The sequence below is a fragment of the Janthinobacterium sp. BCJ23 genome (genome assembly GCF_059617945.1).
Map to the genome: position 1 here is coordinate 1 of NZ_JCAQAW010000014.1, position 57,671 is coordinate 57,671.

A 57,671-nucleotide genomic window follows, 5' to 3' on the forward strand; every position below is an offset into this window, starting at 1 on the left:
TGCCAGCAGACAAAGAAATGGTCATGCCAGGCGATAACGTGTCGATCACCGTCAAGCTGATCAACCCGATCGCGATGGAAGAAGGTCTGCGCTTCGCTATCCGCGAAGGCGGCCGTACCGTCGGCGCCGGCGTGGTTGCAAAAATCCTCGCATAAGGAAATGTTATGCTTCCACCCGGGGCGTCCTGGGTGGTAGAATAGCACTCCTCGAAAGTTTTACGTAGGGACGTAGCTCAATTGGCAGAGCGTCGGTCTCCAAAACCGAAGGTTGGGGGTTCGATGCCCTCCGTCCCTGCCACCGTCAAGGTGCAGGGCACCGAAAGTAGAAAAATGTCAAATCAATCCGTGCAAACCGTTAGCACGTCGAGTGACAAGATAAAAGTCGCGCTGGCAATAGTGGCTGCGATTGCAGGAGTAGTCGGGTTTTATTACCTGGCAGGCCAACCAGCTCTGGTGCGTGCAAGCGCGCTTGTGGCTGGTTTGGTTATTGCTGTTGCGCTCTTGTATGTCTCGACGACCGGCCGTGAATTTCTCAATTTCGCCAAAGAAGCTGTGCGCGAAACCAAGAAAGTCGTTTGGCCTACCCGCAAAGAAGCCACGCAGATTACTGCGATCGTGTTCGCCTTTGTGCTGGTCATGGCGATTTTCCTGTGGGGCACGGATAAATTGCTCGAGTTTTTGTTGTATGACGTAATTCTTGGTTGGAAAAAATAATGAGCGAAAATGTGCATGATGAAGCGGCGGACGAGTCCGTTCCGGGCGACGCTCCGGTAGCGGACACTGGTGCAGCGCTGAGCGTGCCAGTCAGCAGCAAGCGCTGGTATGTCGTGCATGCTTATTCCGGCATGGAAAAAAGCGTCATGCGCGCACTGACCGAGCGCATCGAGCGCGCGGGCATGCAAGACCAGTTCGGCCAGATCCTGGTGCCGATCGAAGAAGTTGTCGAAGTCAAGAATGGTGTGAAGTCCGTTACCGAACGTCGTTTCTATCCTGGCTATGTGCTGGTTGAAATGGAAATGACAGACGAGAGCTGGCACTTGGTCAAGAACACCAGCAAGGTTACCGGTTTCATTGGTGGCAAGTCGAACAAGCCGACGCCGATCTCCGCGCGCGAAATCGACGGCATCATGAAGCAGATGCAGGAAGGTGTTGAAAAGCCCCGTCCAAAGACTTTGTACGAAGTGGGCGAGCAAGTCCGCATCAAGGATGGTCCGTTCACCGACTTCAACGGCAATGTCGAAGAAGTCAACTACGAGAAATCCAAAGTGCGCGTTTCGGTCACGATTTTTGGCCGCGCTACCCCGGTGGAACTCGAATTCGGCCAGGTCGAAAAAGTTTAAGTATTATCAAGCGCCACCAGGAGCGTCGCAGCGGTCTCAGCGAAATCCGGTCAGAGGAGCCCCGCCAGGGTAGGATCGGCGGGGCGCTACTACTCAATCCAAGATAGGAGCCATCATGGCAAAGAAAATCATTGGTTTTATCAAGCTGCAAGTGCCAGCTGGTAAAGCAAACCCATCCCCACCAATCGGTCCAGCTCTGGGTCAACGTGGTCTGAACATCATGGAATTCTGCAAGGCCTTCAATGCACAGACCCAAGGTCTGGAGCCAGGCATGCCGATTCCAGTCGTGATCACCGCGTTCGCTGACAAGTCCTTCACATTCGTGATGAAGACGCCTCCAGCAACCTACCTGATCAAAAAAGCTGCTGCGATCACCAAAGGTTCGCCGAAGCCACATACCGACAAAGTCGGTACGCTGACCCGCGCACAAGCTGAAGAAATCGCTAAATTGAAAACCCCTGATCTGACCGCTGCCGACATGGATGCTGCTGTACGCACCATCGCTGGTTCCGCTCGTTCGATTGGTATCACGGTGGAAGGTGTTGTATAATGGCTAAGTTATCCAAACGTATCAAGGCTTTGAAAGCCAAAGTCGACCGTACCAAAGTGTACGCTTTCGACAACGCTGTCGCTCTGATCAAAGAGTGCGCAACGGCCAAGTTCAATGAATCGATCGACGTATCGGTACAACTGGGTGTTGATCCTAAGAAATCCGACCAAGTGGTGCGCGGCTCCGTCGTGCTGCCAGCTGGTACCGGCAAAACCGTACGCGTGGCAGTATTCGCGTCGGGCGAAAAAGCGGAAGCTGCTAAAGCAGCTGGCGCCGACATCGTTGGTATGGAAGACCTGGCTGAGCAGATCAAAGCCGGCGACATGCCTTTCGACATCGTTATCGCTTCGCCAGATACCATGCGTATCGTTGGTACCCTGGGTCAGATCCTGGGCCCACGCGGCATGATGCCTAACCCGAAAGTTGGCACTGTTACTCCTGACGTCGCTACCGCCGTGAAAAACGCGAAAGCCGGTCAAGTTCAGTACCGTACCGACAAATCCGGTATCATCCACGCTACCATCGGCCGTAAATCGTTCGCTGACGCAGATCTGAAGTCGAATCTGGTCGCACTGATCGACGCACTGAACAAAGCCAAGCCAGCATCGAGCAAAGGCGTGTACCTGCGCAAAGTTTCGCTGTCGTCGACCATGGGCGCTGGCGTCCGTGTTGACCAGGCTAGCCTGGCAGCTTAAGTAACAGAATCAAGTCCTGTAGCGCCTTCGGGCGCTGCGGGCGCATCTTTGGGCTGTCTGCCCGGTGTTCGCACCAGGCAGGCAGACAATCAAAGACCGTTGGGCCGACTGCGATCGCACATGCAGAAGGTTAATAGGCTTGCCGGCAACGGCAAGTGCCCAACGCAGATGGTGTACCCGAACAAGTTTTGTAGTCCTCATGCTGCGTGAATTCATCCGCTCAGTTTAGTACTTCTTGACTTCGGACGCCGTGTTCGAACCGATGCAAGGCGCTCAACCACTCGGTTGTGATTGCCGAACATCATTTAAGGAGGTTGACCGTGAGTCTCAATCTGAATGACAAAAAGGCCGTCGTCGCCGAAGTTTCCGCACAAGTAGCAAATGCGCAAACGATCGTCGTGGCCGAATATCGTGGCATCCAGGTTGGTCACTTGACGCAACTGCGTGCTAAAGCGCGTGCCCAAGGCGTGTACCTGCGTGTGTTGAAAAACACTCTGGCTCGTCGCTCCGTTGAAGGTACCGCATTCGCCAGCCTGGCAGATGCCATGACCGGCCCGTTGATCTACTCGATCTCGGCCGATGCCGTTGCAGCAGCTAAAGTCATCGCTGACTTCGCTAAAACCAACGACAAACTGGTCATCAAAGCAGGTAACTACGCAGGCAAGCCGCTGGATACAGCTGCTGTCACCGCGTTGGCGAGCATTCCTAGCCGTGAAGTCCTCATTTCGCAGTTGTTGGGCGTTATGCTGGCTCCGGTTTCGGGCTTTGCACGTGGTCTGGCTGCCCTGGCAGCGAAAAAAGGCGAAGGCGCCGAAGCTCCTGCAGAAGCAGCAGCAGAAGAAGCCCCAGCAGCCGCTTAATTGCGCGCGCTTTTTTCTCTCAGTACCAATCTGATGTAACTAACGTAATAAATTTAGGAGTTTCAAAATGGCAATTAGCAAAGACGATATCCTGGAAGCAGTTAGCGCCATGTCCGTAATGGACCTGAACGACCTGGTTAAAGCATTCGAAGAAAAATTCGGCGTGTCCGCAGCAGCTATGGCTTCGGCCGGTCCTGCAGCAGGCCCAGCAGCAGCTGCTGAAGAACAAACCGAATTCAACGTCATCCTTGACACCTTCGGCGCAAACAAAGTTGGCGTTATTAAAGCAGTTCGCGAAATCACCGGCCTGGGCTTGAAAGAAGCTAAAGACCTGGTCGATGGCGCACCAAAAACTGTGAAAGAAGCAGTGTCGAAAGCTGACGCTGAAGCAGCACAGAAGAAACTGGTAGAAGCCGGCGCAACCGCTTCGATCAAGTAATATCTGTACCGGCGGCAGTTAGCGCCCGAGTCAAAGTCTGAGGTTTCCCCTCGCAAGGGGGGAAATCCGACTTTGGCTCCTTTGTCGTCTGCATCGTATTTGTCATGTAGTTGTAGCAGCAGTTTTTATTCGATTCAAGCCGGAAAGCAGAGCCTTGAGGTTTCGTCTGTGTCACACGCAGCGGTGCAAACGAACACTTGCAAAACCTGAATTTTCTATCCTTTCTGTCACTCACGGAGTGTCCATGCACTACTCATTTACTGAGAAGAAACGCATTCGCAAATCATTCGCGAAGCGCGCCAACGTTCACCACGTTCCGTTCCTGCTGGCGACCCAGCTCGAGTCTTATCATAGCTTCTTGCAAGAGGACATAGCACCGTCCGGCCGCAAGAATGATGGCCTGCAGTCGGCTTTCACTTCGATTTTCCCTATCGTGTCGCACAATGGTTTTGCGCGTCTCGAATTCTTGTCGTACGTTCTCGGCGATCCTGCCTTTGACGTCAAAGAATGTCAACAACGTGGCCTGACGTTCGCGTCGCCGCTGCGCGCGAAAGTGCGTCTGGTGATCCTGGACAAGGAATCGCCAACCAAGCCCGTCGTCAAAGAGATGAAGGAACAGGAAGTCTACATGGGCGAATTGCCGCTCATGACGACCACCGGTTCGTTCGTCATCAACGGCACGGAGCGGGTTATCGTTTCCCAGCTGCACCGTTCGCCTGGCGTGTTCTTCGAGCATGACCGCGGCAAGACCCACTCGTCCGGCAAACTGCTGTTCTCCGCGCGTATCATTCCTTACCGCGGTTCGTGGCTGGACTTCGAGTTCGACCCGAAAGACATCCTGTTCTTCCGCGTCGACCGCCGCCGCAAGATGCCAGTAACGATCCTGCTCAAAGCCATCGGCATGTCGCATGAGCAAATCCTGGCCAATTTCTTTGTCTTCGACAATTTCAACCTGCGCTCCGAAGGCGCGGAAATGGAATTCGTCGCCGAACGTCTGCGCGGCGAAGTGGCGCGTTTCGACATCGTCGACAAGTCGGGCAAGACCCTGGTGCTGAAAGACAAGCGTATCAACGCGAAACACGTGCGTGATATCGAAGCTGCCGGCATCAAGCACATTTCCGTACCGGAAGACTACCTGCTGGGCCGCGTATTGGCGAAGAACATCGTCGATGGCGACACCGGTGAAGTCGTCGCTTCCGCGAACGATGAGCTGACCGAAGATCTGTTGGGCCGCCTGCGCGATGCCAACATTTCCGAAATCCAGACCTTGTACACGAACGACCTGGATCAGGGCGCCTACATCTCGCAAACCCTGCGTATCGACGACACCGCCGACCAGATGGCTGCGAAAGTGGCGATCTACCGCATGATGCGTCCAGGCGAGCCGCCAACGGAAGACTCCGTTGAAGCGCTGTTCAATGGCCTGTTCTACAACTCGGACCGCTACGACCTGTCGGCCGTGGGCCGCATGAAGTTCAACCGCCGCATTGGCCGCGATGAACTGACCGGCGCCATGACCCTGTCGAACGAAGACGTGCTGGCCGTGATCAAGATCCTCGTGGAACTGCGCAATGGCCGCGGTGAAGTCGACGATATCGATCACCTGGGTAACCGTCGCGTACGTTGCGTGGGCGAACTGGCCGAGAATCAATTCCGCGCCGGCCTGGTGCGTGTTGAGCGCGCCGTCAAGGAACGCCTCGGCCAAGCCGAAGCGGACAACCTGATGCCGCACGACCTGATCAACTCGAAGCCGATTTCGGCCGCGATTCGCGAGTTCTTCGGTTCGTCCCAGCTGTCGCAGTTCATGGACCAAACCAATCCTCTGTCGGAAATTACCCACAAGCGCCGCGTATCGGCTCTGGGACCCGGCGGTCTGACACGCGAACGCGCCGGCTTTGAAGTGCGCGACGTGCATCCGACCCACTACGGCCGCGTCTGCCCGATCGAGACACCGGAAGGTCCGAACATTGGTCTGATCAACTCGCTGGCGTTGTATGCCCGCCTGAATGAATACGGCTTCCTGGAAACCCCGTACCGCAAGGTCGAAGGCTCCAAGATTACCGATCAGATCGACTACCTGTCCGCCATCGAAGAAGGCCGCTACATCATCGCTCAGGCGAATGCGACCATCAACGACGCCGGCATGCTGTCCGATGAACTGGTCTCGGCCCGTGAAGCTGGCGAAACCATCCTGGTCTCCCCGGAGCGCATTCAGTACATGGACGTTGCCCCAGGCCAGATCGTTTCCGTCGCTGCCTCGCTGATTCCGTTCCTCGAACACGATGATGCGAACCGTGCATTGATGGGCGCCAACATGCAACGCCAGGCTGTGCCTTGCTTGCGTCCGGAAAAAGCGCTGGTCGGTACCGGTATCGAACGCACCGTTGCGGTCGACTCGGGCACCACCGTGCAAGCCTTGCGTGGCGGTATCGTCGATTACATCGATGCGGGCCGTGTCGTGATTCGCGTCAACGATGACGAAGCGACCGCTGGTGAAGTGGGCGTCGACATCTACAACCTGATCAAGTACACCCGTTCGAACCAGAACACCAACATCAACCAGCGTCCTATCGTGCAAGTGGGCGACCGTGTTGCCAAGCGCGACGTGATCGCCGATGGCGCATCGACCGACCTGGGTGAATTGGCACTGGGCCAGAACATGACCGTGGCCTTCATGCCATGGAATGGTCTGAACTTCGAAGATTCGATCCTGATCTCGGAAAACGTCGTCAAGGACGACCGCTACACCTCGATTCACATCGAAGAGTTGTCGGTGGTGGCCCGTGACACGAAACTGGGCGCGGAAGAAATTACGCGCGACATCTCGAACCTGGCTGAAAATCAGCTGGCACGTCTGGATGAGTCCGGTATCGTCTACATCGGCGCTGAAGTCCAGGCCGGCGACACCCTAGTTGGTAAAGTGACGCCGAAGGGCGAAACCCAGCTGACCCCGGAAGAGAAGCTGCTGCGCGCGATTTTCGGCGAAAAAGCTTCGGACGTGAAAGATACGTCGCTGCGCGTGCCTTCGGGCATGATCGGTACCGTGATCGACGTGCAAGTCTTCACCCGTGAAGGCATTGTGCGCGACAAACGCGCCCAGCAAATTATTGATGACGAACTGAAACGCTTCCGTCTGGATCTGAACGACCAGATGCGTATCGTTGAAGGCGATGCCTTCCAGCGTCTGGAAAAAATGCTGATCGGCAAAGTTGTCAACGGCGGCCCTAAAAAGCTGGCCAAAGGCGCCAAGATCACCAAGGAATACCTGGCCGATCTGGACAAATACCACTGGTTCGACATCCGCCCTGCGGACGACGATGCAGCGGTAGCGCTGGAAGCGATCAAGGAATCGATCAACGAGAAGCGTCACCAGTTCGATCTGGCCTTCGAAGAGAAGCGCAAGAAACTGACGCAAGGCGATGAGCTGCAACCAGGCGTGCAAAAAATGGTCAAGGTGTACCTGGCCGTGAAACGCCGCCTGCAGTCGGGCGACAAGATGGCAGGTCGCCACGGTAACAAGGGTGTGGTTTCCCGTATTGTTCCTGTGGAAGACATGCCATACATGGCCGACGGCACGCCAGCCGACGTTGTGCTGAACCCGCTGGGCGTTCCTTCGCGGATGAACGTTGGTCAGATTCTCGAGACGCACTTGGGCTGGGCTGCCAAGGGTCTGGGTATCCGCATCGGCGAAATGCTGAAGGCGCAAACCAAGGTCGAGCAAGTGCGCAAGTACCTGACGACGATCTACAACGACAACGGCCGCGCGGAAGATCTGAACGACTTCGACGACGAAGAGATCATGAAGCTGGCGGAAAACCTGAAAAAAGGTGTTCCATTTGCCACGCCAGTGTTCGACGGCGCCAATGAAGAAGAGATCCGCCGCATGCTGGACCTGGCGTATCCGGACGACATCGCCAAGAACCTGGGCATGACCGCTTCGAAAAACCAGGTGACCATGTATGACGGTCGCACCGGTGAAGCGTTCGAGCGCAAGGTCACTGTCGGCGTCATGCACATGCTGAAACTGCATCACTTGGTTGATGACAAGATGCATGCGCGTTCGACCGGTCCTTACTCGCTGGTGACGCAACAGCCACTGGGCGGTAAAGCCCAGTTCGGTGGTCAGCGTTTCGGTGAGATGGAAGTCTGGGCACTGGAAGCGTATGGCGCGTCGTATGTCTTGCAAGAGATGTTGACCGTCAAGTCCGATGACGTGAATGGCCGTACCAAAGTGTACGAGAACCTCGTCAAGGGCGACCACGTGATCGACGCCGGCATGCCGGAATCGTTCAACGTGCTGGTCAAGGAAATCCGTTCGCTGGGTATCGATATCGACCTCGAACGCAACTAAACGACAGCACCCTGTCATTTGGTTTGGGAAACACAAAGCCCGGCTGGGAAACCACGCCGGGCAATGTAGTCTCAGGAATATAGAAATTTAATCACCTCTGGAGTGATACATGAAAGCACTGCTCGATCTATTCAAGCAAGTACAGACCAACGAGACCTTCGATGCAATCAAGATCGGTCTCGCTTCGCCTGAGAAAATCCGTTCGTGGTCCTACGGCGAAGTCAAGAAGCCGGAAACCATCAACTACCGTACCTTCAAGCCTGAGCGCGACGGCCTGTTCTGCGCCAAGATCTTTGGCCCGATCAAGGATTACGAATGCCTGTGCGGCAAGTACAAGCGCCTGAAACACCGCGGCGTGATCTGCGAAAAGTGCGGCGTCGAAGTCACCCTGGCCAAAGTGCGCCGCGAGCGCATGGGCCACATCGAGCTGGCCTCGCCGACCGCGCACATCTGGTTCCTGAAATCGCTGCCGTCGCGTCTGGGCATGGTCCTGGACATGACCCTGCGGGACATCGAACGCGTGCTGTACTTTGAAGCATACGTCGTGACCGATCCAGGCATGACTCCGCTGAAAAAGTGCCAGATCATGTCGGAAGACGACTACGCCGCCAAGTACGAAGAGTACGGCGACGACTTCACCGCCTTCATGGGCGCCGAAGGTATCCGTGAACTGCTGCGCTCGATCGACATCCACCGCGATGCCGAAACCCTGCGCGTGGAACTGAAGGAATCGAAATCCGAAGCCAAGATCAAGAAATACGCGAAGCGCCTGAAAGTGCTGGAAGCGTTCCAACGTTCGGGCATCAAGCCTGACTGGATGATCATGGAAGTGCTGCCAGTGCTGCCGCCGGAACTGCGTCCGCTGGTACCGCTGGATGGCGGCCGTTTCGCGACCTCGGATCTGAACGATCTGTATCGCCGCGTCATCAACCGTAACAACCGTCTGAAACGCCTGATGGAGCTGCGCGCTCCAGAGATCATCACGCGCAACGAAAAGCGCATGCTGCAAGAAGCGGTCGATTCGCTGCTGGACAACGGCCGTCGCGGCAAAGCGATGACCGGCGCCAACAAGCGTCCGCTGAAATCGCTGGCAGAGATGATCAAGGGCAAGGGCGGCCGTTTCCGTCAAAACTTGCTGGGCAAACGCGTCGATTACTCCGGTCGTTCCGTCATCGTCGTGGGCCCGCAATTGAAACTGCATCAGTGCGGCTTGCCGAAACTGATGGCGCTGGAACTGTTCAAGCCATTCATTTTCAATAAACTGGAACTGATGGGTCTGGCTACCACGATCAAGGCCGCTAAAAAGCTGGTCGAGATTCAAGAGCCGGTCGTGTGGGACATCCTGGAAGACGTGATCCGTGAACATCCGATCATGTTGAACCGCGCACCTACGCTGCACCGTCTTGGTATCCAGGCGTTCGAGCCAGTCCTGATTGAAGGCAAGGCCATCCAGCTGCACCCGCTCGTCTGCGCCGCATTCAACGCCGACTTTGACGGTGACCAAATGGCGGTCCACGTTCCTCTGTCGATCGAAGCGCAGATGGAAGCACGCACCCTGATGCTGGCATCGAACAACATCCTGTTCCCGTCGAACGGCGAACCATCGATCGTTCCTTCCCAGGATATCGTGCTGGGTCTGTACTACGCGACCCGCGAAGCGATCAATGCGAAGAACGAAGGGATGATGTTCCCTGACGTGTCGGAAGTGATCCGCGCCTACGACAACAAGGAAGTCGAACTGACGACCCGCGTCACCGTGCGTATTACCGAATACCCGAAAAACGCCGAAACGGGCGAATTCGAGAAAACGGTAACGCGTTACGAAACGACGATCGGCCGTGCGATCCTGTCGGAAATTCTGCCAAAAGGCCTGCCGTTCTCCGTCCTGAACCGCGCGCTGAAAAAGAAAGAAATTTCCAAGCTGATCAACACGTCGTTCCGCAAGTGCGGCCTGCGTGCCACCGTGGTGTTCGCAGACAAACTGATGCAATCGGGTTTCCGCCTGGCGACACGCGCCGGTATCTCGATCTGCGTCGACGACATGCTGGTACCGCCGCAAAAAGTCACCCTGATCGCGACGGCCGAATCGGAAGTCAAGCAGATCGAACAGCAATACGCCTCGGGTCTCGTGACCGCCGGCGAGCGTTACAACAAGGTAGTCGATATCTGGGGCAAAACCTCGGATGAAGTCGGCAAGGCCATGATGGACCAGCTCAAAGTCGAAGACGTGATCCGCCGCGACGGCACCAAGTCGACGCAAGAATCGTTCAACGCCATTTACATGATGGCCGACTCCGGCGCGCGCGGTTCCGCAGCCCAGATTCGCCAGTTGGCCGGTATGCGTGGTCTGATGGCCAAACCGGATGGTTCGATTATCGAAACGCCGATTACCGCGAACTTCCGCGAAGGTCTGAACGTTTTGCAGTACTTCATTTCGACCCACGGCGCTCGTAAAGGTCTGGCCGATACGGCGCTGAAAACGGCTAACTCCGGTTACCTGACGCGTCGTCTGGTTGACGTGACGCAAGACTTGGTGGTGATCGAAGATGATTGCGGCACCATGAACGGCGCCGTCATGAAGGCACTGGTCGAAGGTGGTGAAGTCATCGAACCGTTGCGTGACCGTATCCTCGGCCGCGTGGTGGTGCATGACGTCGTCAATCCTGAAACCCAGGAAACGCTGTACGAAGCCGGCACCTTGATGGACGAAGACATGGTCGAAGAGATCGAGCGTCTGTCCATCGATGAAGTCAAGGTTCGCACGCCACTGACTTGCGACACGCGCTTCGGCCTGTGCGCCAAGTGCTATGGCCGCGACCTGGGCCGCGGCATGCTGGTCAACGCCGGCGAAGCCGTCGGTGTGGTGGCAGCGCAGTCGATTGGTGAGCCTGGTACCCAGCTGACCATGCGTACGTTCCACATTGGTGGTGCGGCATCGCGTGCGGCAGTGGCATCGTCGGTGGAAGCCAAGTCGAACGGTACCATCCGCTTCACGGCAACCATGCGTTACGTGACGAACGGCAAGGGCGCGCAAATCGTCATTTCCCGTTCCGGCGAAGTGCTGATTACCGACGACCATGGCCGTGAGCGTGAGCGTCATAAAGTACCGTACGGTGCGACCCTGATCGTCAAGGACGGCATGGTCATCAAGGCCGGTACGGCCCTGGCAACGTGGGATCCGCTGACCCGTCCGATCATTACCGAATACGCCGGTCAAGTGCGTTTCGAGAACGTCGAAGAAGGCGTCACCGTTGCCCGTCAGGTCGACGAAGTGACCGGTCTGTCCACCCTGGTGGCGATCGATGCGAAACGTCGCGGTTCGTTGACGAAAACGTTGCGTCCGCAAGTCAAGCTGATCAACGACGCGAACGAAGAAGTCAAGATCGCCGGCACCGAACACTCGGTGGCGATCGGCTTCCAGGTCGGCGCGCTGATCATGGTCAAGGACGGTCAACAGGTATCGGTTGGTGAGGTGCTGGCACGTATTCCTACCGAATCGCAAAAAACGCGCGATATTACCGGTGGTCTGCCACGCGTTGCCGAACTGTTCGAAGCGCGCTCGCCGAAAGATGCCGGTATGCTGGCGGAAGTCACGGGTACGGTTGCGTTCGGTAAAGAAACCAAGGGCAAGCAGCGGCTGGAAATCACGGACATGGACGGCAACAAGCATGAGTTCTTGATCACCAAGGACAAACAAGTGCTGGTGCATGACGGCCAAGTCGTGAACAAGGGCGAGATGATCGTGGACGGCCCGGCCGATCCGCAAGACATCCTGCGCCTGCTGGGTATCGAAGCGCTGGCACGTTACATCGTTGACGAAGTGCAAGACGTGTACCGTCTGCAAGGCGTGAAGATCAATGACAAGCACATCGAAGTGATCGTGCGTCAGATGCTGCGCCGTGTTCAGATCGTCAATGCCGGCGACACCAACTACATCGTTGGCGAGCAGGTAGAGCGTTCGGAACTGCTGGACGAGAACGATCGCATGGCCGTTGAGAACAAGATTCCAGCGACCTACGAAAACGTCTTGCTGGGTATTACCAAGGCATCGCTGTCGACCGATTCATTCATCTCGGCCGCATCGTTCCAGGAAACCACCCGCGTGCTGACCGAAGCGGCGATCATGGGCAAGCGCGATGGTCTGCGCGGCCTGAAAGAGAACGTCATCGTCGGCCGTCTGATTCCTGGCGGTACGGGCCTGGCCTTCCACCGCGCACGCAAAGAGAAAGAAGCGTGGGAAGTGGAAGAGCGTCAAGCGCTGCTGCTGGCCGAGAAAGCCTCGATGGCTGGCGAAGCTGCAGAAGCATTGCAGGATATCGAGACCCAGCAACACCACGGCGACGAAGCGTAATCTGCGCTGCTAGCTGACAAAACGGCACCTTCGGGTGCCGTTTTTTTATGTCCGTTACTGCGGCCTTCCACCGTGCACGCAAAGAGAAAGAGACGTGGGAAGTGGTTGAGCGTCAAGCCCCGCTGCTGGCCGATAAAGCCACCCTGGCCGGTGAAACCACCGACGATCTGCTGGCCATCGAAACCCGGCAACACCACGGCGACGAAGCGTAATCTGCGCTGCTAGCTGACAAAACGGCACCTTCGGGTGCCGTTTTTTTATGTCCGTTACTGCGGCCTTCCATCGTGCACGCAAAGAGAAAGAGACGTGGGAAGTGGTTGAGAGTCAAGCCCCGCTGCTGGCCGATAAAGCCACCCTGGCCGGTGAAACCACCGACGATCTTTTGGCTATCGAAACCGGCAACACACGACGAAGCGTCATCTTTATCGAGCAGCGTACAATTTATAGTTAATTGCAATCGCATGGATGTCGTCCGCTTTATTTTCCTGGAAATTTTAATCATTTAATTGATAGAAATTCCAGGTAATAGAAAGATTTATTGCGTATGTCATTCAACGGTCATTCGCTAATTATTTAACTTATTAAATATATGAATCTGCGCTGTTCGCTGATAAGCACGGCACCACGGAGAAATTCCTGGTGCCGTTTTTTTATGTCCATGACTGCGGCCTTCCAGCACACACGCAAACAGGAAGCCGCGCCCAGGAACGCCATGGCGTCAGCAAGTCTGCAGTATTGATCGGCACTCGTTTTTGCTGGCATCGTAAAACACATAGACGGCGGCCTCGTCATGAAAATAGCCGTCCACCGGGAGTTGTCCCAAAAATACTAGCGGACCGTGCGCCTCGATGGGCCAGTTGGGCGCTTGCAGCCAACGGGGCGGCTTCTTCGCATAGCGAAATAACGCGAGCAATTGCGCCCGCAGCCACTGCGTCCGTTCACTTTTTTTCGCATGCGGCGGTGCCTTGTCCAGCAGTGCCGCCACATAGGCCAGATCCACATCCAGCCACTTCGGCTGCGCCGCCAGCAAAAGCGCGTGCAACTGGCCAGGCTTTTCCGAGACGAATAGCGGAATGCCGGCGGCGTGCAAAAACTCGGCCAGGGCGCCCTGCGCGTTCAGCACGTCCGCCGGATTGTGCAGGTCGAGCGATATCAGATAGTGATACAGCGTGTGCCCCGCGTGCGCATACCTGGGCGCCGGCTGCGCTGACAACAGGCGCTCTGTTTCTGCGTCTTCATATAAAAGGTGTTCAAAGGCCGCCGTATCAAGCTGTCCTCCGACAAACCCGACCAGGCTGCTGGTGGCTGATGACATACAAGTGTTCCCCTGAAAATACGGTGCGTCGGTGACTGCAAGTGTGAGAGGGCACGCCGTTTTCCGATCGTTCGGGAGTGCGCAACCATGGCGATTATGCACGATGCCGTCATGCCGGCACACTCTGTTGTAGCGTAGCAAAAGCGCACTTGCCACGCCAATTTCCAGTGCGCTCATGCTAATATCTGGCGCATGATTGCCCAAGCCCTGTTTACTCCCGCCCAGCAGAAACTGCTGGGACTGCTCTTTGTCCGCGTGAATGAAGGCTTTCACTTGAACGAGATTATGCGCTTGACGGGTCTGGGCAGCGCGTCGGCGCAGCGGGAACTGCGCCGGCTGCATGAGGCCGGCCTGATCACGTCGGAGCGGATCGGCAATGTGCGGCGCTTCTGGCCCAACAAGGAAAGCCTCGTGTATCCGGAGTTGAGCGGGCTGGTGCAGAAAACCTTCGGCATCGTCGGCGTGCTCAGCATGGCCCTGGCGCCCTTGCGTACCCAGCTGCACCTGGCCTTCGTGTCGGGCGCCACGGCGAAGGGACAGGACATGCCCGGCAGCGCCATCGACTTGCTGCTGGTGGGTGAAGAAGCCAATTATGGCGATCTGTTGACGGGATTGGCCCCGGCCGAGCGAACCTTACGGCGCAAAATCAATCCCAACCTATATACGCTGGCCGATTATCGCCGGCGGCTACGTGAAGGCCAGCCATTTCTGCTGCAGGTATTACAGCAGCCGAAGTTGTTTGTCATCGGCGATGAATCACTATTGCATGCGCTGGCATTACCGGGTTCTTCATTACAAACGAATGACATGCCATCTGTATTCTAAAGGCCGGGCCTGGCATTCAATTTCTGACGCATGAAATTGTTGGCCAGAATAATATCTGAGGCGGATTGATCGTATGATGAATAAACTACAGGCTTTCGGTTTAATTGTTTCCCAAGCGGTACGCGGCGAATTAACGTTTCCCACGAGCGTTAATTCCGCACTGCAATTGCAATTGGCTTTGGCTGAACCGGACTGCCATATCGACCATGCGATCAAGCTGGTATTGGCCGAACCCTTGCTGGCGGCGCGCACGGTCGCGCTGGCCAACTCGGCCGTCTACAGCCGCGGCGATGCGGCGCCCGTGACCAGCGTGCGCGCCGCCGTCATGCGCATGGGCTACCGCAATCTGTACGCGCTGGTGGCGGCCATGGTCGTGCGCCAGTTCGGCAGCAAGATCATCGACCCCGTCCTGCGCCAGAAGGCGGCCCAGCTGTGGGAGCACACGGCCCACGTGGCGGCGCTGGCGCACGTGCTTGCCCGCCGCGTGACGCACGTCGATGCCGACACGGCGCTGTTTGCCGGCATCGTGCATGAGGTGGGCGGTTTTTACCTGTTGTCGCGTGCCGACGAATTTCCCGGCCTGCTCGACGACGATGCGGATCACTGGATGGAGTCCGCAGAAGAAATCATTTCCCGCGAAGTCATGAAGAAGCTTTTGATCCCGCTGGCCGTGAGCGAAGCCATCGAAGGCTTGCGCGATGGCTTGCTGTCGATTCCGCCCGACTCCCTGCTCGACACCTTGTTATTGGCCAAGCAACTGTCGCCCGTGCAGTCGCCGTTGCAGGTGACGTATGTGGAAATGCTCACGCCCTCCGATTCCGTCATCGATTTCATTATCGATAACGAGACTTTGCAAAGCATCCTCGCCGAATCGGCCGAGGAAGTGCGTTCGATGAGTGCCGCGCTGCTCGTCTGAGCTCGTCCGAGATCAGCGCATTGTTCGCCTGGCCCTGCCGCGCTGTCTGCCAGCGCAGTCAGGGGCCCGGATGCAGCACGACCTTGATGCATTGCTCCTGTTTCTTCTGGAAGATTTCGTAGCCGTGCGGCGCTTCGTCCAGGGTCAAGTGGTGGGAAATGATGGCGCCGGGATCGAGCTCGCCCCGTTGTATCCGTTCCAGCAGTGGCTGCATGTAGCGCTGCACGTGTGTTTGGCCCGTCTTGATGGTCAATGAACGGTTCATGATGGAGCCAAACGGAATCTTGTCGCTGAAGCCGCCATATACCCCTGGCACCGAGACGACGCCGCCGTTGCGACACGCCATCAAGGCTTCGCGCAGGGCCGTGGGACGATCCGATTCCAATTTCATCGTCTGCTTGAGGCGGTCGTAGATATAGCTGACGCCGGAGCCGTGCGCTTCCATGCCGACGGCGTCGATGCAGGCATCGGGGCCTCGTCCTCCCGTCATTTCCCGCAGGGCATCGGGCACGTCCACGGCATCGAAATGCAGGGTTTCCGCACCGGACAGTTCGCGCGCCATGCGCAGGCGTTCCGGGTAATGGTCGATGGCGATGACGCGCTCGGCGCCGAGCAGGAAAGCGCTCTGGATGGCGAACTGCCCCACGGGGCCGCAACCCCAGACGGCCACCACCTGGCCTGGCGTGATGGCGCAGGCTTCGGCCGCCATGTAGCCGGTCGGCAGTATGTCCGAGAGAAATAGTACCTGTTCATCCTTGAGCTCGTCCGGTACCTTGATGGGGCCGACGTCGGCAAACGGCACGCGCACATATTCGGCCTGGCCGCCCGCATAGCCGCCCGTCAGGTGGGAATAGCCAAAGATGCCTGCGCCCGAGTGGCCCCACATCTTTTCCGCCATATAGGCGTTCGGATTGGAATTCTCGCACACCGAGTACAGCTGTTGCTCGCAAAAGAAGCAGCGTCCGCAGGCAATGGGAAACGGCACCACCACCCTGTCTCCCACCTTGAGCTTGCGCACAGCGGAGCCCACCTCCACCACCTCGCCCATGAACTCATGGCCGAGGATATCGCCTTGCTCCATAGTAGGCACGACGCCATTGTAGAGGTGCAGGTCGGAACCGCAGATGGCCGTGGAACTGACTTTGATGATGGCGTCGCCGGGATTGAGGATGGCGGGATCGGGCACCTGTTCGATCCGTACGTCGCGCTTGCCGTGCCAGCAGTTGGCTTTCATGACACACCTCCGTTTGCTTGCGGTCGGGGGGAAGATACCGTGCCGCTCGTCTTGAGTAGCAAGCGCGCCTTGAAGCTGCGCTTGCCTGACGGCTGGCCCTCGATGGTGCTGACTTCGCCCGTCTCCATCCACTGCTTGAAGCGGCGCAAGGTGGTCTCGATCTTGTAGGCGGGCGCCTGGCTGAAGAGGCCGGCCACGGCCGCGCCCACCTTGCCGACCGGCGCCTGCATGTGCAGTTGCATGGTGACCACGGTGCCGCGCCCGCCCGGTGCGGGCGACAGTTCCAGCGCGCCCGTTTCCGCATGATTTTCCGCCGCGCGCCAGCGCATGCCCTGGCCCGGACGCTCGTCTGTCAGTTCGCCTATCCACTCGCCTTCGACGCTGTGCCAGCGCGAGCGGCGCGCATCGATTATCTGCACCGATTGTAAACCTGGCATGAAGCGGGGCAGGTTTTCCAGGTCGCGCCAGGCGCGGTAGCATTCGTCGGCGGAACGGTTGACGATCACGCTCCTTTGCAGCGCCAGCCCCTCTTCGCCGGGCGCGGGCAGTTCGCTCAGCTTGCGCGGCGCCAGTTGTGCGCTGGCGATATAGTCGATGGCCGTCACGCCTGCCACCACGGCTGCGGTCGCCGCCAGGCGCGTGCGCGCATTGCGCCGGCTGGTCATGGCCGCGCCCAGCAGCGACAGATCCATGGCGTCGCCGGCGATGCGCGACCAGCGCCATGCCGGCCTGCTTTCTCCGCGCAGCAAGGCGACACCGCAAGCCATTTCGCGCAGGCCGATGGCGCGTATCCAGACAGACGAGACGCCGCGCAAGCCGCTGGCCCGCGCCAGCCCGCGCGGCGCCACCAGCTGGACCAGGCCCAGTCCGATGCTGAGCCAGCCAAGTGCCGTGATCAGGCCATGGTTGCCATGCGCGGTATCGTCGGGAATGTGCCGCTGCAGCCGTCCATCGCCCTGGACGCGCGCGCTCGTGTAGTGAAGAATGGCGTCGTGCCCATTCCCGGACGAGCCGGATGTTTCCGCTGGCATTTCTGACTGCTGCCGCCACGTTGGCGGACGCGCCGTGGCGCCATCGCTGATGTCTTCGTTTTGCATGCTGCCTCCCTTCTGTGTATGGGAATTAGGCAGCATTGTTTGGTACGCGTTCCGGCAGGCGTGCGTGAGATGCGCTGGATCTGCGCCAGATCAAGCATCGGCGCGAAAAAAAACGGCAGCCCGGACTGGCGCTGCCGTTGTGGCGGAAAGCGACTAGCTTACTTCTGCTGCGCGATCCACCGGTCGACCTTCGCTTCCAGCAGTTTCAGGGGCAGCGTACCATCGCTCAGCACCACTTCATGGAACTTCGGCAGGCTGAATTTGTCGCCCAAGGCTTGCTGCGCGCGCTGGCGCAGTTCGAGGATCTTCAGCGAACCGATTTTGTAACCCAGCGCTTGGCCAGGCCAGGCCATGTAGCGTTCCGTCTCGCTTTTCGCCACGGCGTCATAGCCGAGGGTGTCGCGCATGTACTTGATCGTCTGCTCGCGCGTCCAGCCCTTGGTGTGCAAGCCCGTGTCGACCACCAGGCGCACGGCGCGCAGCATCTCGTCGTTCAAATGGCCGAAATACTGGGCCGGATCCTCGAACAAGCCCATTTCCTTGCCCAGGGTTTCCGCATACAGGGCCCAGCCTTCCGTGAAGGCATTGTTGCCGCCGAAGCGGCGGAAGTTCGGCAAGTCCATCTCTTGCACCAGCGCCAGGTGGAAATGGTGGCCCGGCTTGCCTTCGTGCAGGAACAGGGTGGTCATGCCCGTGTCGCCATACAGTTTCGGATCCGTGACGACGGACCAGAACACGCCGGGGCGCGAACCGTCGGCGGCCGGCGCCGTGTAGTGATCGGCGGCCGTGTCGCGGCTCAGTTCAGGTTCCAGACGCAAGTCCAGCGGCGCTTTCGGCACCAGGGTGAACAGGGCGGGCAATTTGCTGTCGAGCAGCACGTTTAGTTTCCGGTAGACGTCGAGCACTTCCTGCTCCGTCTTGAACGGGCGGTATTTCGCCTGTTCCGATACCCATACGGGCAAGCCGGCGGCCGGGCCGTTGTAGCCCATCTTCGGGCCCACGATCGCGTATTGTTCCTGGATGCGCGCCACTTCCTTCAAGCCGATGGCGTGGATCTGCTCCGGTTTCAGATCCGTGGTGGTGCTGCTGGCCACGCGCGCCTGGTACCAGGCGGCGCCATCGGGCAGGGCGCTCCAGCCGCTGCTCGTGCGGCCGGCCGGCAGGTAATCGCGCTCCATGAAGGTGGACAGGCGCTGCAGCGCCGGCATCAGCTTGGCTTCGATGATGACGGTATAGGTTTGCGTCAGGCGCGCCTTGTCCGCGTCGGAAAAACTGGCCGGCAAGTTCTTGATCGGCGTGTAATAGACGCTGTCCTGCGGCGTGGCGCTGACGAGCTTCTTGAATTGCGGCAGGGCCGATTCCGTCAGCGCCTTCGGCAGCACGATGCCCTTTTGCATGCCGACTTTCATGTTGGCGATGGCTTGGTCTATCCAGCCCGGCAACTGGCCGATACGGCTCAGGTAAGCGTCATACTCCTTGATCGTTGTCAAAGGCTGCGATGCCTCGCCGCCCGCATAATTGGCGAGGGTGACGGGCATGCTGTCCATCTGGTTCAGCGGCAGCAGGTATTCCGGGAAGCGCTCGAAGCTCAGCGCCGTCGCCAGTTCATAGTCGAGGATGTCGTAGTTGATCTGGTCCTGGTGCGACAGCTGCGCGCGGGCAATGCTGCGCAGCGTCTTCTGGTACTGGCGGTACAGGGCGAACTGTTTTGCGCGCGCGGCGGGCACGATGGCTGAACCGAGTTGGTCATCAAAACGGTTGTCGCCGCTCTCGGTGGCATTGATCGGCTCGAAACGGGCCAGCGCGTCGTAGTATGTGTCGGCCAGCACTTGCAGCTGCTGCTTTGCTTTTGGCGCGCTGACGGCGGGCGCGACGGCTGTTTTGGCTGCGGGCTGGGCCGCTTGCGCCATGGGTGCGTAGGCGAGCAACAGGGAGATGGCCAGGGTGCCGAGGGTGCCGGCGGCAAAACGATGCTTCATGCGCGATGTCCTTTGTAAGGAGGGAATGAACGGAGGCGTTGTGGGTCGGGGTGGCCGGTCGCGATGGAGCAGCCGGGGCGTAAGCATACGCCATTGCCCAGTACGTTTGGATAAATTGTACGAGAGGAATGTTGCTATTTTGCCGTAGGCGGCAGGTCCGCTTTCATCGCTTGCCAGTGGCTGCTGCTCAAGGGAAGGCAAGCAGGGCAGGGCGTGGCGGCGATCAGGCTGCGGATCTGCTGCGCGCGCGCCGCCGTTTGCGGGTGCGAGGAAATCCAGCCGGGTACCTTGGCCTTGTCCTTGTCATCGAGCTTCTGGAAAAAGCTGAGCATGCCGTCGGGACGGATGTGCGCGCGCTGCAAGGCGAGCAAACCGAGACGGTCCGCCTCTTCTTCCATGTCGCGGCTGAAATACAAGGTGCCGGCCTGGTGCGCCAGCATGGCGGCCACGGCGCTGATGTCGCCGATGGTCACGCCCACGAGGGCGCCCCAGCCCAGGCTGCTGATCATTTGCCGCAGCGAATGACGCTGCTCCACATGCTGCACTTCATGCGCGAGTACGCCGGCCAACTCGCCCGGGTCGGCGGCCTGGCGCAGCAAGCCCATATGCACGACGATGATGCCCCCCGGCATGGCAAACGCGTTGACCGTGTCGTCGTTCTTGATCAGCCAGCGGTACTGGTAGCGCGAGCCGGCCGTCAGCTTGCGGCCGATCTCCTGCACCGTCTGCTGCTCCACGCCGCTTTCGCTGATGCCGCCCTGCGCGCGCACTTGCGACAGGGCCAGTTCGCCCAGCTGTTTTTCCGTCGACAAAGGGATGAATCCCGCCAGCGCGCCGACGGCATGGCCGCCTTGCCACCACAGCAGAGCTGCCGCGACGATGGCCGCGCCTGTCAAACCGGCCAGCCAGCCCGACACCTGCCGCCGGTTGCGCTGGCGCTCGCCCCACAAACGCTGCAGTTGCGGCTGCAGCGCGGCCGGCGCTTCGCGCAAGACGATGGCGATGTCGCTCGCCGTCAGCGGTTTCAGCGAGGCTTGCCGTCCTTGTTCGTCGAGCCAGTTCAGGAACAGTTCCGGCCCATCGACGCCGCCTACGCTGACGACCAGTTGCGCCACGTCGACACCATGGCCGGGCGCATCGATAGCCAGCTGGCTGCCGAAAAAATGCGCGCTGACGGCCGTGCCCGCCGGGCCGCCGTCGGGGCCGCTCAGCAGTGCCTGGAATGGCGTCATGCGGCCGCCTCGGCAAAGCGGCTTTCGTACAGGGCCGCCATCAGGTCGGACTGGCTGATGATGCCGGCCAGACGCTCTTCATCGTCGAGGATGGGAATATGGTGATAGCCGGCGTCGGCCATCAGGGGAACCAGATCGATGATGGGCGTGCCCAGGCGGGCCGTGTGCGGGGACGGCGTCATAAGCTGCCCCACCACTTCCGGCTTGTCGCTATGGGACAGGCCGCTGCGTTGCAGCAGGCCGCGCAGGCGCTGGCGCATGCCCTGATAATCGTCGAGGCCGCCATGGCGCAGGAAATCCGTCTGCGTGATAATGCCGATGACGCGGCGCGCCCGGTTCAGCACGGGCAGGGCGCCCACCTGGTGTTCGCGCATGGTGCGCCAGGCAACATCGAGCGGCGTGCCGAACTCCACGCTGAGCACGTCTTTCGACATGATGTCGGCGCAGGTGACGACGCCGAAGCGGCGCTGGTAGGCGCGCATTTCCGTTTGCAGGAAGATCGCTTGCAAATCGTCGCGGCTGATGTCGAGCACTTCGCTGTGCTGGCGCAGGACGGCGTCGAGGTCATCGGGCGAAAAGCCCAGCCGGTTGCTGGGCACGTCATCCTTGGTGGCGTGCGGATGCGGCGCCACCAGTTGCTGGATGTGCGGGTAGCGGCGCCCCGTCAGGTTGTTGTACAGCACGGCGCAAGCGACCAGCACAGCGGAATTGAACAGCACGGTGATGAAGACGAATTCAAAGCCGGCGGCATGCACGCTGGCGCCGCCAACCACCGTGGTGAGCGCCACGGCGCCGCCCGGCGGATGCAGACAGCGCAGGGCAAACATCGCGCCGATGGCCAGACAGGCGGCCAGCGCCGCCACGCCCACGCTCGATCCCAGCCATTTCACGCAGGCCATGCCGACCAGGCCGGAGATGACGTTCCCGCCCACCACGGACCACGGTTGCGCCAGCGGGCTGGCCGGCAGGCAGAACAGCAATACGGCAGAGGCGCCCATGGGCGCGATCAGGTAGACGCTGGCGCTGTCGGGGGCCAGCAGGAAATGGCAGATCAGGCCTGTCAGCAGCAAGCCGCAGATGGCGCCCGCACACGCACGTAATTGTTCGCGGCGGCTGCCGTTGTTCGGTTGCGGCAGCCAGCGTGCCAGGAAAGAAGTCGTCATGGAGGAGGGCGCGTTCGGATCGCGTTGCTCAGTGTGAGCCCGATATTATCCCATGCGTTCCATTTCGCTGCCTGCAGGCATCAATCTTCGGCACAGACTGCTTGCAAGCCGTGTTGCTCCAGCAAGTTCCTGGAGGCCGCGATGGCGGAAGGTGCCGGTTTGCTGCTGGCGCAGGCATAGATGTCATTGAGGACCACCGCCGCATCCTTGCCCATTACAGCGGCCATCAGCTCGGCCAGGTTGCAGTCGGAAAAGTGTTCATACAGCAGGGCCAATACGGCGAAATACGCCGAGTCGGGAATGCCAGCGGGATAGGCGCTGCGCAGCATGCGAGCGGCGCCGGACAAGGTTGGGGGCAGGGTATCTGGCATGCTCAAGCGGCTACTCCTTGGTGTTGCTTATACCTTTTCCGCATAAGCACAGTGCAATTAAATGGTGGATATTTCCCATAAGCAGGCATATTCTAGACAATCACGCCAGCTGGCAGCTGTTCAGCTGGCCTCACGATTTTTTTCAGGAGCCCGCATGCGCTTTTCTCTTTTCCTTGCCAGCCTGCTGCTTGCCGGCACCGCCGTTGCCGCCGCGCCGACACCGGCTAACCCCGTCGCCACGCCGCACTTGCCGTACAACGCGGCGGCCGACGCCAAGGCCGACGTGGCCCGCGCGCTGGCCGAAGCGAAGGCGGCGCACGTACCTGTCTTGCTGATCTTTGGCGCCAACTGGTGCGAGGATTGCCGTGCGCTCGACAAGGCATTGAAGGAAGGCAAGAACGCGGAATTGATGCAGCAGCAGTTCAAGGTCGTCAAGGTCGACGTGGGTAACTTCGACCATAACCTGGACGTGGCGCAAGCCTATGGCAATCCGCTCAAGAAAGGCATCCCCGCTGCCGTGCTCGTCTCGAGCGACAATAACCAGGTGCTGTACGCCACCAAGGGCGGCGAACTGGCCAATGCCCGCCGCATGAGCGAGAGCGGCATCTACGATTTCTTCAAGCAAGCGGCCAGCGTGAAAGCGCCGGCGATTTAAGCGTCTTCTTTAAAACTCTTCCCACGCATCGCTGGCCGGCGCTGCCGGGCGCGATGGCGTGGGCAGCACCGGCTTGTGCGCCGGCTGCCGGGGCTGTAGCTGCGCCGCATGCCCGGTTTCTTCCAGCTTGAACACGCTGACTACTTGCGCCAGCCGGCCGGCCTGGTCCTGCAACGATTGGGCTGCCGCCGCCGCTTCTTCCACGAGGGCCGCGTTTTGCTGGGTGGCGTCATCCATCTGCGTGACGGTGGCATTGACTTGCGCGATGCCCTGGCTTTGTTCCTGGCTGGCCGAGGCGATTTCTCCCATCAGGTCGGCCACCCTTTGCACGGAGACGACGATGTCCTGCATGGTGGCGCCGGCCGAGTCGACCAGCTTGCTGCCCGCTTCGACCTTGCTGCCCGAGTCGACGATCAAGTCCTTGATTTCTTTCGCTGCCGCTGCCGAGCGTTGCGCCAGGTTGCGCACCTCGGTCGCCACCACAGCAAAGCCGCGGCCCTGTTCGCCCGCACGGGCTGCCTCGACGGCCGCGTTCAGGGCGAGGATATTGGTTTGAAAGGCAATGCCGTCGATCACACCGATAATATCGGCGATCTTGCGTGAACTTTCCGTAATCGCGCCCATCGTCTGCACCACTTGTCCCACCACTTCACCGCCCTTGACGGCGTGGTTTGAGGCCGACACGACCAGCTGATTGGCCTGGCGCGCATTGTCCGCGTTCTGTTTCACGGTCGACGTCAGTTCTTCCATGGCGGCCGCCGTCTCTTCCAGGCTCGACGCCTGGGCTTCCGTGCGCGCCGACAGGTCCAGGTTGCCCGACGCGATCTGGCTCGATGCGCTGGCAATGGAGCCCGTACTGTCGCGAACTTCGCGTATCGTCACGTTCAGCGATGCGACGAAGCGGTTGAAGGCGGCGGCCAGCGCGCCGACCTCGTCTTCCGATTCGACGGGCATGCGGCGGCTCAGGTCGCCATTGCCGCTGGCGATTTCGCTGAGCATGTCGGCCGCCCGCGCGACGGGGGCCGCGATGGCGCGGCTGATGACATAAATGATGCACAGGGCGATGCCGCCACCGACGAGGCCGGCGATCAGGGCGGCAAGCAGGGCCGAACGCGTGACATTGCCCAGCACTTCCGTTTCCGGCACTTCCGCCATCACGTATAAATTCAATTCCGGCACGAAAGAGGCGGCGACGAACTGGCGTCCCGCAGGCGCGTCGTAGATGGCGTATGCGTATTTGTTGCCCGTCAACAGGCTCTTGCTCAGGGTATCGCTAAAGCCGGGCAGATCCTTGAGCTGATGCTTGCCGTCGGCCAGGGCCGTGTCGCGGTGCACCAGCAGCACGCCATTGGCGCGCGCCAGGTAGACATGGCCCGTCTGGCCGATCTTGTAGCTGCGGATGGTGTCAGCCAGCGCATTGATGGACAGGCCCAGGCCGGCCGCGATCTGCTTGCCGCCCGCCGTCTGGCCGCGCGCATTCAGGTACAGCATCAGGTCGCTGGAGTTTTCCGCCTTGTCGATGTCGAGCGTGTAGGCCTTGTCGCCGGCCAGCAAGCCATAAAACCACTGGTCGGCCGCCTGGTTCTTGTCCAGGGTGCGCAGCAAGCCTTCCGTGGTGAAATACTTGCCCGTGCTGGCCGAGGCCCAGTTGATCGAAGCGGCCTTGTTCTTTTCCTTGACGACCTTGGCGTAGCGCTGGAAGGTGGCGATGCCGCTGTCGGGCAAGCCCGCGTCTTCCCAGTCTTGCAGGTAGACATCGTTGGCCATGGTCTGCACCACGGACAGGGGCTGGCTGATCTGGCGCAGCACGTCGTTGCGGATCTCGCCCACTTGCGCCGGCAACTCCTGGCTGACGACGCGCTCGCGCACGTAATCGCTGCTCATGCGCACGCTGAGGAAAGACGAGATCGCCATGAAGAACAGCAGGCACAAGCCCATGCTGAACAGGAGTTTTTTCTGGATGGAGAGGCGGCGGAGCAGAGACATGGAAGACCTTGGAGGATGGCCTGCAGAATGAGCAGAAAAGCGGGCAGGCGAGCAGACAGTATACCGGCCGCACTGCGTCTTCCATCGCACCATTGCTGCTTTTCATTCATTTATGTTGCATTGCAGCAACGTGCGATCATCTCAGGCAGGCAAGCCGTGGGCGATCAATTCCAGCGGCAATTCCGTGCTGCACTTGATCTGCTCCATGGAAAAGGCGGACGACACGCCCGTCAGCTGCACGGCCTTGATGAGCTTTTTGTAGAAGGTGTCATAGCCCTTGATGTCGGTGGTGACGACTTTCAGCAGGTAATCGATGTCGCCGCTCATGCGGTGAAATTCCTGTACCTCGGGCAAGACGATGACGGCGGCGGCGAAGCGGCGCAGCCATTTTTCATCGTGCTGTCCCGTGCGCACGCTGACGAAGACGGTCACGGGCAAACCCACTTTTTGCCGGTTCACGATGGCCACGCGGCTCTCGATATAGCCGTCTTCTTCCAGGCGCTTGACCCGCTTCCAGCACGGCGTGCTGGACAAGCCGATTTTTTCGCTGAGGGCGGCGATCGACAGGGTGCCATCCTGCTGCAAGGCGGCCAGGATGGCGCAGTCGAATTTGTCGAGCGAGGCGTTTGGTGAATTCATTTTACTATTCCAGTTTTTATGGCATGAACATGCTGCATGGTACATCATTTGCAGCATTGTTTGGCATATCTTCACGGGGGCGGGCCGGTAGACTATCCATATGTTCCAGCCGCCTGCGCTGCCCCTTTTATAGAATACTCAGACTGCCATCATGAAAGAAATCTACCTCGACAGCAATGCCACCACTTGCGTGCTGCCCGCCGCCGTTGCCGCCGCCAAGCAGGCGATGGAGCAGGGCTATGGCAATCCCAGCAGCACCCACGCGACGGGATTGCAGGCCAAGGCCATGATGGATGGCGTGCGCCAGCGCGCCGCCCGCTTGCTGGGCGTGGGCGACGGCCGCCTGATGTTCAACAGCGGCGCCACCGAAGGCATTCAGACAGCCGTGCTGTCGGCCCTGTGCGCGTTGCGCGAACGGCGCGATGCGGGCAAGCGCATCGGCAGCCTGCTGCTGTATGGCGCGACCGAGCACAAGGCCGTACCGGAAAGCCTGGCGCACTGGAATCGCCTGCTGGGCCTGAACCTGGAAGTGCGCAAGCTGCCCGTCGATGCGCAGGGGCGCCACGATCTGCAGGCACTCGGTGCGCTGATCGGCGACGCGGCCATGCTGTGCACGATGGCGGCGAATAATGAAACGGGCGTCGTCAGCGATTTGTCCGCCATCGCCCAGCTGCTGCAGGAGCGCGGCGCCGATGCCTACTGGATGGTCGATTGCGTGCAGGCGCTGGGCAAGCTGAAACTGAACCTGGCCGCCACGCGCATCGATTACGCACCGTTTTCCGGCCACAAGCTGTATGCGCCCAAGGGCATCGGCATGCTGTACGTGCGCGCCGGCGCCCCATTTACGCCGTTGATGATGGGCGGCGGCCAGGAAGCGGGCTTGCGCTCGGGCACGGAAAACATGGCCGGCATCGCCGCGCTGGGCGCCGTGCTGGCCGCGCTCGACGATGGCAAGACCTTCCGCAGCCACGCCGACCTGGCCGCGTTCCGCGCGCAGCTGGTGGCCAGCCTGGAACGTGCCTTCCCCGGCATCGTGTTCAATATGCCGTTCGACTTGTCCTTGTCGACGACGCTCAATTTTTCCGTGCCCGGTTTGTCGTCAAAGGAATTGCTCGACCTGTTCGACGCGGCGCGCGTGCGCGTCAGCTCGGGCAGCGCCTGTTCCGCCGCCAAGGCGCTTCCCAGCTATGTGCTGGAAGCGATGCACGTGCCGCAATGGCGTGCCAGCTCGGCCATCCGTTTGTCGTTCGGTCCCCTGATCGACGCGGCGACGGTGACGGCCGCCTGTGCGCGCATCGAGCGCTGCGGCGAAGCGCTGCGCAGCAGCTGCCTGCTGCCGTCCGCGCTGGCGCCATCGCCGCAGGACGGCGTGATCCAGCTCAGCGTTGATGGCCAGTGCACCTGGCTGCTCAGCGACCTTGCCAGCGCCAGTTGCGTCGTCATCGATCCCGTCGCCGCGCTCGTGCCGCGCCTGGCCGCTTTCATCCGCTGCCAGCACTTGGCCTTGCGCGCCATCGTGCACACGGCGGCACCAGCCGACCATGGCGTGGCGCGCCTGGCGCTGCTGCAGGAACTCGAGATCGAACAAGTCGGTCACGTCGATATCGACGGTGAGCTGGCGCTGGGCCAGCAGCGTTTGCGCCGCGTCGAATGCGGCGAAAACCATGTGTATCTGCTGGGGCAGCGCTTCGCCTTCATCGGCGCCCTGACGCCCGAAGCGCTGGCGCCCTTGCTGGATGCTGCACTGCTGACGCAGGATACCGTGCTGTGCGCGTCAGGCGACGACGGCAGCATTTGCGCTACCGTGCGCACCGTGCAGGACGGTAGCGTGCTGGCTGTCGAACTGCAGCTCGATGCGGCCGCCTTGCCCGCCTTCCTGCGCCAGCATCCCGGCGCCATCCTCGTCGACGTGCGCGAAGCGTATGAACACGCGGCGTGCGCCGGCACGGTGTTCGAGGGCTGCGAGGTGCGCAGCGTACCGCTGAGCCGCCTGGCGGGACAGGTGGCCGCGTGGCTGCAGCAGCCGCAGCGCCCGCTGGTCTTTTTCTGCCGCAGCGGCAACCGCAGCGCGCGCGCTAGCGCCTGCCTGCGCCGCCTCGGTCACAGCGCGGCATGGCAACTCAATGGCGGCATGGCGATGGCCGAGGCGACGCGCCACCCGCTGGCCATTGCGGCCTGAACGGTCTGAACTTTCTTCCTTGAAATATTGCACCGTGCCATCTTTGGCACGGTGCTTCTCTCGCATTTCTTGCATTCATTTCCTGACGGCATTTTTCTGCCGCTCAACAGGCTAATTTCTTTGCTGAAACGTCCCTAAAACGTGATGTATGTACGCTAGCGCACGGTCTTGCGCAGATGGCGCACCTACGATGAAGTTCAGAAAATCTCCCTATACCCTGAGATTCGTCGTAACGCTCCGGCGCTTCGCTTTCCGTCTTCGCCAGTGTCCGATCGTGTTCTTCCAGACTGGGCCAGCGTGACGGCGGCCGCTGGCTGTGTGCGCGCACCTAGCGAGGCCCAAGTTGAAAGAGTACACAGCAGTTGTCACGCAGCAGATCAAGGAACAGATTTCCAAAGTTAAAGAAATCTTCCGCGACCATTCCCTTGCACCGGACACCTTCGACGCCGCGCGCGACGATGCCTTGCCCCTGCGTTCCGAATTATTCAGCGCCATGCAGATGGCCGCCCACGGCAAGCACGTGGCCACCGGCCATGCGGTGGGCAAGCATCACGGCCGCGACCGCCTGTTGGCGCGCCTGGCCGACAATGCGGCCCTGATCACGGCCACCGTCAACGAGCTGACGGCGACCGTCAAAAGCGGACGCCAGGTCACGCCCGCCTCGGAATGGCTGCTCGATAATTTTTACCTGATCGAAGAGCAGATCCGCACCACGCGGCGCCATTTGCCGAAGAACTACAGCAAGGAGCTGCCGCGCTTGACGTCGGGCCCCGACGCCGGCTGCCCGCGCGTCTATAAAATTGCGCTGGAAATCATCTCGCACGGCGATGGCCGCGTCGACCTGGAAAACCTGTGCCACTTCGTCGAGGCTTACCAGGATGTGGCCACCCTGACCCTGGGTGAACTGTGGGCCGTGCCCATCATGCTGCGCCTGGCCCTGATCGAAAACCTGCGCCGTGTGGCCGTGCGCGTGGCCGACGACCGCATGCAGCGCGACCTGGCCAATACCTGGGCCGACCAGATGACGGAGATCGCCGAGCGCAATCCCAGCGGCTTGATCCTGCTGGTGGCCGACATGGCCCGGTCGAATCCGCCGATGACCAGCGCCTTCGTGGCCGAATTGTCGCGCCGCCTGCAGGGACAAAGTTCCTCGCTGACCCTGGCGCTGTCGTGGCTGACGCACAAGCTGGCCGAGTCGGGCCTCACCATTGAGCAGCAGATCCAGTCCGAAATCGGGCAGCAGGCGGCCGACCAGGTATCGATCGCCAACAGCATCGGCAGCCTGCGTTTTCTCGGCACCATGGATTGGCAGGAATTCGTCGAGACCATGAGCGTGGTCGAGCAGACCTTGCGCCTCGATCCGGCCGGCACGTATGGATTGATGGATTTCGCCACGCGCGACAGCTACCGCCACGCCATCGAACGCATCGCCAGGCGCAGCGCGCGCAGCGAAGTGGAAGTGGCCGAGATGGTGGTGCAGCTGGCGCACACGCACGGCAACGGCAATGACGCGCGCCGCGGCCACATCGGCTTCTACCTGGTGGGGCGCGGCGTGCTGGTACTGGAAAAACAGGCAGGCGCGAAGCTGCCCTTCGTCGAGGCGCTGCAGCATACGGCGCGCGCCGCGCCGCTGGCCGTCTACCTGGGCGCCATCTGCTTCCTGACCCTGGCGACGAGCGCCTTGCTGCTCGAGCGCGCCGTGCGCCATGGCGTGCAGGGCTGGCCCCTGGCGGCGCTGGGCGCGCTGGCGCTGCTGGGCAGCAGCCAGCTGGCCGTGGCCGTGGTGAACTGGCTGGCGACCCTGATGACGTCGCCGCACCCGCTGCCGCGCATGGATTACCAGGCCGGCATTCCGTCGGACGCGCGCGGCATCGTTGTCGTGCCGACCCTGATCTACAGCGAGGAAAACGTGGCGGCCCTGTGCGAGGCGCTGGAAGTGCGTTATCTCGCCAACCGCGACCCGAACCTGCGTTTCTGCCTGCTGACGGACTTCGTCGACGCCGAGGCGCAAACGATGCCGGGCGACGAAGCCCTGCTGCGCCAGGCGCAGGAGACCATCCGCATCCTGAACGAGAAATACCGCGTGGAGGGCGTCGAATTCAAGGAAAACGGGGACCCTGCCGATCCCGAGGAGCTGGGCCATGTGGGACCGTTCCTGCTGCTGCACCGTCCGCGCCTGTGGAATTCGCAGCAGAATGCGTGGATGGGGCAGGAGCGCAAGCGCGGAAAATTGTCCGACCTGCACGCGTTCTTGCGCGGCGGCGCGCGCGACAAATTCTCGCTGGTGGAAGGCGAGTTGCGCGGCCTGCGCACGATCAAATACGTGATCACGCTCGACACCGATACGCAGCTGCCGCGCGACGCGGCGCGCGAATTCATCGCCACCATGATGCACCCGCTGAACCGCCCCGTGCTCGACGCGGCCGGCACGCGCGTCGTGGCCGGCTACGGCATCCTGCAGCCGCGTGTGGCCGTGGCGCTGCCCAGCGCGAACGCCTCGCGCTACGAGCTGCTGTGCGGCGGCGAACCGGGCATCGACCCGTATACGCGCACCGTCTCCGACCTGTACCAGGACGTGTTTTATGAAGGCTCGTTCATCGGCAAGGGCATCTACGATCTCGACATGTTCGAGCGCGTGCTGGGCCAGCGCCTGCCCGATAATAAAATCCTCAGCCACGATCTGCTGGAAGGCTGTTATCTGCGCGCGGGCCTCTTGAGCGACTCGCAGCTGTACGAGGAATATCCGGCCCGCTACGACGCCGACGTGAGCCGCCGCCAGCGCTGGATCCGCGGCGACTGGCAACTGGTCGGCTGGCTGCTGGGCCGTGTGCCGGGCCGCGCCGGCAAGCGCGAACGCAATCCCTTGTCGATGCTGTCGCGCTGGAAGCTGTTCGACAATCTGCGCCGCAGCGTCGTCGCGCCCGCGACCACCGTGTCGCTGCTGCTGGTATGGGGCTTCCTGCCGCATGTGGCCTTCTGGAGCGCGGCCGTGCTGGCCATCATCTTCCTGCCGCCCGTCTTTTCGGCCCTGTACGATCTGCTGCGCAAGCCGCGCGACACCCTCTGGCGCCAGCACCTGGCCGCGTTCGAGCGGCGCTGCGGCGTGCAGTTTTCGCACGCCATGCTGACCCTCGTCTTCCTGCCGTACGAAGCGTGGATCAGCCTCGATGCCATCGTCCGCACCCTGTGGCGCCTGGGCGTGTCGCACAAGCATTTGCTCGACTGGCGCGCTTCGAACCTGCATGTGTCGTCAGGTTCGCAGGCCGACAGCTGGCGCGCCATGTGGTGCTCGCCCGCGCTGGCGCTGGCCACCTTCGGCGCCTTGCTGTACTGGCGTCCGGAAGCCTTGCCCGCCGCCGCCGTGGTGCTGCTCTTGTGGCTGGCCGCGCCCGCCATCGCCTGGTGGATCAGCCGCCCCATCGAGCGGGCCGTGGCGCGCCTGTCGGCCGAGCAGGGACGTTTCCTGCATGGCGTGGCGCGCAAGACCTGGGCCTATTTCGATACCTTCGTCGGGCCGGACGACCACTGGCTGCCGCCCGATAACATGCAGGAACACCCGAACCTCGTGGTGGCGCACCGTACCTCGCCGACGAATATCGGCCTGGCGTTGCTGGCCAACCTGACGGCCTACGATTTCGGCTATCTGACCCTGGGCCAGTTGATCGAGCGCAGCCGCGCCACCTTGCACAGCATGGGCGAACTGGAACGCTTCCAGGGCCATTTCTATAACTGGTACGACACGCAGACCCTGAAGGCGCTGCAGCCCATGTACATCTCGACGGTTGACAGCGGCAACCTGGCCGGCCATCTGCTGACCTTGCAGCCGGGACTGGTGGAGCTGTATGACGCCCCGATCATCGGCGCGCAAGTGGTGCAGGGCATCCGCACGACGGCGCAGGTGCTGCAGGAATTCATCGCCGCCGAAGGCGAGGGCAAGGCCATGCGCGACAGCATGACCCTGCTGCAGGCGCAGGCCGCACCGACCAGCCTGGCCGAATGGCATGCCTACCTGAGTGCTGCGAATGGCGCGGCCGACGCGCTGCTGTCGCTGACCTTGCAAAGCGAGGATGGCGAGCTGTCGATGTGGGCGGGTGCGCTGGCGCGCCAGTGCCGCGCGGCGCTGGCTGAATTGCTGCAACTGGTGCCGTGGGCGGCGCAGGCGGGTGTCGATGCGGCGTGGCTGCGCGTACCGACCCTGCGTGAACTGGCCAACCTGGAAACGCCGGAAGGCCTGCCTTCGGAGCTGGCCGCCTTGCTGGCGCAGGGCCGCGAACAGGCGGGTCGCCACATGCGCGACATCGCCCACGCGGCGGGCCAGGCGCGCGACTTCGCGCAGATCGAATACGGCTTCCTGTACAACCCGTCGACAAAACTGCTGGCCATCGGCTACAACGTCAGCGAACGGCGTTTGGACCCCAGCTACTACGATTTGCTCGCTTCCGAAGTGCGCCTGGCCAGCTTCATCGCCATCGCCCAGGGCCAGCTGCCGCAGGAGCACTGGTTCGCCCTGGGCCGCCAGCTGTGCATGGTGGCCGGCCAGCCCGTGCTGCTGTCGTGGAGCGGCTCGATGTTCGAGTACCTGATGCCGCTGCTGGTGATGCCGAACTACCCGAACACCTTGCTCGACCAGACCTACCATTCCGTCATCGAGGCGCAGATCGATTACGGGCGCCAGCGCGACGTGCCATGGGGGATTTCCGAGTCCGGCTACAACACGGTCGACGCCAGTTTGAACTACCAATACCGTGCCTTCGGCGTGCCGGGGCTGGGCTTGAAGCGGGGCCTGGCCGACGACTTGGTGGTGGCGCCGTACGCCAGCATGATGGGCCTGATGGTGCAGCCGGAAGCGTCGTGCCAGAACCTGCAGCGCATGCAGGCGGCCGGCTACATGGGGCGCTACGGCTTTTTTGAAGCGATCGATTTCACCACGGCGCGCCTGCCGCGCGGACAGGGCAGCGCCATCATCCGCTCCTTCATGGTGCACCACCAGGGCATGGGCTTTCTGGCCCTCAGCTACCTGCTGCACGACCGCCCGATGCAGCGCCGTTTCGAGTCCGATCCGCTGCTGCAATCGGCCTTGCTGGTGCTGCAGGAACGCACGCCGCAGGCGGGCGCGTTTTACTCGAACACGGCCGAACTGGCGGTGCTGCGCAGCGGCGCGCCCGAGCAGGCCATGCCGATGCGCATCCTCACGCAAGCCAACAGCGCCGTGCCGGAAACGCAGCTGCTGTCGAATGGCCGCTACCACGTCATGGTGAGCAATGCGGGCGGCAGCTACAGCCGCTGGAAAGACCTGTCCGTCACGCGCTGGCGCGAGGACAGCACGCGCGATAACTGGGGCAATTTCTGCTATCTGCGCGACCTCGATGATGGCGAAGTCTGGTCCACCATGTACCAGCCCACGTTGGCCGAGCCGAAGAAATACGAAGTGATTTTCTCCGAGGGCCGGGCCGAGTTCCGCCGCGCCGACCATGGCCTCGACCTGTACACGGAAATCGTCGTCTCGCCGGAAGACGACATTGAAATCCGGCGTACGCGCATCAGCAATAATTCGAACCGCCAGCGGCGCATCGAGATCACCAGTTTTGCCGAAGTGGTGATGGCGCCGGCGGCGGCCGATGCGGCCCATCCGGCGTTCAGCAAACTGTTCGTGCAGACGGAAATCCTCGCGCATGAAAAGGCGATTTTATGCACGCGCCGGCCCCGCTCGAAAGAGGAGCAGATGCCGTGGCTGCTGCATGTGATGACCGTGCACGATATCGAGCGCTACGAAGTATCGTTCGAGACGGACCGCGCGCGCTTCATCGGCCGTGGCAATACGGCGCAGCTGCCGCAGGCGCTGCAGGAAAGTGGCCCGCTCAGTGGCGGCCACGGTTCCGTGCTCGACCCCATCGTGGCCATCCGCTATGTCATCACGCTCGAACCCGACCAGGCCGTCACCGTCGACAGCGTCACCGGCATGGCCGAACAGCGCGATGCGGCCTTGCACCTGATCGACAAATACCAGGACCGCCATCTGGCCGACCGCGTGTTCGAACTGGCCTGGACGCACAGCCAGGTGGTGCTGCGCCAGTTGAACGCCAGCGAAGCGGACGCGCAGCTGTATGCGCGCCTGGCCAACGCCGTGATCTATCCGAATGCGGCCCTGCGCGCTGAGGCCAGCATCCTGATCAAGAACCAGCGCGGCCAGTCCGGCCTGTGGGCGTATGCCATTTCCGGCGACCTGCCCATCGTGCTGCTGCAGATACGCGACGCGGCCAATATCGAGCTGGCGCGCCAGATGGTGCAGGCGCATGCCTATTGGCGCCTGAAAGGATTGATCGTCGACCTGGTGATCTGGTACGAAGAGCAGTCGGGCTACCGCCAGCTGCTGCACGACCAGATCATGGGCTTGATCGCCTCGGGCATCGATGCGCAGGCGATCGACCGTCCGGGCGGCATCTTCGTGCGCCTGGCCGAGCAGATCGCCAACGAAGACCGCATCTTGCTGCAATCGGTGGCGCGCGCCATCATCAGCGACTTGCGCGGCACTCTGGCCGAGCAGGTCAAGCGCCCGCCGAGCCCCGTGCTGCGCATGCCGCCGCTGCTGCAGGACCCGGCCCGCGAACAGGGCGGCGTGCCGCACCGGGCGCCAGAGCGCCAGTTGATCCTGGAAAATGGCCTCGGCGGTTTTACACCCGACGGCCGCGAATACGTGATCACCACGGCAGAAGGCAAGCAGACGCCGGCGCCGTGGTCGAACGTGCTGGCCAACGCGCAATTCGGCACGGTGGTGTCCGAAGCGGGCCAGGCGTACACGTGGAGTGAGAATGCGCATGAATTCCGCCTCACGCCGTGGCAGAACGACCCTGTTTCCGACCTGTCCGGCGAAGCGTTCTATGTGCGCGACGAGCAAAGCGGCCAGTTCTGGTCGCCCACGTCACTGCCGGCGCGCGGCAGCGGCGACTACGTGACGCGCCACGGTTTCGGCTACAGCATTTTCGAACACAGCGAAGGCGGTATCGCCACGGAATTGTGCACCTATGTGGCGCTGGACGCGGCCGTCAAATATTCGGTGATCAAGGTGCGCAACGACAGCGGCGTGCCGCGCCGCCTGTCCGTTACCGGCTATGTGGAATGGGTGATGGCCGACCTGCGCGCCAAGTCCGGCATGCATGTGGCCACCGAGGTCGACACGATCAGCGGCGCCCTGTTTGCGCGCAATAACTACAACACGGAGTTTTCGGGCCGGGTCGGCTTCTTCAATACGGATGCCAGTATCCGTTCCATCACCTGCGACCGCAATGAATTCATTGGCCGCAACGGCAGCCTGGCGCAGCCGGCAGCGCTGCGCCGCGTGCGCCTGTCAGGCAAGGCGGGCACGGGACTGGACCAGTGTGCCGCCATCCAGGTGCCGTTTGAATTGCAGCCTGGGCAGGAGCGCGAAATCGTCTTTATCCTCGGCGTGGGCGGGCGCCGCAATGCCGACGCCAGCACCATGGTGCAGCGCCATGCGGGCAAGGAAGCGGCGCGCGCTACGCTCGACGCCGTGCGTGCGCACTGGGACAGCACCCTGGGCGCCGTGCGCATCGAGACGCCCGACCCGTCGCTCGACGTGATCGCCAATGGCTGGCTGATGTACCAGACCATCGCCTGCCGCCTGTGGGCGCGCAGCGGCTATTACCAGTCGGGCGGCGCCTACGGTTTCCGCGACCAGCTGCAAGACGCGATGGCGATGATACACACGGCGCCGCAGCTGCTGCGCAAGCACTTGCTGTTGTGCGCGGCGCACCAGTTTGTCGAAGGCGACGTGCAGCACTGGTGGCATCCGCCATCGGACCGCGGCGTGCGCACGCACTGCTCCGACGACTACCTGTGGCTGCCACTGGCCGCCTGCCGCTATGTGATAGCCACGGGCGACGTCAACGTGCTGTCGGAAGTGGCGCCCTTCATCGAGGGCCGCGCCGTCAAGCCGGAAGAGGATTCCTACTACGACTTGCCCGTGCGCTCGGGCGAGTCGGCCGACCTGTACGAGCATTGCGTGCGCGCCATCCGCCATGGCCTGCGCCTGGGCGTGCACGGCTTGCCGCTGATCGGTTCCTGCGACTGGAACGACGGCATGGACAAGGTGGGAGAGCATGGCAAGGGCGAGAGCGTGTGGCTGGCCTTCTTCCTGTACGAAGTGCTGCAGCGCTTTGCCGAGGTGGCCATGCTGCGCGGCGACGCTGCGTTCGCCCAGTTCTGCCGCGACGAAGCCGTGAAACTGGCGGCCAACGTCGAGGAACATGCGTGGGATGGCGAGTGGTACCGGCGCGCGTATTTCGACGATGGCACGCCCTTGGGTTCGCACACGAACGAGGAATGCCAGATCGATTCGATTTCGCAAAGCTGGGGCGTGCTGTCGGGCGCCGCCAACAAGGAGCGGGTCGCCGGCGCCATGCGCCAGGTCGATGCGCGCCTCGTGCGCCGTGATTCCGGGGTGATCCAGCTGCTCGATCCGCCGTTCGACAAAGCCGACCTCAATCCCGGCTACATCCGCGGCTATGTGCCGGGCGTGCGCGAGAACGGCGGCCAGTACACGCATGCGGCCATCTGGACGGCGATGGCGTTTGCCCGCATGGGCGATGGCGAAAAGGCATGGGAACTGCTGCGCATGATCAGTCCCGTGCGCCATGGCGCAGACGCGCAGGCGGTGGCGCGCTACAAGGTGGAGCCGTACGTGGTGACGGCCGACGTGTATGCCGTGGCGCCGCACGTGGGACGGGGCGGCTGGAGCTGGTACACGGGATCGTCGGGCTGGCTGTACCGCCTGATCGTCGAATCCCTGCTCGGCTTGACGCGCGAAGCGAACGTGCTGCGCATGGCACCGATGATGCCGGCCGAGTGGCGCAGCTTCAAGCTGCATTACCGCTTCGGCGCCAGCAGCTACGCCATCACGGTGGAGCAGGCGCAGGGGCGGCCTGCGGGACTGTCGCTCGATGGCGTCACGCAGGGCGGCAACAGCATCGCCCTGCGCGACGAGGGCCGCGAGTATGCGGTGCTGCTGCTGGTTTAGTCTTGCCCACGTACTTGCCAAGCATCGTGTTCGGGACGGCGCCGGCCGGCCAGCAGGATCAGGCCGGCGCCAAACAGCAGCAGGTCGCGCGTGCGCACTTCGGGCGCGGACTGCGTTGCCGTCTGCTGGTGGTAGTTCAAGGCTGCCGCCGTGGCGGCGGCAGGCTGGCTGGCGCAAGCGGCCAGGCACAGCGCCGCCATTTTTCCATTCAAATACATACATTCCTCAAGAAAGCGCACCGGCCGTTGGGATCGGCGCGCCGGTATTCATGTCGCCGACATTGTAATTATGGACATGAATATTGTAAATGAGAAATTATCCAAGACTGTCTCATAAACCCAGGGCGGCGCCTGCACCCAGCAGGGTGGCCACGCCCAGCACGGCAAACACCAGCGCCGCGATGCCGTGCACGAGGCGCAGCGATACACGGTTGGCGATCCTGTCTCCCAGGTAGACGGCCGGCACGTTGGCCAGCATCATGCCGAACGTGGTGCCCAGCACGACGGAAACAATGTCGTGGTAGCGCGCCGCCAGCGCCACGGTCGCCACCTGCGTCTTGTCGCCCATTTCCGCCATGAAGAAGGCGATCAGGGTGGTCAGGAAGACGCCGTATTTGGCCAGCTTCGTTTCGTCTTCATCGAGCTTGTCGGGGATCAGCGTCCAGGCGGCCATGGCCAGGAACGACACGCCCAGTACCCAGCGCAGCACGTCGGGCCCCAGCATGCTGGTGATCCAGGCGCCGACGGCGGCGGCGAACGCGTGGTTGGCGATGGTGGCGACGAAAATGGCCAGCACGATGGGCAGGGGTTTACGAAATTTGGCGGCCAGCAGAAAGGCCAGGAGTTGGGTTTTATCGCCGATTTCAGCGAGACCGACGATGCCGGTGGAGATGAGGAATGCTTCCATGAGATTGCAAGAGGTACGCGGGCCGGACGAATTAACCAATGATCCACGGGCGACTCCGGCCCATGCGGCCGCCCTGGATCAATGGTCTCGTCAAGTTCTGCAACCACCTGCACCATGGCCTGCGGGCCAATCATGTTGATACAGGTTCCCGCGGCAGGACCGCGGGACGACTACTCCCCAATGTTCGAGGCGCATCATACGCCAATGCCCGCGCCGGCGCCAGTAGCGCCGGGGTGGGGCGCGGCCCGGTGTGTGGGACTTCGACAACAATGACCGATTGCAAACAGACTCGACTTAGAATGCAGTTCTGTCCACGACTCCCAGATGGAATGCGCCATGCCGGTCCTTGTCCGCTTGCTTGCCTTGTGTTTGACCTTGTTTGCTCCCTTGTCCGGATTGTGCGCCGCGGCGCCCTTCGACGACAAGTTCCGCCAGCTGGAAGAGCTGCTGCCCACGCCGAATGCCTACCGCACGGCGTCCGGCGCGCCGGGCCACGCCTACTGGCAGCAGCGCGCCGATTACGTGATCCGCGCCACGCTCGATGAGGAACGCCGCGCCATCACGGCCAGCGAGCAGATCACCTATCACAACCGCTCGCCCGACAGCCTGGCCTATTTGTGGCTGCAGCTGGACCAGAATGGCTTGCGCCAGGATGCCGACCAGCGCCGCGTACTGAGTGCGCCATCGCGCCAGGCCTGGCTCAGTGGCAACGAAGACGAGGCGCTGAAATTTGAGGACTTGCGCGCCATCCATGCCGGGCGCGAATTTGACGGCGGCTTCAAGCTCACCGCCGTGAAAGCGGCCAACGGCAAGCCGCTGCCGTATGTGGTCAACCAGACCATGCTGCGGATCGATCTGCCGGTGGCGCTGGCGCCCGGCCAGAGCGTCACGTTCAATATCGACTGGTCGTATCGGATCAATGACCAGAAGGTGCTCGTCGAGCGCTCCGGCTACGAGTATTTTGAAGACGACAAGAACACGATCTTCCAGATCGCGCAGTGGTTCCCGCGCATGGCCGCGTATTACGACGCCGCCGGCTGGCAGCACAAGCAGTTCCTCGGCTCCGGCGAATTCACGCTGGAGTTTGGCGACTACGAGCTGTACCTGACGGTGCCGGGCGACCACGTGGTGGCGGCCACGGGCGAACTGCAAAATCCTGCGGCCGTACTGAGCGCGGCGCAGCGCGAGCGCTTGGCGCGGGCGAAAAACAGCAACACGCCGCTGCTGGTGATCACGCTGCAGGAAGCGCTGGCGGCGGAAAAAGGCAAGGCTGCGGGGATGAAAACCTGGCACTTCAAGGCGGCCAATGTGCGCGACGTGGCGTGGGCCTCGAGCCGCAAGTTCATCTGGGATGCGCAGGGCCTGGACAGCGGCGGCAAGCGCGTGATGGCGATGTCGTATTACCCGAACGAAGGCAATCCGCTGTGGCAGCAGTACAGCACGCGCGCCGTCGTGCACGCGATCGAGCAGTACAACAAATACAGTTTCGACTATCCGTATCCGAACGCGATTTCCGTCAACGGCGCCGTGGGCGGCATGGAGTACCCGATGATTGCGTTCAATGGCGGGCGCCCCATGAAGGACAAGAAGACGGGGGAGCTCACGTATTCGAAGACGGCAAAATATGATCTGATCGGCGTGATCATTCACGAAGTGGGCCACAATTATTTCCCCATGATCGTCAACTCGGACGAGCGCCAGTGGACGTGGATGGACGAGGGCCTCAATTCCTTCCTGCAGTACCTGGCCGAGCAGGCGTGGGAAGAGCATTTCCCGTCGTGGAATGGCGAGCCGCGCAAGATCGTCGACTACATGCGCAGCCAGAACCAGGTGCCCATCATGACCAATTCCGAGTCCTTGCTGCAGTTCACGGCGAACGCCTACGACAAGCCGGCCACGGCGCTCAACATCCTGCGCGAGACCATCCTCGGGCGCGAACTGTTCGACTTCGCCTTCAAGCAGTACGCGCTGCGCTGGAAGTTCAAGCGCCCGACGCCAGCCGACTTTTTCCGCACCATGGAAGACGCGTCCGGCACGGACCTGGACTGGTTCTGGCGCGGCTGGTTCTATACGACCGATGCGGTCGACATCAGCATCGACGGCATCAGCGAATATGGCGTGAGTACGAAGAATCCGGAAATCGAGAAAGCGTGGAAGAAGGCGCAGAAAGACGCGCAGCCCATCTCGATTTCGGACCAGCGCAACAAGGCGCTGCCGAAGAAGGTCGACATCGATCCCGCACTGAAGGATTTCTATAACCGGCACGATGACTTCACGGTCACCAACAAGGACCGCAACAGCTATGCGGAAGAGCAGGAGGGGCTGGAGCCGTGGGAGAGGAAGCTGCTGGAACAGCGCAACATGGGCAAGCACTTGTACCTGGTCGACTTTTCGAATCTCGGCGGCCTGGTGATGCCCTTGATCCTGGAAATCGAACTGAAAAGCGGCAAGAAGATCATCGAGCGCGTGCCGGCCGAAGTGTGGCGCTATGCGCCGCACAAGATCAGCAAGGTGATCGTCACGGACGAGCCGATGGTGGCGCTGGTGCAGGACCCGTACTGGGAGACGGCCGACATCGACACCAGCAACAACGCCTGGCCGAGAAAAATCACGCCATCGCGCCTCGAGCTGTTCAAGCAGGACCGCGACAAGAACAACCTGATGAAGGATTTTAATACGCCGCTGAAGGCGCCCGAGGCCAAGCAGGAAGCAAAATAGGGAAACAGCGCCGGCCAGTCCGGCGCTTTTTTCTGCCGGCCCGCGCCGGAAGTGCTATTCTGCGCGACGCCCCGGCGCACACGGACCGGGGCTTTCGCAAATCATTCAAAAGACGACCATGCAAACTTTGACCTTCCTGCGCGCGCTGGGCTGTGCGCTCCTTTGCCAGCTAACCCTGGCCGCGCACGCCGACCCCCTCAGCTATGCGCGCTACGACCAGGTGCGCACGCGCGACCTGCAGCTGGACCTGAAAGCGGACTTCAAGCAAAAGACGCTCTCCGGCTATGCCGAACTGTCCTTGAACTGGATCGATCCGGTGGCGCGCACCCTGGTGCTCGATACGCGCGATTTGTCGATCGCCAAGGTGCAGGTGCAGGACAAGCGCGGCGCCTGGCAGATGGCGCCGTACCAGCTGGACAAGGCCGATCCGGAAAAGGGCCAGGCGCTGCGCATCACCACCACGGGCCAGCCGGGCAAAGTGCGCGTCTACTATCACACGGCGCCGAACGCCATCGCGCTGCAGTGGCTCACGCCGCAGCAGACCATGTCGGGCAAGCTGCCTTTCATGTTCAGCCAGTCGCAAAGCATCAACGCCCGCTCGTGGGTACCGTCGCAAGATACGCCGGCCGTGCGTTTTACGTATAGCGCGCGCATCGATGCGCCAGCGGGCATGCGCGTCGTGATGAGCGCCGAGAACGACGAAAAGGCGACGGGCAAGGGCGGCTGGAAATTCAGGATGCCGCAGCCGATTCCATCGTACCTGCTGGCCATTGCCATCGGCGAATTGGAAGTGCGCAAACTCGGTCCCCGCTCCGCCGTGTATGCGGAACCGCCGCGCATCAAGGCGGCCGAATACGAGCTGGCCGACACGGAAAAGATGATCCAGGCAGCCGAAGCGCTGTACGGTCCATATGGCTGGGGACGCTACGACATGATCGTGCTGCCACCGTCGTTCCCCTATGGCGGCATGGAAAACCCGCGCCTGACCTTCCTCACGCCGACCATGATCGCGGGCGACCGCAGCCTGGTCGACCTGATCGCGCATGAACTGGCCCACTCGTGGTCGGGCAACCTGGTCACCAACGCCTCGTGGAAGCACATGTGGCTCAACGAAGGCTTCACCACCTACGTCACCACGCGCATCGTCGAGCAGCTGTATGGCAGCGAAGTGGCGCAGATGGGCGTGCAGGTCGACCAGGAAGAACTGGCCGCTGCGATCCGCGAACTGCCGGCCGCGAAAACGGCGCTGATCACGCGCGACGCGGACGCCAACCCGGCCGAAACGTACACGGACGACGGCATCATCTATCCGAAAGGCGCCTGGTTCCTGGCCACCATGGAGCGCCGTGCCGGCCGCGCCGTGTTCGATCCTTTCCTGCGCGGCTGGTTCGACCAGCACGCGTTCCAGAGCGTGACGACGGAGCAGTTCATCACCTACCTGCGCAAGAACCTGCTGGCGCAGCATCCGGCCGTGATGCCGGAAGCGGAACTCGATGAATGGCTGTATGGCACGGGCGTTCCGGCCAGCGCGCAGCGCGTCGTCTCGCCGCGCCTGGCGCTGCTCGACCAGCACCGCGACGCCTGGTTGAAAGGCACATTGCCGACGAAAGACCTGGGCATGGACAAGTGGATCGCCATCGAATCGATGCACTTCCTGAACGACATCAACAACAAGGCCAGCGCGGCGCAATTGCGTGAGCTGGACCAGGTCTACGGTGTGGGCAAGAGCGGCAACAATGAAGTGGCGTACCGCTTCTACCTGGCCTCCGTGAACGCCGGCTACGACGTGCAGCAGCCCTTGCAGGCATTCCTTATGAGCGTGGGCCGCCAGAAGTTCGTCGTGCCCCTGTACAGCGCCCTGATGAAGACGCCGCAAGGCCATGCGTGGGCCAAGGACGTGTATGCGAAGGCGCGCGAACGCTACCACCCGGTGACGCAGGAAAGCGTCGACAAATTGATGGCCGCGCAAGCGCATTGAACCTTCTTTGGACATCCTGACCATGCATACCATGAACCGCCTCGCCGCCGCCATCGTGCTGGCGTTTTCCGGCATCGCCATGCCGGCGCTGGCCCTTGACGCGGCCCCCGTTGTCGCCGCCGCACCGGTGCCCGCGCCGGCCTTCGATCTTGAGCGCGACGTCGCCACCGCCCTGAAAGTGTTCGACGTGCCCGGCATGGCGATCGCCATCGTCAAGGACGGTAAAGTCATCACCGCCAGGGGCTTTGGCGTGCGCAAGCTGGGCGAGCCGGCCGCCGTCGATGCGAAGACCGTGTTCGAAGTGGCATCGAACTCGAAAGGCTTCACGGCCGCCGCGCTGGCCATGCTGGTCGACGAGGGCAAGCTGGCCTGGGACGATCCCGTTACCAAGCATTTGCCCGGCTTCCAGATGCACGATTCCTACGTGACGGGCGCCATGACCATCCGCGATTTGCTGACGCACCGCAGCGGCCTGGGCCTGGGCGCCGGCGACTTGCTGTGGTGGCCGACGACGACCTTCAGCACCGACGAGATCATCGAGAAGCTGCGCTACATCCGTCCGGCCACGAGTTTTCGCAACAGCTATGCCTACGATAACCTGCTGTACATCGTAGCCGGCAAGATCATCGCCGACAAGGCGGGGAAAAGCTGGGGCGAGGCTATGCATGAGCGCATCCTGGCGCCGCTGGGCATGACGGGCACCACCACCAGCCTGGCGGAGAACGCGGGCAATCCCGACGTCGCCAATGCGCACAGCAAGATCGACGGCAAGATCGCCGCCGTCAAATCGATGCCCGTGCCGAATGCCGTGGGCGCCGTCGGCATCAACACGAATGCGGAAGATATCGCCAAGTGGATGATGGTGCTGCTCGACGGCGGCAAGATCGCCGGCGTGAAGGACAAGGATGGCAAGGACGCGCGCCTGTTCAGCGAAAAGCAGGGACGCGAAATGTGGACGGCGCAAACGCCGATCAAGATTTCTGAACCGAAGCCGGCGCTGGCCGCGACGAAACCGAATTTCAGCGCGTATGGCCTGGGCTTCCAGCTGCGCGACTACAAGGGCATGAAGGTGGCCATGCACGGCGGCGCGCTGCAGGGCTTTTATTCACGCGTGGTGATGGTGCCGGAAGCGAAGCTGGGCGTGGCCATTCTGACCAATGCGGAAAATGGCGGTTCCATGACGGCGCTGCAATGGCGCATCCTCGACCATTACCTGCAGGCGGCGCCGTCGGACTGGCTGGCGCTGGTGGCCAAGGTGGAGCAGGACCAGCATGCGGAAGAAGTGAAAAAGCAGGGCAAGGCGTCGAGCGCGCGCGCGGCCAGATCGCAGCCATCGCTGCCGCTGGCGGCGTACGACGGCGAGTACGAGGATGCCTGGTACGGCAAGGTCATCATCAAGACCGAGGGGAAAAAACATATCCTCAGCTTCACGCGCACGCCGGACCTGACGGGCGAGCTGGAACACTGGCAGCACGACACCTTCATCGTGCGCTGGAAAGAGCGTAACTTCAACGCGGACGCCTACGTGACGTTCTCGCTCAATCCCGATGGCAGCATCGACCGGGTGAAGATGGCGCCCGTGTCGGCCGAGACGGATTTCAGCTACGACTTCCAAGACCTGAGCCTGGTGCCGGTGAAACCGAAGGAAGCGAAGAAATAAAGGGTCGATACATAAAGGGTCGATACCAGAACCGCAGCCTGTGCTGCGGTTTTTTTTCGCCCGTTGCCATGCAAATGCGCGGCAGGAGGTCGGCGGGCCGGTTTTTATTCCATGAAATGGGGCGAAAAAGAAACGTTATCTTGTTTTCTTGTTTGCGTATTTACTAACTTTTCAAGGTGGTACTATTTCCGTGCGCCATGAAATTCGTCTGTCGACAGATGCTTTCTGGCGGCTGACGTCTTTGTCTTCCAGTGTTTTTTATAACGACTCAACTTTGGGGAATGGGATAAAAATGATCAATGTGAAAAAAGCCGTATTTGTCTTTTGCGCCGCCGTCGGTTTTGCCGGCGCCATCAGTTCTTCCGCGTTTGCCTTGCCAACGCGTGAAACCTGCGAGGAAGCCTATACCGCCTGCGTGACGGACGGCGATGCCAACGCCTGCACCCTGGTCAAGCGCCTGTGCGGCGTCTACGGCATCCACCTGTAAGGCGGCATTCGAATCCGGGATCGGGCGGCGCGCCGGAGTGGCACGCCGCCGTTTGCTTTTTATGGCTTGACGAACTTCAGGGTCATGCGGTCGCTCTCGCCGGTGGCCGTGTACTTGGCCCGGTCCACATCCTTGTTGGCGTAGGTGGGCGGCAGCGCCCAGACGCCCCCCTGGTGGTCCGCCGTGTCTTTCGGATTGGCGTTGATCTCCGACTTGGCCGCCAGTTTGAAACCTGCGCCTTCGGCCAGCTTGATCACATACGCTTCGTGCATGTAGCCGCTGCTGGCCGTGGCATCCTGCGCCTTGTTCGCCGGCAGGCGGTGCTCGACGACGCCGAACACGCCGCCCGGTTTCAGGCTGTCATACACTTCCTTGAACAGGGTCTGCATGCCCGCTTCGCCGATCGGTATCCAGTTGTGGATATTGCGGAAGGTGAGTACCATGTCGGCCGTGCCCTTGGGCGCGATACGGTAGGTGGTGGGTGGCGCAAAGGCGCCGATGTCCACCTTGCCGAAGGCGGTGGGATTGGCGTCGAGTTTTTGCTGGAAGCGCGCCGCGCCGCGGCGAGCGCCTTCGCTGCTTGACTGCGGGTCGTTGCCGGCGGCAATCAGCTTGCCGTTGTCGCGCAGGTAGGGCGCCAGGATTTCCGTGTACCAGCCGCCGCCGGGCGCCAGTTCCACCACCGTCATCGTCGGCTTGATGCCGAAGAACGTCAGCGTTTCATACGGGTGGCGGGCGCTGTCGCGCAGCGCGTTGGCTGGTGTGCGCGCGCTGCCGGCGATGGCCGCTTTCAGGGCCGCGTCGCCCGTGTCGGCGGCCAGTGCCGCGCCGCTGCCGCCACAGGCCAGCATGACCGTCAGGGCCGCAGCCAGGGATACTCGCTTCATCATCATTTGCTCCATGCGTGATTGGATCGGTTGGTGAATTGGTGGCGATCGCCATCAACGCCGATCATCGGTCAAGCACGCTGGCCGGTCAAGCGGATTCCGTCCCCCATGCGGCGGCATACGCGGGCATGTCGCAGGTGTTGAGCGCATCGGCGACGGCCGCGCCACGGCTGTGCGTGAACGGCAGTTCGCCCGTCCAGACGGCATGCGCCATGTCGCCAGCATCGTCGAGCGGGCCGCCCTTGCGCTGCTTGACGGCGTATTCGTCGAGCGCGATGCGCAGCACGGTGGTGGCCGCGTATTCCTTGGCGTTGCCGCCGCGCACGTGCGCCAGGCGTCCCGGCATCAGCTTTTCCATCAGCGCGTCCATGGCCGCATGCTGCTGGCCGATGTCGCTGATTTTTTCAAACCGCCCGTACACCATCGCCGAACGGTAGTTCATCGTGTGGTTGAAGGCGGAGCGCGCCAGCACCAGGCCGTCGAGATGGGTGACCGTCACGCATACGTCGCTGTCTTGCAGGAGCTTGAGCATGCGGCTGCCGTTCGAGCCGTGGATATACAGGTGGCCATCGATGCGCCAGCAGGCGGTCGGGATGCAATGGCTGCCCTTGTCGTCGTGGAAGGCGATATGGCACAGGTAGGCGGCATCGAGGATGGCGTACAGGGCGGCTTGCTCGTAGCTGGCCAGTTCGGCGACGCGGCGCACGCGGGTACGGGGGCTGGGAGGCAGGGCGGTAGTGGTCATGGCGGAAGTCCCGTTGGTTGAAGAGGAAGGCCGCACTATAATCGGCATCTGGCCCTGAAAAAAGATCCAGAACCGATAAATAATGTAGAGCCACAGTTGAGGGAGCCACATGGATTTTGCTTTGCTGCTGAACGCATTCGAGCGCACGCACCGCGAGCGGGGCTGGCCGCGCCAGCGCCTGCTGCATGAATGCCTGCGCGCAGCGATCCGCGGCGGCCAGCTGGCCCCTGGCACGCGCCTGGCCGCCACGCGCGTGCTGGCCGCCGAACTGGGACTGGCGCGCAATACCGTGCTGTACGCTTACGAGCAATTGGCCAGCGAAGGGTTTGTCTTGCCGGACCGGCGCGGCACCGTCGTCGCCGGCAGCGTTGGCGTGCCGGAAGCGGCACCTGCTGCCGGCGACGGCAATGACGGTTTGTCGCGCCGCGCCCGGCGTTTGCGCGGCGTGGCGGGGCAGGATGCCAGCGCGGCGGTGGTGTTTCCCGCCGACGCGATGGGCGCGTTCGCGCCAGGCGTGCCGGCGCTTGACGAATTTCCGCTGGCGCAGTGGCGGCGCATGCTGGACCGCGCGTGGCGCGCGCTGACGCCGCGCCAGCTCAATTACGGCGACCCTGCCGGCGAGCCGCAGCTGCGCATGGCCATCGCCGACCATTTGCGCGCCGCGCGCGGCGTCGTCTGCGATGCGGGCCAGGTGTTCATCACGGACGGTACGCAGAGCAGCCTCGATGTCTGCCTGCGCGCCTTTGCCGACCAGGGAGATACCTTGTGGATCGAGCATCCCGGCTATGGCGGCGCGCTGGCGGCGGGCCGTGGCGCGGGCTTGCAGGTGACGGGTATCGCCGTCGACATGGATGGCATCGCGCCGACGGACGAGGACTGGCGCGATACGCCGCCGCGCCTGATCTACACGACGCCGTCGCACCAGTATCCGACGGGCAGCGTACTCAGTCCCGCGCGCCGCATGGCGCTGCTCGAACGCGCGCGCGCGGCCGGCGCCCTGATCATCGAAGACGATTACGACAGCGAATTTCGCCATGGCGGCCCGCCGCTGGCGGCCATGCAGGGACTGGTGGCCGATGCGCCCATCGTGTACCTGGGCACCTTCAGCAAGACCATGTTCCCCGCCTTGCGCCTGGCCTTTATTGTCGTGCCGGCCGCGCTGGCCGGGGCCTTCGCGCAGATGCAGGCGCAGGGCGCCGCGCGGGGCCGCGTGGCCGAACAGCTGGCGCTGGCCGAGTTCCTGCGCAGCGGCCTGTTTGCGCGCCATGTACGCCGTATGCGCCGCCTGTACCGCCAGCGCCGCGACGCCTTGAGCGAGGCACTGCAGCGCCATGCGTGTGGGGGCGCGGCCATCCATGGCGGCACGGCCGGCATGCACCTGGCGCTGCGTTTTCACGATCGCGCATGGGATGACCTGGCGCTGAGCCGCCGCGCTGCGCAGGACGGCATCGTGGCGCTGGCGCTGTCCGCCCATGGCACGGGCGAGGGGACGCGAGAAGAGGCAGGCTGGAACGGTTTTCTGCTCGGCTATGCCCAGGTACCGGCCGAGAATATGGATGGCCTGGCGCGCCGCCTGGGCGCAGTGCTGCCGGCGTGATGCGGTTATCTTATTGCTGGTCCTGCATCCACTGTTTCAAACCGTTGACCCAGTTCTTGGCGGGCAGGTTGAATTGCTTCTTGATGGTGGCGGCGCGTTCGTATAAATCGCTGAAGTCGAGCGATGGCGATTTTTTGAAGGCCAGCACGACGATGTTTTCATCTTCCGTTTCCGGCACCCAGACGACGGCGTCGAAGACCAGTTCCATCGCCTGCAGATTCTTGTCGTAGTTGGGGAAGTCGCCGAAGACATTCGTGCACATGATGCCGTCGTCCGTCAGGCAGTCGAAGCAGGCCTGGTAGAACTCGGGCGTGTCGAGCACGGGGCCGCGCGCGTCTTCATCGTACAGGTCCACCTGCAGCGCGTCGACGGTGCCATGGTTGGCTGGGTCGAGCACGAAGTCGAGCGCATTCATTTCGCACACATCGAGGCGAGCGTCGTTCGGCGGCAGCGCGAACTGGGCGCCGCAGATGGCGATCACGTTCGGATTGAGTTCAATGGCTGTGACCGAGGCGTCGGGGAAGCGGCGGTAGCTGAACTTGGTCAGCGAGGCACTGCCCAGGCCCAGCTGCACGATGCGTCTGGGCTGCGTCTTGAACAGCATCCACATCATCATCATCTGCACGTATTCAAGTTCGATGGCATCGGGTTTGTCGAGGCGCATGGCGCCTTGCACCCACTTGGTTCCCAGGTGCAGGTAGCGGATGCCGCGGTGTTCGGTGGTGGTGGCGGGCGGGTGGCCCGGGTGGCTGAAAGCGGTATGGCTGGTGGAGGTAAAGTCGGTCGTCATGGCGCCAGTTTAGCAGCCGCCAAAGAAAAAGACGCCGTGGCGTCTTTTGGGTGGAGCGCTCAAGATTGTTTGCGGCGCCGCGCCAGGAAGCCGAGTATGCCCAGGCCGGCCAGCAGCATGCCATAGGTTTCCGGTTCAGGAACGGGAGCCAGGTTCAGGTTGAAGACGCCGCCATAACTGCCGCCCTTGGTGTTGCCGATGACGGTGAGGACCAGCGGGCCATTGAACAGGAGGTTCGTAGGCGCCAGTATTTCGCCCTGGGCATAGCCAAAGACGGTGGGGCCGCCAAAGCCGGTCAGGCCGATGCCATTCAGGTTGGCGCTGGTGAAGCTGATGGAGGAACTGTCCGAACCTGTGACGGACAGGTTGGCCAGAAAGGCTTGCGCGGTGGAACCGAAGGTCGCATCGGGTGTGAACGTGAAGGTATCGGTGAAGTCGCCGAGCGGACTGGGCACGGCGCTGAAGCCGCTGGTCCACAGATTCCCCGTGGTATTGACGAGGTTGACGATGTAGTCGGCGGCACTGGCGCTGCCGATGGAAGCAGCGCTCAGTACTGCCGCTGCGATGAGTGATTTTAATTTCATGTTGATCCCCGCGAAAAGACGATTGATGTTTCAAAAAAACCGTACCGCGCTGATAAATTATCGCTGAGACATCGCGTTGTCAATTAGTTATTTCAATATCATTATGCAAACTCAAATAGCTTATTTCTAACACACGGGCATGGGACGCGAGTGATTTCAATATTGACAATTTTTATTGTCAATATTTTACTCAAAATCGTCCGGGATTTTGTGGTCTAAAAATCGTTACGCTGGGAACTAATTTCTGTCCAGCAAGGGAAGAATCAAGGTCACCGCCAGGCCGCCGCCTTCGCGGTTGGCCAGGGTGATGCGCCCGCCATGGGCTTCGGCGATTTCGCGCGCCAGGGCCAGGCCCAGTCCCGTGCCGCTGCGCTTGGTGGAATAAAACGGCACCAGCGCGTTTTCCAGCACGGCGCCGCTCATGCCCGGCCCGCGGTCGCGCACTTCGATGCGCAGCTGGCCATGCGCCTGGCTGACGTGCAGGCCGATATGCTCTTCCCGTGAGCCCGATTCCAGCGCATTCTTGAGCAGGTTCAGCAGCGCCTGCTGCATTTGCGCCGCATCGAGCACGGCCGCCTGTGCGGGTGGCGGGCCGTCCAGCGTGAAGGCTGCCTGCGAGGCCAGACCGTCGAGGAAGGGCGGCCATTCGCACGGCGCCAGACGCGGCGCGGGCAGCTTGGCAAAGCGCGCATAGCCGAGGATGAAGGTTTCCAGGTGGCGCGTGCGCTCCTCGATGGTGGCGAGGATTTGCGGCAGGCGTTCCGTCTGGCCGCGGCGTACCAGTTCGGCGCCGGAATGGGCCAGCGAAGCCAGTGGCGCCAGCGAGTTATTGAGCTCATGGCTGATGACGCGGATGACTTTTTTCCAGGTCTGCACTTCCTGGCGCCGCAGTTCCAGGGTCAGCTGGCGCAACAGCAGCAGTTCGTGCTTGCGCCCGTTCAGGCTGAAGCTGCGCCGCGCCAGGTGATACACCTCTTCCTCTTCCCCTTCGCCGCTGGTAAACAAGCCGTCGTTGCGGCGCGCCAGCGCTTCGGCCAAGGCCGGCGCCGCCTGCTGCACGATGTCGGCCAGGTGATGCCCTTCCAGCCGGCGTCCCTGGTGCAGCAACTGGCGCGCGGCCAGGTTGGCGTAGACGATGGCGCTGCCCTCGGCAACCAGCAGCATGGCCACCGGCGTGTTTTGCACCATGGTGTCGAGCAGCAGTTCGCGCTGCACCAGGTCCAGACGCTGCTTGCGCAGCACGTCACCCAGCGCATTGTGGGCCGCCACCAGGTCGGCCAGCTCATCGTCCTGCGGCCAACGCAGGCTGAAGCCGAAGTCGCCGTCCTGGTAGCTCGTCACTGTGCCGCTCAAGGCGCGAAACAGCGACAGCATCGATTGCAGCTGCGCGCGGATGGTGATGACGGCCACCGGCAGCACGCACAGCAGGGTACCGGCCAGCACCAGCAGCGGCTGGCCTGGCAAAAAGTGCGCGAGCAGCAGGGCGATGACGATGCCCAGCACCAGCAGGGTGACGATCAGCGCCGTCCAGCGCGTGAGCAGCGAGAGGCGTATGGGGCGGTATCCCATCAGCCGCGCGCGATGCCCAGGCGTTCCATGCGACGGTACAGGGCCTGGCGCGACAGCCCCAGTTCCTGAGCCGCCTGCGCCACCACGCCGTGCGCACGCGCGAGCGCCGCGGTGACGCTGTCGCGGTCCGGTTCCGTCGCGCCGGCATCCTGCGGCGCGCGCGGCGATGCCGCACCGGCCAGCGGCAAGCCCGTTTCCAGCGCGCCGATCACCGGGCCGGCCGTCAGCAGGCTGGCGCGCTGCATGACGTTTTTCAGTTCGCGCACATTGCCTGGCCAGCCGTGCGCCAGCAAGGTCGCCTGCGCCTGCGCGTCCAGCGTCTTTTCGCCGCCCAGGAAATGCCGCGCCAGGAACAGGATGTCCAGCGGGCGCTGGGCCAGCGCCGGCAATCGCAGTTCGATCACATTCAGGCGGTAGAACAGGTCTTCGCGAAACGTGCCGGCCTTGATCATCGCCGGCAGGTCGGCGTTGCTGGCGCTGATGACGCGCACTTTCACTTGCCGCTCGCGGTTCGAGCCGAGGCGCTCGAAGCGTCCCGTTTCGAGCACGCGCAGCAGTTTCATTTGTCCGGCCAGCGGCAGGTTGCCGATCTCGTCGAGGAACAGGGTGCCGCCGTCGGCCGCGTCGAACTTGCCGTCGCGCGCGCGCGTGATGCCCGTGTAGGCGCCCGCTTCCGCGCCGAACAGTTCCGCCTCGATCAGCTCCACGGGCACGGCGCCGCAATTGAGCACGACGAAGGGGCCGCTGGCGACCTGGGAATTGGCTTGCACGATGGCGGCGATGCGTTCCTTGCCGCTGCCGTTCGGCCCCGAGATGAGCACGGGCACGTCGGCGCGCGCCACCTGGCACGCCAGGTGCACGACTCGTTCCGTGGCCGGGTCTTGCCACACCATGCCGCGCAAGTCGAAGTCGTGTTCCAGGGTGTGGCGCTGGCGCTGCTCGGCCACCACGCGCTGGCGCAGCGCGCGGTTGGCCTGTCCCAGCTCCAGCAGGTTCTGCACGCTGGCGATCAGGCGCCGGTCATCCCATGGCTTGGCCAGGTAGTCGGCCGCGCCGGACTTGATCAGGTCGACGGCGGCGTCGAGCTGGGTCCATGCCGTCAGCAGGATCACGGGCAGATCCGGGTAGCGTGCGCGGATCGCGTGGAACAGCGCGCCGCCTTCCTCGCCCGATGTGGTGTCGGCCGTGAAGTTCATGTCTTGCACCACCAGGTCGATGGCGTGGCGCTCGAGCAGCTGCAAGCCTTCCTCGGGCGAGGCGGCGCGCACGGCGTCGATCTCGTGCAGGGAGAGCAGCACGTCGAGCGCGATGGCCACGGCGGCATTGTCGTCAATAATGAGTACGGTAGGCATGCGCGCAGCATATCACTGAGGTGCCGGCTCAGGCACTGCGGGTGGCAGTGGCGGGCGAAATGCTGGCCGCGCGCCATGCCGGGCCGTACACGGCGCCCACGCCCAGCAGCCAGAACACGAGCGCGCCGGCCAGCAGATAGCCGGGCGGCAGCCGCGCCATTTCCAGCTGGCTTACCAGCAGCTGGTTCAAGCCCAATCCCAGCAGCACGCCGCACGCCACGCCGACGCTGGTGATCATGAAATTTTCGGTCAGGAAGTAGCGCAGGATGTCGATGCGGCGGGCGCCCAGGGCGCGGCGCACGCCGATTTGTTTGCGGCGCTGCGACACCCACAGGCTGGCGATGCCGACGATGCCGCTGGCGGTGACCAGCAGCAGCAGGGTCGACACGGCGATCAGCATCCACGACAGGCCCTGGTCGGCACGGTAGCGCGCCTTGCGGTGCTGTTCCAGGGTGTCGGTGTGTACCAGCAGCCGGTCCGTGCTGGATCTGCGGATGGCCTGCTCCGCCTCCTGCATCAGGCGGTCACGCTGGCCGGGTTCGGCCCGCACGGCGTACATCAGCAGGTCGCGCCCACCCGTCAGGCGTGTCGGCAGCAGGGCCGAATACTCGCCGCGCGGCTTGGTCTGCGCGCCTTGGGTCTGCAGCCGTTCGACGACGCCGACCACGCGCAGTTCCGGGTCGTCGTTGCCGGTGCCCTGGTACAAGGTCTTGCCGACAAAGCTGGTCTCGCCGGGCCAGATCTTTTGCGCCGCCGCCCGCGTCAGTATCAGCACCTTGGGCGAGCTCTCGTCGACGTCTTCGTTGATTTCGGGCACCTCGTCGGGCCGGAAATCGCGGCCTTCGACCAATTGCAAGCCATACGTCCTGATCAGCGAATCGGGACTGACATAGGTGGACACTTCGGCGCTGGCCGAAGCCTGGCCGCGCTTGGCCGACACGCTGGTACTGTGGCCGGAGCGCGACAGCACCGCCTGCGACGTTTGCGCCACCGACATCACGCCCGGCAGCGCGCGCAGCAGTGCCGCCTGGCGCTTCTGTTCCGCCAGCTGGCGCTCATGGCTGCCGCGGTTGATGTTCTGGATACTGACGTAAAAAATATCGCTTTCGGCGGCCACGCCGGTGGGCCGCGCGGCGACGGCCTGGCGCAGGTTGACGATGTGCAGGGCGTTGGCCAGGATGGCCAGGCTGATTGCCACTTGCACCGCCACCAGGACGGCGCCGGTTTTGCTGCGCATCAGCGCCGACAGGATGGGACGGATTTCCATGCTGGACCTCATGTTGGGTAAACGATGTTCATTGGGATTTGAGCTGGATCGCCGGCGTCACCTGGCAGGCGCGCCAGGTGGGCAGCAGGCCTGCCAGCACGGCGGCCAGCACCGACATGGCAAACGTCAGCAGCAGCATCGGTATGTCCATGTGCGCGACCGTGCCCAGATCCTCCGACTGCTTGCTGACCACGGCCAGCGCGCCAAACGCCAGCAGCAGGCCCAGTACGCCACCGGCCAGGCCGATCACGGTGGTCTCGATCAGGAACTGGCGGAAGATGTCGCGCCGGGTGGCGCCCAGCGCGCGGCGGATGCCCACCTCGGACGCGCGCACGGAAAACTTCGCCAGCAGCAGGCCGATGGTATTGACCAGGCACAGCAGCAAGAAGCCGAAGGCCAGCCATGCCGCCAGCTTGTTGTCGTTGTCGACCACCTGCAAAAAACCCATCCATTCGTTCAGGTCGTACAGGCTGTTCGGCGCATTGCGCTGCATGCGCCCCAGCTTGCGCTGCTCGCCCGCATAGGCGTCCAGGTATTGTTGCAACTGGCCGCGCTCGCCGCTGCTGGCCATCTCGAACCAGAACTGCAGCCAGGTGCAGCCCGAGGCGAGCGTGCCCTGGTAGCCGGGTGCGTTATTGTCGCCGTTGCAGCTCATGCCGCCATCGTGCACGGTCTCGTGGCGGATGGCGCTGGCGAATGGAATGAAGAATTCGTCCTCCGGCCCGAATGCCCCCTTGCTGCCGATAATGTGATGGGCGCGCGGCACGACGTCCCAGGTAGCCAAGACGCCCGTCACCATGTAGGGCCGGCCCAGCACCGTGACGCGCTGGCCGACCGGATTGGCGCTGCCGACCAGTTTCTCCGACAGCGCGCGGCTGAGCACGATCACGTCGGCGCCGCTGGCGTCGTCGGCGTCGCTCCATGGCTGGCCGTACAGGAATGGCGGCTCGAACATGGCAAAGAAGTCGCGCGTGGGCGCCATGCCCTGCGCATTGAAGACGCCGATATCCTTGCGCAAGGGTTCGACCGGGCCGGCCACGCCGAACATCACGGTGCGGCGTACGCCGATTTTGCTGCGCATGAAGTTCTGGGCGTCGATATAGCTCATCTGCATTTGCGGAAAGCCCGGCTTTTCACCGGCGACATAGCCTTTCATGGGCAGGATGTCGATCATCGGCACGAACAGGCGGTCGCTCTTGTGCGGCAGCGGGTCGCCCGACATGGCGTGCAGGATGGTGACGGTGGACACGCTGGCGGCCACGCCGACGGCCAGGGTCAGTATCATCAGCGCCGTCAGGGCGCGGTTGCGGCGCAGGCTGCGCAAGCCCAAGGTGAAATAGTAGCGGAACATGGGCTCTCCTTACGCGGTCGCGGCGTGCTGCGGCCTGGCCGACAGCGTGGCGCCGTGCTGCACCAGGTCCGACACCTGGCCATCGATGATGTGCACGTTGCGCTGGCTGCGCAGCGCCAGTTCCGGATCGTGCGTGACCATCAGGATGGTGGTGCCTTGCGCGTTGATGTCTTCCAGCAGTTCCATTACGCCGCGCGCCATCTGCGTGTCCAGGTTGCCCGTCGGTTCATCGGCCAGCAGCAGCTTGGGCGAGCCGGCCAGCGCGCGCGCGATGGCCACGCGCTGCTGCTGGCCACCCGACAGTTCGGCCGGATAATGCTTCATGCGTGAGGCCAGGCCGACCTTGGCCAGCGCGTCCTCGATGCGTTCCTTGCGTTCGGCGCGGTTGAAGCCCCGGTAGCGCAGCGGCACGTCGACGTTGTCGAACAGCGACAGGTCGGGAATCAGATTAAAACCCTGGAAGATGAAGCCGAGTTTTTCATTGCGCAGGCGCGAGCGGGCGTTGTCGTCCATGCCCCTGACGTTGACGCCGTCGAGTATGTATTCGCCGTCGGTGAATTCCTCGAGCAGGCCGGCGATGTTCAGAAAGCTCGTCTTGCCCGAACCGGACGGCCCCGTGACGGTGACGAATTCACCTTGTTGCACATGGATGTCGAAGCCGCGCAGCGCGTGGGTTTCAATCATGTGGGTGCGGTAGACTTTGCTCAGGTTTTGCATGCGCAGCATGGAGGGCCTCTCAGGGTATAAGTTGAATGATGTGTCAGTTGAGCGAGACGCGGGCCGCGTTCTCGAAGTTTTCCGTGCCGGCGACGACGACCTTGTCGCCCAGCTTCAAGCCGTCGAGAATTTCCACTGATGACACGCTGGTCGCGCCCAGCTTGATCGGCGTGCGCATCGCTACGCCGTCGCGCACGACGTAGGCGAAACGGCCGCCTTCCGCTTCGACGAAGGAGCCGCGCGCCAGCATCAGCACATTCGGTTTTTCATCGATCAGCAGGCGCGCCGCCACGCGCTGGTTCTGGCGCAGGCCGGCCGGCTGTTCGCCATCGAAACGCACGCGCGCCAGCACCTGGTTTTTCACCACTTCGGGCGACAGCGCCGACAGCTTGCCGGTCGCCCGGATGGCGCCCGTTTCGATCTCGGCGCGCATGCCCAGGCCGATGTCGGCCACATAGGTTTCCGGCACCTCGAGCTCGACTTCCAGCTGCGACAGGTCGACCAGGGTCATCAGTGCCGTATTGGCTTGCACCACGCTGCGGTTGGCCACCGACAGGGTGCCGATGAAGCCGTTGACGGGCGCACGCACGGTCAGTTCATCGACCCTGCGCTGGGCGTTGTCGCGGACGAGACGCTGGCGTTCGAGTTCATTGCTCTTTGTTTTCAGGGCCAGGGTCACGTCTTCGCTTTCCAGGCCCGCCGCCTGCGAAGCGTGCTTGCTGCGGATATCGGCCGAATTCAAGGCATCCTTGGCCTTCTGGTAATCGATCTTGGCGATGATGCCCACCTGCGCCACACTCTCGTAGCGCTCCAGCGTGCGCTGTGCGGACAGGCGGTCGATTTCCGCCGTGTCGGCTTCGCGCCGCGCCAGCAATTTCTGCTTCTTGGCCAGGATCTGCTGGCGCGCCACTTCCGCCTCCAGCTGCTGTACGCTCGATTGTTCGCGCTTGAGTGCGTCGGACAGGTCCGGCGACTCCAGCACGGCCAGGATGTCGCCCTTTTTCACCGTGTCGCCCGCCTTCGCTTTCAGCGTGACGGTGGCCACCGTGGTCGAATACAGGGTGGGACTGATGGCGGCGACGACGCGGCCCGTGACGGCGGCGTCACGTATCAGGGTGCCGCGCGTGACATCGGCGATGCGCAGGCGGCTGCTGTTGACGGAATGCTCGCTGTTGCGCCAGCCGGCAACGACAGCGATGGCGCCGCCGATGATGACGACGGCGCCAGCGAGCAGCAGGGCGCGTCGCTTATAGCGCTGGCCTGGCGGAGCGGACAGTACGGCGTCTTGAGAAGAGGTATCGCGGATCATGGTCATGTCTCGTGAAGGATTTCCTTTCCAATGCACGATCCATGCCAATTGTTAAGCCTTTGATTTGGATGGGAAAAAATCCAGGCGTCCGGCTGTCCGCCGTGTCCGCGCTGTCCAAGCGGTGTCCGCGCACGCATGGCGTGCTGCAGGCCGCCAACTGCATCGTCCTGCTTGCGCAGCGCGGTTTTGATGCCGGTATCACGGACAAGGCCTGGGGACATGCGTTCCTCTGGTTTGATACTGATGTATTGACATCGTCAATACGCGTGCTAATCTTCTTGCATGGACGTCCACTTCACCCTGGGGGCTGATGCGTTTGTATGGGACGCTGCCAAGGCGCAGCTGAACCAGCGCAAGCATGGGGTTAGGTTTGAGGAGGCCGCCCAGGTGTTTGGAGACCCGCTGCTGGTTCTGGTGGAAGCCTCGCGCAATCAGGAGGCACGCGATGCCGCCATCGGCTTCGATGCTGCCGGGCGGCTGCTGTTCGTGGTACATGTCGAGATCGAGGACGTTGCCATCCGTATTATTTCCGCCCGTCTGGCGG

The 57,671-nt window shown here is 62.3% G+C and carries 43 protein-coding genes, 1 tRNA gene and 1 riboswitch (1 of these 45 running past the window's edge); of the genes, 23 read left to right on the forward strand and 21 right to left on the reverse strand.

What is annotated here, in order from left to right; all coding sequences use genetic code 11:
* From AC54AG_RS27800 to AC54AG_RS27855, 12 genes are all read left to right on the forward strand, one after another.
* A partial coding sequence (locus AC54AG_RS27800; RefSeq protein WP_479723897.1) for an EF-Tu C-terminal domain-related protein occupies positions 1 to 155 on the forward strand: 155 nt, incomplete at its 5' end.
* Between the two features lie 66 nt (positions 156 to 221).
* Positions 222 to 297 (forward strand) — tRNA-Trp (locus tag AC54AG_RS27805).
* A gap of 32 nt (positions 298 to 329) precedes the next feature.
* Positions 330 to 713 carry a preprotein translocase subunit SecE gene (gene secE, locus AC54AG_RS27810; RefSeq protein WP_010394308.1) on the forward strand — a complete coding sequence of 128 codons (384 nt, stop codon included), beginning with the start codon at positions 330 to 332 and terminating at the stop codon, positions 711 to 713.
* Positions 713 to 1,339, forward strand: a complete 627-nt coding sequence (gene nusG / locus AC54AG_RS27815) for a transcription termination/antitermination protein NusG (RefSeq protein WP_034753130.1) — start codon at positions 713 to 715, stop codon at positions 1,337 to 1,339. The genes secE and nusG overlap by 1 nt, the downstream gene beginning before the upstream one ends.
* A gap of 115 nt (positions 1,340 to 1,454) precedes the next feature.
* The gene (gene rplK / locus AC54AG_RS27820; RefSeq protein WP_034753131.1) at positions 1,455 to 1,889 is read left to right on the forward strand and encodes a 50S ribosomal protein L11; all 435 of its coding nucleotides are present in this window, start codon (positions 1,455 to 1,457) and stop codon (positions 1,887 to 1,889) included.
* Positions 1,889 to 2,584, forward strand: coding sequence for a 50S ribosomal protein L1 (gene rplA, locus AC54AG_RS27825; RefSeq protein ID WP_034753134.1), 696 nt, complete (start codon positions 1,889 to 1,891; stop codon positions 2,582 to 2,584). Before rplK ends, rplA begins: the two co-directional genes overlap by 1 nt.
* Positions 2,585 to 2,904: 320 nt before the next feature.
* Positions 2,905 to 3,444: a 50S ribosomal protein L10 gene (rplJ, locus tag AC54AG_RS27830; protein ID WP_034753621.1), complete on the forward strand. Its 540-nt coding sequence runs from the start codon at positions 2,905 to 2,907 to the stop codon at positions 3,442 to 3,444.
* A 67-nt stretch (positions 3,445 to 3,511) separates the two neighbouring features.
* Entirely contained in the window at positions 3,512 to 3,883 is a 372-nt protein-coding gene (rplL, locus tag AC54AG_RS27835) for a 50S ribosomal protein L7/L12 (RefSeq protein WP_034753136.1), read from the forward strand.
* A 244-nt stretch (positions 3,884 to 4,127) separates the two neighbouring features.
* Positions 4,128 to 8,234 carry a DNA-directed RNA polymerase subunit beta gene (gene rpoB, locus AC54AG_RS27840; RefSeq protein WP_046682083.1) on the forward strand — a complete coding sequence of 1,369 codons (4,107 nt, stop codon included), beginning with the start codon at positions 4,128 to 4,130 and terminating at the stop codon, positions 8,232 to 8,234.
* Between the two features lie 109 nt (positions 8,235 to 8,343).
* A complete protein-coding gene (rpoC, locus tag AC54AG_RS27845; RefSeq protein WP_034753138.1) occupies positions 8,344 to 12,585 on the forward strand; it encodes a DNA-directed RNA polymerase subunit beta' in 4,242 nt (1,413 codons plus the stop codon).
* 47 nt (positions 12,586 to 12,632) lie between these two features.
* Positions 12,633 to 12,797 (forward strand): hypothetical protein, encoded by a 165-nt coding sequence (locus AC54AG_RS27850; RefSeq protein ID WP_331779115.1) that lies wholly within the window; start codon positions 12,633 to 12,635, stop codon positions 12,795 to 12,797.
* Between the two features lie 47 nt (positions 12,798 to 12,844).
* A complete protein-coding gene (locus AC54AG_RS27855) occupies positions 12,845 to 13,036 on the forward strand; it encodes a hypothetical protein (RefSeq protein ID WP_331779116.1) in 192 nt (63 codons plus the stop codon).
* Between the two features lie 267 nt (positions 13,037 to 13,303).
* Here AC54AG_RS27855 and AC54AG_RS27860 read toward each other — a convergent pair whose 3' ends face one another.
* Positions 13,304 to 14,077 carry a hypothetical protein gene (locus AC54AG_RS27860; protein ID WP_331779117.1) on the reverse strand — a complete coding sequence of 258 codons (774 nt, stop codon included), beginning with the start codon at positions 14,075 to 14,077 and terminating at the stop codon, positions 13,304 to 13,306.
* A 15-nt stretch (positions 14,078 to 14,092) separates the two neighbouring features.
* Here AC54AG_RS27860 and AC54AG_RS27865 point away from each other — a divergent pair, with 15 nt between their 5' ends.
* Positions 14,093 to 14,725, forward strand: coding sequence for an ArsR family transcriptional regulator (locus AC54AG_RS27865; RefSeq protein WP_496632560.1), 633 nt, complete (start codon positions 14,093 to 14,095; stop codon positions 14,723 to 14,725).
* Positions 14,726 to 14,801: 76 nt separating this feature from the next.
* Entirely contained in the window at positions 14,802 to 15,641 is an 840-nt protein-coding gene (locus tag AC54AG_RS27870) for an HDOD domain-containing protein (protein ID WP_034753622.1), read from the forward strand.
* 58 nt (positions 15,642 to 15,699) lie between these two features.
* Here AC54AG_RS27870 and AC54AG_RS27875 read toward each other — a convergent pair whose 3' ends face one another.
* The 6 genes from AC54AG_RS27875 to AC54AG_RS27900 form a co-directional block, all read right to left on the reverse strand.
* Entirely contained in the window at positions 15,700 to 16,875 is a 1,176-nt protein-coding gene (locus AC54AG_RS27875; protein WP_034753144.1) for a zinc-dependent alcohol dehydrogenase, read from the reverse strand.
* Positions 16,872 to 17,972 (reverse strand): SRPBCC family protein, encoded by a 1,101-nt coding sequence (locus AC54AG_RS27880; RefSeq protein ID WP_496632562.1) that lies wholly within the window; start codon positions 17,970 to 17,972, stop codon positions 16,872 to 16,874. The genes AC54AG_RS27875 and AC54AG_RS27880 overlap by 4 nt, the downstream gene beginning before the upstream one ends.
* Before the next feature lie 158 nt (positions 17,973 to 18,130).
* Positions 18,131 to 19,951 (reverse strand): DUF885 domain-containing protein, encoded by a 1,821-nt coding sequence (locus AC54AG_RS27885; protein ID WP_496632564.1) that lies wholly within the window; start codon positions 19,949 to 19,951, stop codon positions 18,131 to 18,133.
* Positions 19,952 to 20,085: 134 nt separating this feature from the next.
* The gene (locus AC54AG_RS27890; RefSeq protein WP_496632566.1) at positions 20,086 to 21,183 is read right to left on the reverse strand and encodes a M48 family metallopeptidase; all 1,098 of its coding nucleotides are present in this window, start codon (positions 21,181 to 21,183) and stop codon (positions 20,086 to 20,088) included.
* The gene (locus AC54AG_RS27895; protein WP_219330253.1) at positions 21,180 to 22,346 is read right to left on the reverse strand and encodes an HPP family protein; all 1,167 of its coding nucleotides are present in this window, start codon (positions 22,344 to 22,346) and stop codon (positions 21,180 to 21,182) included. The genes AC54AG_RS27890 and AC54AG_RS27895 overlap by 4 nt, the downstream gene beginning before the upstream one ends.
* An 80-nt stretch (positions 22,347 to 22,426) precedes the next feature.
* Positions 22,427 to 22,717 carry a DUF3349 domain-containing protein gene (locus AC54AG_RS27900; RefSeq protein WP_257620619.1) on the reverse strand — a complete coding sequence of 97 codons (291 nt, stop codon included), beginning with the start codon at positions 22,715 to 22,717 and terminating at the stop codon, positions 22,427 to 22,429.
* Positions 22,718 to 22,871: 154 nt separating this feature from the next.
* On the opposite strand from AC54AG_RS27900, the gene AC54AG_RS27905 reads away from it, so the two are divergent.
* Positions 22,872 to 23,372, forward strand: a complete 501-nt coding sequence (locus AC54AG_RS27905) for a thioredoxin family protein (RefSeq protein WP_034753151.1) — start codon at positions 22,872 to 22,874, stop codon at positions 23,370 to 23,372.
* Positions 23,373 to 23,381: 9 nt separating this feature from the next.
* On the opposite strand, the gene AC54AG_RS27910 is transcribed toward AC54AG_RS27905, so the two are convergent.
* Both AC54AG_RS27910 and AC54AG_RS27915 read right to left on the reverse strand, forming a co-directional pair.
* The gene (locus AC54AG_RS27910) at positions 23,382 to 25,358 is read right to left on the reverse strand and encodes a methyl-accepting chemotaxis protein (protein WP_496632568.1); all 1,977 of its coding nucleotides are present in this window, start codon (positions 25,356 to 25,358) and stop codon (positions 23,382 to 23,384) included.
* Positions 25,359 to 25,499: 141 nt separating this feature from the next.
* Positions 25,500 to 25,997 carry an Lrp/AsnC family transcriptional regulator gene (locus AC54AG_RS27915; RefSeq protein WP_034753155.1) on the reverse strand — a complete coding sequence of 166 codons (498 nt, stop codon included), beginning with the start codon at positions 25,995 to 25,997 and terminating at the stop codon, positions 25,500 to 25,502.
* Positions 25,998 to 26,148: 151 nt separating this feature from the next.
* Here AC54AG_RS27915 and AC54AG_RS27920 point away from each other — a divergent pair, with 151 nt between their 5' ends.
* Positions 26,149 to 28,176: an aminotransferase class V-fold PLP-dependent enzyme gene (locus AC54AG_RS27920; RefSeq protein WP_496632570.1), complete on the forward strand. Its 2,028-nt coding sequence runs from the start codon at positions 26,149 to 26,151 to the stop codon at positions 28,174 to 28,176.
* Positions 28,177 to 28,582: 406 nt separating this feature from the next.
* The gene (locus tag AC54AG_RS27925) at positions 28,583 to 37,210 is read left to right on the forward strand and encodes a glycoside hydrolase family 94 protein (RefSeq protein WP_496632599.1); all 8,628 of its coding nucleotides are present in this window, start codon (positions 28,583 to 28,585) and stop codon (positions 37,208 to 37,210) included.
* Here the strand turns inward: AC54AG_RS27925 and AC54AG_RS27930 are convergent.
* Positions 37,207 to 37,428, reverse strand: coding sequence for a hypothetical protein (locus tag AC54AG_RS27930; protein ID WP_034753159.1), 222 nt, complete (start codon positions 37,426 to 37,428; stop codon positions 37,207 to 37,209). The two genes, AC54AG_RS27925 and AC54AG_RS27930, sit on opposite strands and share 4 nt — an antisense overlap.
* Positions 37,429 to 37,540: 112 nt before the next feature.
* Entirely contained in the window at positions 37,541 to 38,116 is a 576-nt protein-coding gene (locus tag AC54AG_RS27935) for a TMEM165/GDT1 family protein (RefSeq protein WP_319992121.1), read from the reverse strand.
* A 21-nt stretch (positions 38,117 to 38,137) separates the two neighbouring features.
* Positions 38,138 to 38,307: riboswitch (yybP-ykoY riboswitch) on the reverse strand.
* Positions 38,308 to 38,452: 145 nt separating this feature from the next.
* Here AC54AG_RS27935 and AC54AG_RS27940 point away from each other — a divergent pair.
* The 4 genes from AC54AG_RS27940 to AC54AG_RS27955 all read left to right on the forward strand — a co-directional run bounded on the left by AC54AG_RS27940 (position 38,453) and on the right by AC54AG_RS27955 (position 44,959).
* Positions 38,453 to 40,834, forward strand: a complete 2,382-nt coding sequence (locus AC54AG_RS27940) for a M1 family aminopeptidase (protein ID WP_496632572.1) — start codon at positions 38,453 to 38,455, stop codon at positions 40,832 to 40,834.
* A gap of 118 nt (positions 40,835 to 40,952) precedes the next feature.
* A complete protein-coding gene (locus tag AC54AG_RS27945; protein ID WP_496632574.1) occupies positions 40,953 to 42,812 on the forward strand; it encodes a M1 family metallopeptidase in 1,860 nt (619 codons plus the stop codon).
* Positions 42,813 to 42,834: 22 nt separating this feature from the next.
* The gene (locus AC54AG_RS27950; RefSeq protein WP_496632576.1) at positions 42,835 to 44,472 is read left to right on the forward strand and encodes a serine hydrolase; all 1,638 of its coding nucleotides are present in this window, start codon (positions 42,835 to 42,837) and stop codon (positions 44,470 to 44,472) included.
* 292 nt (positions 44,473 to 44,764) lie between these two features.
* Positions 44,765 to 44,959: a hypothetical protein gene (locus AC54AG_RS27955; protein WP_046682096.1), complete on the forward strand. Its 195-nt coding sequence runs from the start codon at positions 44,765 to 44,767 to the stop codon at positions 44,957 to 44,959.
* 59 nt (positions 44,960 to 45,018) lie between these two features.
* Here the strand turns inward: AC54AG_RS27955 and AC54AG_RS27960 are convergent, their stop codons facing one another.
* Together AC54AG_RS27960 and AC54AG_RS27965 are read right to left on the reverse strand one after the other, a co-directional pair.
* Positions 45,019 to 45,846 carry a class I SAM-dependent methyltransferase gene (locus AC54AG_RS27960; protein WP_496632578.1) on the reverse strand — a complete coding sequence of 276 codons (828 nt, stop codon included), beginning with the start codon at positions 45,844 to 45,846 and terminating at the stop codon, positions 45,019 to 45,021.
* 88 nt (positions 45,847 to 45,934) lie between these two features.
* Entirely contained in the window at positions 45,935 to 46,591 is a 657-nt protein-coding gene (locus tag AC54AG_RS27965; RefSeq protein WP_496632580.1) for a pyridoxamine 5'-phosphate oxidase family protein, read from the reverse strand.
* A 109-nt stretch (positions 46,592 to 46,700) separates the two neighbouring features.
* Between AC54AG_RS27965 and pdxR the strand changes: the two genes are divergently transcribed.
* Positions 46,701 to 48,188, forward strand: a complete 1,488-nt coding sequence (gene pdxR, locus AC54AG_RS27970) for a MocR-like pyridoxine biosynthesis transcription factor PdxR (protein WP_496632582.1) — start codon at positions 46,701 to 46,703, stop codon at positions 48,186 to 48,188.
* Between the two features lie 10 nt (positions 48,189 to 48,198).
* Here pdxR and AC54AG_RS27975 read toward each other — a convergent pair whose 3' ends face one another.
* The 8 genes from AC54AG_RS27975 to AC54AG_RS28010 form a co-directional block, all read right to left on the reverse strand.
* Positions 48,199 to 48,978, reverse strand: a complete 780-nt coding sequence (locus tag AC54AG_RS27975) for a spermine/spermidine synthase domain-containing protein (protein ID WP_496632584.1) — start codon at positions 48,976 to 48,978, stop codon at positions 48,199 to 48,201.
* A gap of 59 nt (positions 48,979 to 49,037) precedes the next feature.
* Positions 49,038 to 49,562 carry an FxDxF family PEP-CTERM protein gene (locus AC54AG_RS27980; protein WP_034753172.1) on the reverse strand — a complete coding sequence of 175 codons (525 nt, stop codon included), beginning with the start codon at positions 49,560 to 49,562 and terminating at the stop codon, positions 49,038 to 49,040.
* A gap of 237 nt (positions 49,563 to 49,799) precedes the next feature.
* Complete coding sequence (locus AC54AG_RS27985; RefSeq protein ID WP_496632586.1) at positions 49,800 to 51,131, reverse strand: sensor histidine kinase; 1,332 nt, start codon at positions 51,129 to 51,131, stop codon at positions 49,800 to 49,802.
* The gene (locus tag AC54AG_RS27990) at positions 51,131 to 52,483 is read right to left on the reverse strand and encodes a sigma-54-dependent transcriptional regulator (protein ID WP_496632588.1); all 1,353 of its coding nucleotides are present in this window, start codon (positions 52,481 to 52,483) and stop codon (positions 51,131 to 51,133) included. The genes AC54AG_RS27985 and AC54AG_RS27990 overlap by 1 nt, the downstream gene beginning before the upstream one ends.
* Positions 52,484 to 52,511: 28 nt before the next feature.
* The gene (locus AC54AG_RS27995) at positions 52,512 to 53,750 is read right to left on the reverse strand and encodes an ABC transporter permease (RefSeq protein ID WP_338680537.1); all 1,239 of its coding nucleotides are present in this window, start codon (positions 53,748 to 53,750) and stop codon (positions 52,512 to 52,514) included.
* Between the two features lie 28 nt (positions 53,751 to 53,778).
* Positions 53,779 to 55,101, reverse strand: coding sequence for an ABC transporter permease (locus AC54AG_RS28000; RefSeq protein WP_070301645.1), 1,323 nt, complete (start codon positions 55,099 to 55,101; stop codon positions 53,779 to 53,781).
* A gap of 9 nt (positions 55,102 to 55,110) precedes the next feature.
* Entirely contained in the window at positions 55,111 to 55,827 is a 717-nt protein-coding gene (locus AC54AG_RS28005) for an ABC transporter ATP-binding protein (protein WP_070301644.1), read from the reverse strand.
* 34 nt (positions 55,828 to 55,861) lie between these two features.
* Positions 55,862 to 57,133 carry an efflux RND transporter periplasmic adaptor subunit gene (locus AC54AG_RS28010; RefSeq protein ID WP_496632591.1) on the reverse strand — a complete coding sequence of 424 codons (1,272 nt, stop codon included), beginning with the start codon at positions 57,131 to 57,133 and terminating at the stop codon, positions 55,862 to 55,864.
* 276 nt (positions 57,134 to 57,409) lie between these two features.
* Here AC54AG_RS28010 and AC54AG_RS28015 point away from each other — a divergent pair, with 276 nt between their 5' ends.
* Positions 57,410 to 57,671, forward strand: partial view of a BrnT family toxin gene (locus AC54AG_RS28015; protein WP_456129473.1) — the 5' portion only. Its footprint extends 32 nt past the window's final position; 262 of the gene's 294 nt are visible here — the first part of the coding sequence; the start codon lies at positions 57,410 to 57,412; its stop codon lies off the right edge, out of view.

Bases quoted from the DNA above. Each gene is read 5' to 3' on its own strand.
- AC54AG_RS27880 (WP_496632562.1), bottom strand. From the start codon at position 17,972: ATGCAAAACGAAGACATCAGCGATGGCGCCACGGCGCGTCCGCCAACG.
- AC54AG_RS27995 (WP_338680537.1), bottom strand. From the start codon at position 53,750: ATGGAAATCCGTCCCATCCTGTCGGCGCTGATGCGCAGCAAAACCGGC.
- AC54AG_RS27850 (WP_331779115.1), top strand. From the start codon at position 12,633: ATGTCCGTTACTGCGGCCTTCCACCGTGCACGCAAAGAGAAAGAGACG.
- AC54AG_RS27865 (WP_496632560.1), top strand. From the start codon at position 14,093: ATGATTGCCCAAGCCCTGTTTACTCCCGCCCAGCAGAAACTGCTGGGA.
- AC54AG_RS27900 (WP_257620619.1), bottom strand. From the start codon at position 22,717: ATGCCAGATACCCTGCCCCCAACCTTGTCCGGCGCCGCTCGCATGCTG.
- AC54AG_RS27965 (WP_496632580.1), bottom strand. From the start codon at position 46,591: ATGACCACTACCGCCCTGCCTCCCAGCCCCCGTACCCGCGTGCGCCGC.
- AC54AG_RS27915 (WP_034753155.1), bottom strand. From the start codon at position 25,997: ATGAATTCACCAAACGCCTCGCTCGACAAATTCGACTGCGCCATCCTG.
- AC54AG_RS28010 (WP_496632591.1), bottom strand. From the start codon at position 57,133: ATGACCATGATCCGCGATACCTCTTCTCAAGACGCCGTACTGTCCGCT.
- AC54AG_RS27940 (WP_496632572.1), top strand. From the start codon at position 38,453: ATGCCGGTCCTTGTCCGCTTGCTTGCCTTGTGTTTGACCTTGTTTGCT.
- AC54AG_RS27960 (WP_496632578.1), bottom strand. From the start codon at position 45,846: ATGAAGCGAGTATCCCTGGCTGCGGCCCTGACGGTCATGCTGGCCTGT.
- AC54AG_RS27855 (WP_331779116.1), top strand. From the start codon at position 12,845: ATGTCCGTTACTGCGGCCTTCCATCGTGCACGCAAAGAGAAAGAGACG.
- AC54AG_RS27985 (WP_496632586.1), bottom strand. From the start codon at position 51,131: ATGGGATACCGCCCCATACGCCTCTCGCTGCTCACGCGCTGGACGGCG.
- AC54AG_RS28000 (WP_070301645.1), bottom strand. From the start codon at position 55,101: ATGTTCCGCTACTATTTCACCTTGGGCTTGCGCAGCCTGCGCCGCAAC.
- AC54AG_RS27910 (WP_496632568.1), bottom strand. From the start codon at position 25,358: ATGTCTCTGCTCCGCCGCCTCTCCATCCAGAAAAAACTCCTGTTCAGC.
- AC54AG_RS27975 (WP_496632584.1), bottom strand. From the start codon at position 48,978: ATGACGACCGACTTTACCTCCACCAGCCATACCGCTTTCAGCCACCCG.
- AC54AG_RS27920 (WP_496632570.1), top strand. From the start codon at position 26,149: ATGAAAGAAATCTACCTCGACAGCAATGCCACCACTTGCGTGCTGCCC.
- secE (WP_010394308.1), top strand. From the start codon at position 330: ATGTCAAATCAATCCGTGCAAACCGTTAGCACGTCGAGTGACAAGATA.
- rpoC (WP_034753138.1), top strand. From the start codon at position 8,344: ATGAAAGCACTGCTCGATCTATTCAAGCAAGTACAGACCAACGAGACC.
- AC54AG_RS27890 (WP_496632566.1), bottom strand. From the start codon at position 21,183: ATGACGCCATTCCAGGCACTGCTGAGCGGCCCCGACGGCGGCCCGGCG.
- rplK (WP_034753131.1), top strand. From the start codon at position 1,455: ATGGCAAAGAAAATCATTGGTTTTATCAAGCTGCAAGTGCCAGCTGGT.
- AC54AG_RS27905 (WP_034753151.1), top strand. From the start codon at position 22,872: ATGCGCTTTTCTCTTTTCCTTGCCAGCCTGCTGCTTGCCGGCACCGCC.
- AC54AG_RS27935 (WP_319992121.1), bottom strand. From the start codon at position 38,116: ATGGAAGCATTCCTCATCTCCACCGGCATCGTCGGTCTCGCTGAAATC.
- pdxR (WP_496632582.1), top strand. From the start codon at position 46,701: ATGGATTTTGCTTTGCTGCTGAACGCATTCGAGCGCACGCACCGCGAG.
- AC54AG_RS27950 (WP_496632576.1), top strand. From the start codon at position 42,835: ATGCATACCATGAACCGCCTCGCCGCCGCCATCGTGCTGGCGTTTTCC.
- rpoB (WP_046682083.1), top strand. From the start codon at position 4,128: ATGCACTACTCATTTACTGAGAAGAAACGCATTCGCAAATCATTCGCG.
- AC54AG_RS27870 (WP_034753622.1), top strand. From the start codon at position 14,802: ATGAATAAACTACAGGCTTTCGGTTTAATTGTTTCCCAAGCGGTACGC.
- AC54AG_RS28005 (WP_070301644.1), bottom strand. From the start codon at position 55,827: ATGCTGCGCATGCAAAACCTGAGCAAAGTCTACCGCACCCACATGATT.
- AC54AG_RS27955 (WP_046682096.1), top strand. From the start codon at position 44,765: ATGATCAATGTGAAAAAAGCCGTATTTGTCTTTTGCGCCGCCGTCGGT.
- rplL (WP_034753136.1), top strand. From the start codon at position 3,512: ATGGCAATTAGCAAAGACGATATCCTGGAAGCAGTTAGCGCCATGTCC.
- AC54AG_RS27895 (WP_219330253.1), bottom strand. From the start codon at position 22,346: ATGACGACTTCTTTCCTGGCACGCTGGCTGCCGCAACCGAACAACGGC.
- nusG (WP_034753130.1), top strand. From the start codon at position 713: ATGAGCGAAAATGTGCATGATGAAGCGGCGGACGAGTCCGTTCCGGGC.
- rplA (WP_034753134.1), top strand. From the start codon at position 1,889: ATGGCTAAGTTATCCAAACGTATCAAGGCTTTGAAAGCCAAAGTCGAC.
- AC54AG_RS27990 (WP_496632588.1), bottom strand. From the start codon at position 52,483: ATGCCTACCGTACTCATTATTGACGACAATGCCGCCGTGGCCATCGCG.
- AC54AG_RS27860 (WP_331779117.1), bottom strand. From the start codon at position 14,077: ATGAGCGCACTGGAAATTGGCGTGGCAAGTGCGCTTTTGCTACGCTAC.
- AC54AG_RS27875 (WP_034753144.1), bottom strand. From the start codon at position 16,875: ATGAAAGCCAACTGCTGGCACGGCAAGCGCGACGTACGGATCGAACAG.
- AC54AG_RS27980 (WP_034753172.1), bottom strand. From the start codon at position 49,562: ATGAAATTAAAATCACTCATCGCAGCGGCAGTACTGAGCGCTGCTTCC.
- AC54AG_RS27945 (WP_496632574.1), top strand. From the start codon at position 40,953: ATGCAAACTTTGACCTTCCTGCGCGCGCTGGGCTGTGCGCTCCTTTGC.
- AC54AG_RS27930 (WP_034753159.1), bottom strand. From the start codon at position 37,428: ATGTATTTGAATGGAAAAATGGCGGCGCTGTGCCTGGCCGCTTGCGCC.
- AC54AG_RS27885 (WP_496632564.1), bottom strand. From the start codon at position 19,951: ATGAAGCATCGTTTTGCCGCCGGCACCCTCGGCACCCTGGCCATCTCC.